56 protein-coding genes and 1 pseudogene (2 of these 57 cut by a window edge) are annotated in these 57,671 nt (G+C 46.1%); 35 read left to right on the plus strand and 22 right to left on the minus strand.

What is annotated here, in order from left to right; genetic code table 11:
• The 7 genes from QMK20_RS07605 to QMK20_RS07635 form a co-directional block, all read right to left on the minus strand.
• Positions 1–943: the 5' portion of a benzoate/H(+) symporter BenE family transporter gene (locus tag QMK20_RS07605; RefSeq protein WP_283655241.1), read on the minus strand. It extends 287 nt beyond the left edge of the window; 943 of the gene's 1,230 nt are visible here — the first part of the coding sequence; it begins with the start codon at positions 941–943; the stop codon falls past the left edge of the window.
• 21 nt (positions 944–964) lie between these two features.
• Complete coding sequence (locus QMK20_RS07610; RefSeq protein WP_283655242.1) at positions 965–1,708, minus strand: YggS family pyridoxal phosphate-dependent enzyme; 744 nt, start codon at positions 1,706–1,708, stop codon at positions 965–967.
• 292 nt (positions 1,709–2,000) lie between these two features.
• Complete coding sequence (locus QMK20_RS07615; RefSeq protein WP_283655243.1) at positions 2,001–2,537, minus strand: pyridoxamine 5'-phosphate oxidase family protein; 537 nt, start codon at positions 2,535–2,537, stop codon at positions 2,001–2,003.
• 301 nt (positions 2,538–2,838) lie between these two features.
• Positions 2,839–3,702, minus strand: a complete 864-nt coding sequence (locus tag QMK20_RS07620; RefSeq protein ID WP_283655244.1) for a YitT family protein — start codon at positions 3,700–3,702, stop codon at positions 2,839–2,841.
• 90 nt (positions 3,703–3,792) lie between these two features.
• Entirely contained in the window at positions 3,793–5,019 is a 1,227-nt protein-coding gene (locus QMK20_RS07625) for a cation:proton antiporter (RefSeq protein WP_283655245.1), read from the minus strand.
• Between the two features lie 4 nt (positions 5,020–5,023).
• Positions 5,024–5,518 (minus strand): cation:proton antiporter regulatory subunit, encoded by a 495-nt coding sequence (locus QMK20_RS07630; RefSeq protein WP_134910545.1) that lies wholly within the window; start codon positions 5,516–5,518, stop codon positions 5,024–5,026.
• A 202-nt stretch (positions 5,519–5,720) separates the two neighbouring features.
• Entirely contained in the window at positions 5,721–6,116 is a 396-nt protein-coding gene (locus QMK20_RS07635; RefSeq protein ID WP_283655246.1) for a hypothetical protein, read from the minus strand.
• A gap of 226 nt (positions 6,117–6,342) precedes the next feature.
• On the opposite strand from QMK20_RS07635, the gene QMK20_RS07640 reads away from it, so the two are divergent.
• From QMK20_RS07640 to QMK20_RS07695, 12 genes are all read left to right on the plus strand, one after another.
• Positions 6,343–7,224, plus strand: coding sequence for a putative sporulation protein YtxC (locus tag QMK20_RS07640; protein ID WP_044647432.1), 882 nt, complete (start codon positions 6,343–6,345; stop codon positions 7,222–7,224).
• A gap of 61 nt (positions 7,225–7,285) precedes the next feature.
• Entirely contained in the window at positions 7,286–7,861 is a 576-nt protein-coding gene (locus tag QMK20_RS07645; RefSeq protein ID WP_283655247.1) for a 3D domain-containing protein, read from the plus strand.
• An 83-nt stretch (positions 7,862–7,944) separates the two neighbouring features.
• Entirely contained in the window at positions 7,945–8,253 is a 309-nt protein-coding gene (locus QMK20_RS07650) for a hypothetical protein (RefSeq protein WP_283655248.1), read from the plus strand.
• A gap of 195 nt (positions 8,254–8,448) precedes the next feature.
• Complete coding sequence (locus QMK20_RS07655; RefSeq protein WP_283655249.1) at positions 8,449–10,044, plus strand: S1C family serine protease; 1,596 nt, start codon at positions 8,449–8,451, stop codon at positions 10,042–10,044.
• 147 nt (positions 10,045–10,191) lie between these two features.
• Positions 10,192–10,881, plus strand: coding sequence for a response regulator transcription factor (locus QMK20_RS07660; protein WP_283655250.1), 690 nt, complete (start codon positions 10,192–10,194; stop codon positions 10,879–10,881).
• 2 nt (positions 10,882–10,883) lie between these two features.
• Positions 10,884–12,362: a sensor histidine kinase gene (locus tag QMK20_RS07665; RefSeq protein WP_283655251.1), complete on the plus strand. Its 1,479-nt coding sequence runs from the start codon at positions 10,884–10,886 to the stop codon at positions 12,360–12,362.
• A gap of 110 nt (positions 12,363–12,472) precedes the next feature.
• Positions 12,473–13,429 (plus strand): 4-hydroxy-3-methylbut-2-enyl diphosphate reductase, encoded by a 957-nt coding sequence (locus QMK20_RS07670; RefSeq protein ID WP_044647438.1) that lies wholly within the window; start codon positions 12,473–12,475, stop codon positions 13,427–13,429.
• A 276-nt stretch (positions 13,430–13,705) separates the two neighbouring features.
• Positions 13,706–14,743 carry a 3-deoxy-7-phosphoheptulonate synthase gene (gene aroF, locus QMK20_RS07675; RefSeq protein WP_025682268.1) on the plus strand — a complete coding sequence of 346 codons (1,038 nt, stop codon included), beginning with the start codon at positions 13,706–13,708 and terminating at the stop codon, positions 14,741–14,743.
• A 271-nt stretch (positions 14,744–15,014) separates the two neighbouring features.
• A complete protein-coding gene (gene glnA / locus QMK20_RS07680) occupies positions 15,015–16,439 on the plus strand; it encodes a type I glutamate--ammonia ligase (protein ID WP_044647439.1) in 1,425 nt (474 codons plus the stop codon).
• 321 nt (positions 16,440–16,760) lie between these two features.
• Complete coding sequence (gene serC / locus QMK20_RS07685) at positions 16,761–17,852, plus strand: 3-phosphoserine/phosphohydroxythreonine transaminase (protein ID WP_283655252.1); 1,092 nt, start codon at positions 16,761–16,763, stop codon at positions 17,850–17,852.
• A 201-nt stretch (positions 17,853–18,053) separates the two neighbouring features.
• Entirely contained in the window at positions 18,054–18,518 is a 465-nt protein-coding gene (gene trmL, locus QMK20_RS07690) for a tRNA (uridine(34)/cytosine(34)/5-carboxymethylaminomethyluridine(34)-2'-O)-methyltransferase TrmL (RefSeq protein ID WP_283655253.1), read from the plus strand.
• A 372-nt stretch (positions 18,519–18,890) separates the two neighbouring features.
• Complete coding sequence (locus QMK20_RS07695) at positions 18,891–19,136, plus strand: AbrB/MazE/SpoVT family DNA-binding domain-containing protein (RefSeq protein ID WP_014280616.1); 246 nt, start codon at positions 18,891–18,893, stop codon at positions 19,134–19,136.
• A 98-nt stretch (positions 19,137–19,234) separates the two neighbouring features.
• Here the strand turns inward: QMK20_RS07695 and QMK20_RS07700 are convergent, their stop codons facing one another.
• Both QMK20_RS07700 and QMK20_RS07705 read right to left on the minus strand, forming a co-directional pair.
• Complete coding sequence (locus QMK20_RS07700) at positions 19,235–20,302, minus strand: phosphodiester glycosidase family protein (RefSeq protein ID WP_283655254.1); 1,068 nt, start codon at positions 20,300–20,302, stop codon at positions 19,235–19,237.
• On the minus strand, positions 20,299–20,706 hold the full coding sequence (locus QMK20_RS07705; RefSeq protein WP_044647467.1) for a hypothetical protein: 408 nt from the start codon (positions 20,704–20,706) through the stop codon (positions 20,299–20,301). The genes QMK20_RS07700 and QMK20_RS07705 overlap by 4 nt, the downstream gene beginning before the upstream one ends.
• Positions 20,707–20,990: 284 nt before the next feature.
• Between QMK20_RS07705 and QMK20_RS07710 the strand changes: the two genes are divergently transcribed.
• Complete coding sequence (locus QMK20_RS07710) at positions 20,991–21,647, plus strand: response regulator transcription factor (RefSeq protein ID WP_044647442.1); 657 nt, start codon at positions 20,991–20,993, stop codon at positions 21,645–21,647.
• Between the two features lie 51 nt (positions 21,648–21,698).
• A complete protein-coding gene (locus QMK20_RS07715; RefSeq protein WP_283655255.1) occupies positions 21,699–22,952 on the plus strand; it encodes an aminotransferase-like domain-containing protein in 1,254 nt (417 codons plus the stop codon).
• Positions 22,953–23,072: 120 nt separating this feature from the next.
• Here QMK20_RS07715 and QMK20_RS07720 read toward each other — a convergent pair whose 3' ends face one another.
• The gene (locus QMK20_RS07720) at positions 23,073–23,903 is read right to left on the minus strand and encodes a DUF2161 domain-containing phosphodiesterase (protein ID WP_283655256.1); all 831 of its coding nucleotides are present in this window, start codon (positions 23,901–23,903) and stop codon (positions 23,073–23,075) included.
• A 283-nt stretch (positions 23,904–24,186) separates the two neighbouring features.
• Between QMK20_RS07720 and QMK20_RS07725 the strand changes: the two genes are divergently transcribed.
• On the plus strand, positions 24,187–26,082 hold the full coding sequence (locus QMK20_RS07725) for a PrkA family serine protein kinase (protein ID WP_283655257.1): 1,896 nt from the start codon (positions 24,187–24,189) through the stop codon (positions 26,080–26,082).
• 307 nt (positions 26,083–26,389) lie between these two features.
• Positions 26,390–27,406 (plus strand): globin-coupled sensor protein, encoded by a 1,017-nt coding sequence (locus QMK20_RS07730; RefSeq protein ID WP_283655258.1) that lies wholly within the window; start codon positions 26,390–26,392, stop codon positions 27,404–27,406.
• Positions 27,407–27,518: 112 nt separating this feature from the next.
• On the opposite strand, the gene QMK20_RS07735 is transcribed toward QMK20_RS07730, so the two are convergent.
• From QMK20_RS07735 to QMK20_RS07765, 7 genes are all read right to left on the minus strand, one after another.
• On the minus strand, positions 27,519–28,391 hold the full coding sequence (locus tag QMK20_RS07735) for an arylamine N-acetyltransferase family protein (RefSeq protein ID WP_283655259.1): 873 nt from the start codon (positions 28,389–28,391) through the stop codon (positions 27,519–27,521).
• Between the two features lie 245 nt (positions 28,392–28,636).
• Positions 28,637–29,533 (minus strand): phosphotransferase, encoded by an 897-nt coding sequence (locus QMK20_RS07740; protein ID WP_283655260.1) that lies wholly within the window; start codon positions 29,531–29,533, stop codon positions 28,637–28,639.
• 18 nt (positions 29,534–29,551) lie between these two features.
• Entirely contained in the window at positions 29,552–30,559 is a 1,008-nt protein-coding gene (locus tag QMK20_RS07745) for an aminoglycoside phosphotransferase family protein (protein WP_283655261.1), read from the minus strand.
• A gap of 182 nt (positions 30,560–30,741) precedes the next feature.
• A complete protein-coding gene (locus tag QMK20_RS07750; protein WP_283655262.1) occupies positions 30,742–31,305 on the minus strand; it encodes a PepSY domain-containing protein in 564 nt (187 codons plus the stop codon).
• Positions 31,306–31,426: 121 nt separating this feature from the next.
• A complete protein-coding gene (locus QMK20_RS07755; RefSeq protein WP_283655263.1) occupies positions 31,427–31,990 on the minus strand; it encodes a PepSY domain-containing protein in 564 nt (187 codons plus the stop codon).
• A 19-nt stretch (positions 31,991–32,009) separates the two neighbouring features.
• Positions 32,010–33,374 (minus strand): sensor histidine kinase, encoded by a 1,365-nt coding sequence (locus tag QMK20_RS07760; RefSeq protein WP_283655264.1) that lies wholly within the window; start codon positions 33,372–33,374, stop codon positions 32,010–32,012.
• A complete protein-coding gene (locus QMK20_RS07765; protein WP_134910525.1) occupies positions 33,371–34,072 on the minus strand; it encodes a response regulator transcription factor in 702 nt (233 codons plus the stop codon). The genes QMK20_RS07760 and QMK20_RS07765 overlap by 4 nt, the downstream gene beginning before the upstream one ends.
• A 376-nt stretch (positions 34,073–34,448) precedes the next feature.
• Between QMK20_RS07765 and QMK20_RS07770 the strand changes: the two genes are divergently transcribed.
• The 8 genes from QMK20_RS07770 to QMK20_RS07805 all read left to right on the plus strand — a co-directional run bounded on the left by QMK20_RS07770 (position 34,449) and on the right by QMK20_RS07805 (position 42,974).
• The gene (locus QMK20_RS07770; protein ID WP_283655265.1) at positions 34,449–36,017 is read left to right on the plus strand and encodes an OPT/YSL family transporter; all 1,569 of its coding nucleotides are present in this window, start codon (positions 34,449–34,451) and stop codon (positions 36,015–36,017) included.
• Between the two features lie 10 nt (positions 36,018–36,027).
• Positions 36,028–37,095 (plus strand): S-methyl thiohydantoin desulfurase family protein, encoded by a 1,068-nt coding sequence (locus QMK20_RS07775; RefSeq protein ID WP_283655266.1) that lies wholly within the window; start codon positions 36,028–36,030, stop codon positions 37,093–37,095.
• A gap of 24 nt (positions 37,096–37,119) precedes the next feature.
• Complete coding sequence (locus tag QMK20_RS07780) at positions 37,120–38,067, plus strand: DUF1177 domain-containing protein (RefSeq protein ID WP_283655267.1); 948 nt, start codon at positions 37,120–37,122, stop codon at positions 38,065–38,067.
• Between the two features lie 81 nt (positions 38,068–38,148).
• Positions 38,149–38,820 (plus strand): AroM family protein, encoded by a 672-nt coding sequence (locus tag QMK20_RS07785; RefSeq protein ID WP_283655268.1) that lies wholly within the window; start codon positions 38,149–38,151, stop codon positions 38,818–38,820.
• A 34-nt stretch (positions 38,821–38,854) separates the two neighbouring features.
• Entirely contained in the window at positions 38,855–39,805 is a 951-nt protein-coding gene (locus QMK20_RS07790; RefSeq protein WP_283655269.1) for an aminopeptidase, read from the plus strand.
• A 46-nt stretch (positions 39,806–39,851) separates the two neighbouring features.
• The gene (locus QMK20_RS07795) at positions 39,852–40,511 is read left to right on the plus strand and encodes an aspartate/glutamate racemase family protein (protein WP_283655270.1); all 660 of its coding nucleotides are present in this window, start codon (positions 39,852–39,854) and stop codon (positions 40,509–40,511) included.
• Positions 40,512–40,713: 202 nt separating this feature from the next.
• A complete protein-coding gene (locus QMK20_RS07800; RefSeq protein ID WP_283655271.1) occupies positions 40,714–42,249 on the plus strand; it encodes a PucR family transcriptional regulator in 1,536 nt (511 codons plus the stop codon).
• Between the two features lie 38 nt (positions 42,250–42,287).
• On the plus strand, positions 42,288–42,974 hold the full coding sequence (locus QMK20_RS07805; protein WP_283655272.1) for a response regulator transcription factor: 687 nt from the start codon (positions 42,288–42,290) through the stop codon (positions 42,972–42,974).
• Positions 42,975–43,008: 34 nt separating this feature from the next.
• On the opposite strand, the gene QMK20_RS07810 is transcribed toward QMK20_RS07805, so the two are convergent.
• Positions 43,009–44,025, minus strand: a complete 1,017-nt coding sequence (locus QMK20_RS07810; protein ID WP_283655273.1) for an aromatic ring-hydroxylating oxygenase subunit alpha — start codon at positions 44,023–44,025, stop codon at positions 43,009–43,011.
• Positions 44,026–44,249: 224 nt separating this feature from the next.
• On the opposite strand from QMK20_RS07810, the gene yhbH reads away from it, so the two are divergent.
• The gene (gene yhbH, locus QMK20_RS07815; protein ID WP_044647500.1) at positions 44,250–45,416 is read left to right on the plus strand and encodes a sporulation protein YhbH; all 1,167 of its coding nucleotides are present in this window, start codon (positions 44,250–44,252) and stop codon (positions 45,414–45,416) included.
• The gene (locus QMK20_RS07820; protein WP_283655274.1) at positions 45,413–46,858 is read left to right on the plus strand and encodes a SpoVR family protein; all 1,446 of its coding nucleotides are present in this window, start codon (positions 45,413–45,415) and stop codon (positions 46,856–46,858) included. The genes yhbH and QMK20_RS07820 overlap by 4 nt, the downstream gene beginning before the upstream one ends.
• Positions 46,859–46,932: 74 nt before the next feature.
• Here QMK20_RS07820 and QMK20_RS07825 read toward each other — a convergent pair whose 3' ends face one another.
• The 3 genes and pseudogenes from QMK20_RS07825 to QMK20_RS27585 all read right to left on the minus strand — a co-directional run.
• Positions 46,933–47,262 (minus strand): AzlD domain-containing protein, encoded by a 330-nt coding sequence (locus tag QMK20_RS07825; RefSeq protein WP_044647499.1) that lies wholly within the window; start codon positions 47,260–47,262, stop codon positions 46,933–46,935.
• Positions 47,259–47,984, minus strand: a complete 726-nt coding sequence (locus tag QMK20_RS07830) for an AzlC family ABC transporter permease (RefSeq protein ID WP_283655275.1) — start codon at positions 47,982–47,984, stop codon at positions 47,259–47,261. The genes QMK20_RS07825 and QMK20_RS07830 overlap by 4 nt, the downstream gene beginning before the upstream one ends.
• A gap of 494 nt (positions 47,985–48,478) precedes the next feature.
• Positions 48,479–48,650: pseudogene (locus tag QMK20_RS27585) on the minus strand (AraC family transcriptional regulator); the annotation flags it as partial.
• Between the two features lie 158 nt (positions 48,651–48,808).
• Between QMK20_RS27585 and QMK20_RS07835 the strand changes: the two are divergent.
• The 8 genes from QMK20_RS07835 to QMK20_RS07860 all read left to right on the plus strand — a co-directional run bounded on the left by QMK20_RS07835 (position 48,809) and on the right by QMK20_RS07860 (position 55,323).
• Complete coding sequence (locus QMK20_RS07835) at positions 48,809–49,702, plus strand: DMT family transporter (protein WP_283655276.1); 894 nt, start codon at positions 48,809–48,811, stop codon at positions 49,700–49,702.
• Positions 49,703–49,759: 57 nt separating this feature from the next.
• Positions 49,760–50,092, plus strand: a complete 333-nt coding sequence (gene csaA / locus QMK20_RS07840) for a chaperone CsaA (protein ID WP_283655277.1) — start codon at positions 49,760–49,762, stop codon at positions 50,090–50,092.
• 275 nt (positions 50,093–50,367) lie between these two features.
• A complete protein-coding gene (locus tag QMK20_RS27590; protein ID WP_404520721.1) occupies positions 50,368–50,490 on the plus strand; it encodes a hypothetical protein in 123 nt (40 codons plus the stop codon).
• 131 nt (positions 50,491–50,621) lie between these two features.
• Positions 50,622–51,122: an IS3 family transposase gene (locus QMK20_RS27595; protein WP_404520720.1), complete on the plus strand. Its 501-nt coding sequence runs from the start codon at positions 50,622–50,624 to the stop codon at positions 51,120–51,122.
• 122 nt (positions 51,123–51,244) lie between these two features.
• Positions 51,245–51,661: an integrase core domain-containing protein gene (locus tag QMK20_RS27600; protein ID WP_404580134.1), complete on the plus strand. Its 417-nt coding sequence runs from the start codon at positions 51,245–51,247 to the stop codon at positions 51,659–51,661.
• Between the two features lie 168 nt (positions 51,662–51,829).
• Positions 51,830–52,261, plus strand: a complete 432-nt coding sequence (locus tag QMK20_RS07850; protein ID WP_044647973.1) for an RrF2 family transcriptional regulator — start codon at positions 51,830–51,832, stop codon at positions 52,259–52,261.
• A gap of 560 nt (positions 52,262–52,821) precedes the next feature.
• A complete protein-coding gene (locus QMK20_RS07855; protein ID WP_349361958.1) occupies positions 52,822–53,472 on the plus strand; it encodes an FMN-dependent NADH-azoreductase in 651 nt (216 codons plus the stop codon).
• Positions 53,473–54,354: 882 nt separating this feature from the next.
• Entirely contained in the window at positions 54,355–55,323 is a 969-nt protein-coding gene (locus tag QMK20_RS07860) for a LacI family DNA-binding transcriptional regulator (protein WP_283655279.1), read from the plus strand.
• 555 nt (positions 55,324–55,878) lie between these two features.
• Here QMK20_RS07860 and rpoN read toward each other — a convergent pair.
• Entirely contained in the window at positions 55,879–57,261 is a 1,383-nt protein-coding gene (gene rpoN / locus QMK20_RS07865) for an RNA polymerase factor sigma-54 (protein WP_283655280.1), read from the minus strand.
• Between the two features lie 277 nt (positions 57,262–57,538).
• On the opposite strand from rpoN, the gene QMK20_RS07870 reads away from it, so the two are divergent.
• Positions 57,539–57,671 carry the beginning of a Cof-type HAD-IIB family hydrolase gene (locus tag QMK20_RS07870; protein ID WP_283655281.1) on the plus strand. It continues 689 nt past the right edge of the window, so only the first 133 of its 822 coding nucleotides appear in the window; the start codon lies at positions 57,539–57,541; its stop codon lies beyond the right edge, outside the window.

Here is a 57,671-nt window from a genome sequence, read left to right on the forward strand (position 1 = left end):
ACAGCGTCACACCAAAAATGCCGACAACAATGTAAAAAATGCCACAGGCAATACCTGCAATGTAACGTTTTGTTGAATCCTCGTGCGCGTCTTTCCCTGTACAAATCGCGGCTGTAATTGCTGCTACATTAAAGGCGTGTGAACCAAAAGGCGCTGTTAAGAGCGAGCCTAAACCCGTTACAGTCAAAATCGGATTCGCGCTCGTTTTAAATCCGTCATTTCGTAACACTAGCATTCCAGGCATATATTGTCCTGTCAAGGTAATAATAAACAGCGGTAATGCAACACCCAATAAAGCATGAAACGAAAACTCTGGAACGACAAATACCGGCGATGCAATTGCCAATTTGATATTACTGAAATCTACTTTCCCCACACTAATTAAATAAATAAGTCCGATTGCCAAAATACCCACGATAGCGTAACGGGATGTAAACCTTCTTAATACTACATACGCAGAAAACAGGACAACTACAAGCAGAGGGTCAACTTTCGCGCCACCAAAGGCTGAAATGCCAAACTGCAGTAAAATACCTGCCAGCAGCCCTGAAGCAATGCCTGGAGGGATTAGCCGGACGAAACGTTCGAACATCCCCGATAACCCCAAAATAATAAATCCTAAAGCAGAGATAATATAGGCGCCAATCACTTCTGGATAGGGGGTTACAGCTAACGCCGAAACAAGAAAAGCTACGCCTGGTGTTGACCAAGCGGTAATAATCGGTTCACGGTATCGGTAACTTAGCCATATACCAGTTACACCCACACCAATAGAAATCGACCATATCCATGAAGTGGTCATTTCAGAGCTTAGACCTGCTACTTTTGCTGCCTGAAATACGAGAATAAATGTACCCCCATAATTGACAATGACAGATATTAAAGCAGCTATAGTGGGTAAAATTAAATCGCGGCCGCGGAGTGAAGTTGATGTTGTGTTCATAAGCTCTCTCCTGCCTCTCTCCTAATCGTTCTGACGCGCGTTTTCGTTCCAGTAATACGTGTCTGGCAAATAACGTTGGCCAAATACGCTTGTCCCTACGCGTATGATTGTAGCTCCTTCTTCGATGGCAACCTTGAAATCCCCTGACATGCCCATCGAAAGAGTGTCCATTTCTACACGTGGAAATTTTCCCACCATAATCTGTGCCTGAATTTGTTTTAACAATCGGAAGCAATGTCTGGTTTCGTCATTTGAGGCATTCAGTTTTCCAATAGTCATCAAGCCTTTAATGTTTAACGTTTCGAACTGAGACAATTGTTCAACTAACTCCAGTGCTGCTTCTGGCGGAGCGCCAAATTTGCTTTCTTCGTAGGACGTATTGATTTGTACCAAAATATCCATGGTCTTGTTCTCTTTCAAGAGCTGATGATGCAATGCCTGCCCCAATCTCAAACGGTCCACAGAATGAATGAGCTTGACATATTTTACAACGTCTTTTACTTTATTCGTTTGCAGATGTCCGATAAAATGCCATTCCACCTGGTTGTACTGCTGCATAAGTGGTAATTTCCCCAAAAGTTCTTGAGCTTTGTTTTCACCAAATAAAGTTTCGCCCGCTTGAATGGCAATTTTTAATTTTTCAAGGGGTACGGTTTTTGTCGCTAACAACAATTTCACATCTTCTTTCTTGCGCCCTGAAGCTTGGCAAGCCAATTCCATCCGTTGTCGTACGGATTCAAGATTTTCTTCGACTAAATGGCCCATGTTCGTTTTACCCTCTTTCTGCTTCTCACCCATGTATTTTGTTCAAGTATTTTAGCTTTTCGCATTTCTGATGCCTTCTTATCAAAATTTTTGGTTCTAACATCAGTAAAGAGCCACAGTCCTTATGATTAGGATCCATGGCTTTTGGTCATTGCTCGACCTGGCTGGTTTAACTTTCATCCCAAACCCTATTTTATAGATGTAAGTAACCTCTATATTGGTTCAGGAATGGAGATCACAAAGAAAGACACATGCAAATTGGCAAAAATAAGTGTTTCATTAGAGACGGCTATTAGACTGTTTTTGCTGGTCTATACATTTTTTCTTCTTCGATTGGATTTTCTTTCGCCGTTATATGATAGGGGTCAATTCGGTATACCTGAACTGGACCTCCGAATACAGCGGACCTATATTTGTCAACGTGCTGTTTGGCTAATGGGCGGTTATAATAATCAGGCACATATTTTCGAATCATTTCCTGCAACATATGTGTAACTTCGTCCAGATCGACAATAGGCTCAGCCTTGCCGAAAATCATAACACTCATATACGCGGTGTCTGTCTTAGCTGGTACTGGATCAGTAATAGTTCCATATTCTTCGCAAACTGTAAAACAAACCTCTGGATTTGTACTCATCACCTGATTTCGTCTCCCGCCAGTAGCTCCATGAAAATAAAGCTTTCCGTTTGACCAAACATAATTGAGCGGAACAACGTATGGCAACTTACCATCAACCATACCCAGATGCCCAATCCTCGCTTTATTCAAGAAAGAATCAATTTTGCCACTGTCTGTTACTTCTCTTATCTTGTAACGAACCTTATCCATTTTCAACCACTCCTATAATGTTGGATTGTTTTCGTTAGTATATCAGTGATTGGATTGAGTTAGTACATCCATAATATAAAAATCAAGCAATCCATATTTTTGCTAAGCAAATGAACATGACTTTATTATGCGAAATTAGGAATACAACCGTTAATATATCGTAATCACGACAAAACGCTTATCTATCATTAATCCGTGAAGAGGGATTAGTGTAGATAAGCGTTTTTTAATGTGTTTATAATTATTGATTATTCTTTTTTCTCAAATCGCATTAATATAGAAGTAAATATACTTGGCCTTGCTACACTTCCCATCGCTTCACATACATAATCTCAGCCTGCGGATCTGCCATTTGGATGACCGCCTTAAAGCGCTGCAAATCCAATAGATGAACGCTGTAGACGATGACCTGTTCATCTTTTTCCTCTGCCCGTTCACCTCTATTTTTGCCCTCTATCTGTGCAGGATTTCCCACAGGCGTACTGTAAATACGGAGCCTGCGGTATAAGGCTTCTTGGACGGTTTGCTGATCCTTGCTGACGACGCAAATCATCCGAGTCAGACCGGTAAACATCAGTCGGGTCGTTTCATAGGCAGCAAGGCAGGATAGGGCTGAATACAGAGCTGGTTCCCAGCCTAGCACGAAGCCAGCCGTAATTAACAGCAAACCATTACAAAGCATCACAATTTGTATCAACGGAATCTTCCGCTGTGTCAGAAACAGACTGGACGGACGGCCATCGTCAGATTCGTTCAGCCCCAGAGAATCGAGCAAACCTCCGTGACGGGCCGCCAGCCCTGCGCCAAGTCCGATGCAGATCCCTCCGCCCAGAGCGCATACTACCGGGTGACCACTTACTGCCGGGAAAGGGGACAGAATAATGGCTGAGCCTGAAAAGGCAAACAGACCTGGAAGCGCCCGAAGTAGCATGGGCTTGTGGGTCGACAGAGAATATAGCAGCATGAGCGGCAAGTTCAAAATGAACAGCAGTAATCCAAAATGCTCTTGTGTATAAAGCGACATGAGTCTGGAAATGCCTGTGACGCCACCAGCGATCATATCATGCGGATGCAAAAACAATTCCAGACCGACGGATGCCGTAATTCCGCCAATCACCGTATAAAAGACAGGGAACCTGCTCGCATCTCCCGAAGCGGGCTTCACAAGCCGCCTCATAGAGCTTCGGCATGTTTTACAGCGTGCGGCATAGCCTTCCCTCCTATTGGATTGTCGTATCCAGCTTTTACATTTCAGTTACACCGAGTTCCTCTCTTCCTTTCGAAGGCGGGGGTCCTTGAATTTGAAAACCTTATTCATCATATTAAAAATAGGTTTTGACTGTTTTGCCAGTAAGGGAGCCATAATCGCCAATATAAGTACATAGATAGCTGCAAAGGGCTGAACAATATCCAGCAAACCGCCCTCTTTTCCCAAATTAGCCATAATGATCGAGAACTCACCGCGGGCCACAATCGTCAAACCGATATTTGCCGACGCCTTGGGTGACAGAGAGACAGTGCGTCCAGCCAGCATTCCGGCCCAAACGTTACCGATTAACGTAAGAATGACTGCTGCCAGCGCAAGCCAGATCGCGTTTCCGCCCAGAGACAGTGGATCAATAGATAGTCCGAAGCTGAAGAAGAACAAGGCGCCAAAGAAATCGCGGAAAGGAACAATTAAATGCTCGATCCGTTTGGCATGTTCTGTTTCGGCTAGCACGAGTCCGATTAATAAGGCTCCGATGGCTTCCGCCACATGAATCGTTTCCGAAAAACCTGCCACAAGAAACAGGGAGCCAAAAATAACAAGTCCGAATACCTCATTGGAGCGAATACGAAGAATTCGATTTAACAGAGGGACGGCCTTCCGACCGATAATAATAACTGCGAGCATAAAACCAAGCGCGATTAGCGCCGATAACAGCACACCCCCGAGCGAGGATGAATCGCTGAGAACCAATCCGGAGAGGATAGAAATGTAGACGGCGAGGAAAACATCCTCAAACATAATAATGCCTAAAATCATTTCAGTTTCAGCATTAGCGGTTCGCTTCAGATCGACCAACACCTTGGCAGCAATGGCGCTGGAGGAAATCGTGGTGATCCCGGCAATGACGAGTGTCTCTGCGATGGGAAAACCAGTTAGAAAGCCGAGCGCCAGTCCTAATGTAAAATTAATGCCGATATATATGGTGCCGCCCACCGCGATGGAACGGCCTGATTTAATCAAACGGCCTACCGAGAACTCCAGTCCCAGGTAGAAGAGAAGAAACAGCACCCCGATTCTTCCCATAAAATCAATAAAAGGCGCGCTTTCGATAAATCGAAAATCAAAATGCCACAGCTCCATCGCATGCGGTCCGACGGCCATTCCAATCAGGATATAAAAAGGGATGACCGATAAGCGGAGTTTGGTGGAGATAAGTCCGGCTGCGGCGATCAGAGCAATAGCCAATCCAACCTCAAATACCAGATGATCCATCCAATCACCCGCTTCCGTTCATAAGAATTTGTTTAAAGCGTTTTTGCTGATCACGTTCCCCGACCACGACCACAGTAGCATCCTCGCTAATAATCACTTCCGGGCCGGGATTTACATACTTGTTCCCTTTTTTCTCAACAATGGCAATAACCGTAGCTCCTGAATTTTGGCGTACATCCAGCTCACCGATGGACTTGCCAACACTAGCATAGTGAGGTTCCACTCTGTACCATTCAATAATAAAATCGTCGAACGTCATTTCTACGCTTTCAAGCTGCTTGGGCTTATACGTCATGCCACCGATAATGGAGGCCACCAATCGCGCTTCCTGATCACTTAGGGTCGTCATAGAAATACTTTGTTCCAAATCCTCATAATCAAAATGATACAACTCACGTCTGCCGTCATCATGAATAATAATGACAAGGCGATCGCCATTTTCCGCATCTATTCGATATTTAATCCCGATTCCTGGCAAAATAGATTCTCGAATATCCATTTGTAATGCCTCCTGTATTGTACATTTGTTTAAAATTGGTATGGGAAATAAATCACATACATTAGGTGTGACATGGAACTTTTTCTCACATTATAAAATTACATTAATTGGCATAAAAACAGACAGAGAACAGACTTACTTATTAAACTATTAGGAAAGGTTTACAAAAAGACATGCAAATATGGTGTGCATGCAAGAGGGGTTAAGCCACATAACTGGAGGTGAATTTGATGGGGAACAAGTACAATTGCTTTTTCAGCTTGCAGATGACTGGAATAAAAGGCAGACGTAGTTTTGGAATACTCAATAGTAGCACCAACGCCACCAAAATGACAAAGGGAAGTGATTTGGCCGCAGCAATCACCAGATGAAGGACCGGAGAGGATTTGCGGATCGCTGGTTTGGAGTGATGCTCCAGCCCATGGGAATCCGTTTCCAACGAAGAAGCTTCAACAATCGGCATGAGAGAAGATCCCGCAGTAAACTGGAGGGATTGAGTAGTATCTTCCGCGTGAAACGTCACAGGAAGGGACAAAATCTGAACGAGGCTCAATATGACAATCATGAGTGTACGCAGCATGTTCAGCATCGTTGACATCTAATCCCCTCCCTCTTGTGAAAAATTCATATTACTATAACCTTAACATACGCAACCCTAAATATTCAAACGTATTGAGTTGCAGCCATTCTTTATAACACCAAAACCTTCTCTTTGAAACCTGATTTTTCTCATTTTACGCTGTATCCTGTTTCCAGTCGTTCACTTCGTATAACCCTTTGCAGCCCGCCATATACTGTAATCAGTGATCGAAAGGAGTGAGCCAATGGAACTGTTTACAGTGTGGACCCATACAGACGGGAATCAGGAAAGCGACCGTTTTTATCAGGTGGTCAAGAGTAGAAACAAAGGACTACATATGTCACGGCGCGGATTTCGATTCACTTTCAGACAACTGGAAAACAAAGTGGCATGGACCTGCAAGGGTACAGAGAGCAATCCAGCGTTTGAAAGTTTTCTCCCCTGTGTATACAGCATCATGGCTTCCGCAATAGCGGATTATATTATCGAAGTGAAGGAATGGGGGATGCTCAATCTGATCCTCGCTAAAGCCTGTTCGCTACTGGAGGAAGAGGATACGGAGCAGATTCGCAGCATGGTGCGTTCTTTGTTAAAGGATGATGGCTCAAGAGGGCGTATGAAGCGTCACGGCAAACTGGCGGCCTTACTGGAAAAGGATTTTATGGAGCTGCGCGTGATTAATCTGGAAGGGCTTATTCAATTCAGGTTGAACACATACAAAAAAGAGCTTGAGGAAATCGTCGACTATGCCATGGAAGAGTTTTGGGCGGATCGGCAGTATGAAGAATTTATGGGATTGCTCAAATATTTTGTGTTTTTCCAGGAAAGTAAAGTTCCACTAGTGCATGTGCTTCATCAGGGTGGGCATGATTTTACCATCCTCGATAGCTCCATGGTGCCGATACCGACACCTGAAGGAGATGACATTATTGTGGAAATGCCAGGGGTTGAACTGGAAATGGAGGTTGAGGACAGGATCGTCAGTACACTCATTTCGATTTCGCCTGCTTCCATTATATTACACACAGACGACGAGCACACCCCTATTGTGCGGACGCTCCTGCATATTTTTGAAGATAAAATGAAGCTCAGCAGGCTCTATCCCGGGCAGGATGTTCAAAAATAATCAAGTGCTCGTATAAACCAACGGATTTCTGGAAAGCCTTTGCCTCAAGGGGAGGTTTTTTATGAGATCCATGTTGGTATGGAAACGGATTTTGGGAACCGTGTTAACCACCACTTGTCTGGTATTGCCCGGCAATGAGGTTTATGGTCACAAAGAGCCGGTCCAGCATAAAAAAGGGCAGTCAACGCCTGTTTTGGCTCCACGGAAGGAGCCGGTGATTACGACCATGACGGTCACGGCAACAGGATATACAGCAGGCTATGAATCCACTGGCAAGCGGCCAAGTCATCCGGGTTACGGTATTACGTATTCCGGTGTTAAAGTGCGTCGTGACAAAAACACACTGTCCACGATTGCGGCCGATCCCAAAACATTTCCTTTGGGCAGCATTTTGTACATTCCAGGTTACGGCTACGGCATTGTGGCAGATACGGGATCAGCGATCAAAGGCAATAAAATCGACCTGTATTTCAAAACTACCCGGCAGGTGTATTCCGAGTGGGGCAAGAAAGAAGTGGATGTGCAAATTATTAGAAAAGGAAGCGGAAAATGTACGGAGAAGATGCTGAATTCGCTCCAAAGGGTGATCGAGACGCACAAATCCATTCCGGCCGCTACGCTGGATGATTCCATATAATTCGTGTATATTGTCCTTCCTGACTTCACATACTATGTTGCGGGATAAGCTTATCCCGAAAACATACTGGGAGGTTGAGAATTATGGCAAATCAAGGCGGAAGTTCGTACACAAATCAAGGTAACAAGGCAAACGCAGGAAGTCAGTACAAAGCGGAATTTGCCCAAGACAACTCGGTAGGTGTCGTTTCTCAAAAGGTGAAAAAGTCCGAGCAAAATAAAATTCAGGACAACTACCAGACACCAAATGAGAAATATAGCGAAGAATTCGCAGCAGATCAAGGCGGCACAAGCTCTGTCGCACAAAAGGTACAAAACTCCAGCCGCAGCAAAGTTCAAAACAATGCTCAAACACCGAACGAAAAATTCGACGAAAACTTTAACACGAAATAAAAAGCATATACGATTGACAATGCTCCGGATTCATATCCGGGGCATTTTGTGTTTGAACAAGGCGTAAGCTATCATGGAGTAAAAGGTTTTATCTCCTTTTTAATTGTTTTTAAGGTGGAATTAAGGTTTAAAGTGCAAAATAAAGTCAGCTAAACAACACCACCTTGAAGCATAGGGTTTGGGAGGAGATATACAATGGACGAATTTAAAAATAATAATTCCGGACGCCGGGATGACAACGATCAGGTTGAATCCGATAAAACAACCCGGCAAAATGATTCAAACGGTTCCTCATATTACTATTCGTACGGTCCCTTTTCTTCGGTTCAATCAGATGGACAACGCAAGGATGGGAAGCTTGTAGAGAAGGACGTTGAGATTACGCCACCGCAGGCGGTAAGGCCTCTTCCTTCCTCTTACCATCGTGCCGGGGCTGAACAACAACAAGACGGCTCGGGTCGGAACGGTGGTAACTGGCAATTTAAACAAAATAAACCCAAGTCCCAGGTAAAGACGATTTTCCTATCCTTTTTGGCCGGGATGCTGGTTATTACGGTTCTGATGTACACGGCCGACCGCACGAATATGTTCACTCCTGAGACGGCGTTGACTTCGGCGGCAGCTGAAAGCGGAGAAACGACTAATTCGGGAACGACGAGTCAGTTACCTAACGCAGTTCCGGCTGTGATGCCTTCCGGCACTGCAGACGTTCAATCCGTTGTGGCCAAAGCGGGTCCGGCAGTCGTCAAAATTGAAACACTGGCTAAGCAATCTAGTAGCAGTGGCAGACAAAGCAGTCCTTATTATAATGACCCGCTATATCAATATTTTTTCGGTAATCAGTATGGAGACAGTGGTAATAGCGGAAACAACGGCAGCAGCAATGAAAATGAAGGCAGCAACAGCGGACAACTGACTCCGCTTGGTATTGGTTCCGGCTTTATTTTCGATAAAACGGGCTACATCCTGACGAACAATCACGTTGTTGAAGGCGCGAATGTGGTCCAGGTCACGGTAGAGGGAACCAATAAGCCTTATGAAGCCAAAGTGCTGGGCAAAAATGCAGACCTGGATCTGGCTGTGCTGAAAATTGAAGGCAAGGATAACTTCCCGACGGTAACGTTAGGCAACTCCGAAAATGCTAAAGTCGGTGAGTGGATGGTAGCCATCGGTAACCCTGAAGGCTTCGAGCATTCGGTAACAGCCGGGGTGTTGAGTGCGAAGGAACGTACGATTACCATTAACAGTGAGTCTACGGGAAAACCTACTCAATATAAACATTTAATTCAGACCGATGCGTCCATTAACCCGGGGAACTCTGGTGGCCCTCTGTTGAACCTGCAAGGACAGGTTATCGGCATGAACGTAGCTGTCAGTGCTGACGCACAGGGAATCGGGTTTGCGATTCCGTCCAATACGATTTTGGAAGTCGTCGACAAGCTGAAAAACAATCAGCCTATTCCGAAAGAACCCGTTCCTTTCATTGGCGCAAGTCTGTTGAATCTGAGTCCCGAAGTAGCCAAGGAATTGGGGACAACCCTGACTGAAGGCTCAGTGGTGCGGGATATTATCTACAAATCACCAGCTTATCAGGCGGATCTGCGTCCTTATGATGTGATTATCGGAGCTAATGGTACTCCTTACAGCACATCACAGGAGCTGATCGATTTCATTCAAAAGCAAAAAGTGGGTACAGCACTGACGCTTAACATTGAACGGGCAGGACAGAAAAAGGATGTCCAGTTAAAAGTGGGTAACAAGAACGACTTTAGCTCGACTCTTCAACAGTAATTCAATCATTCTTAAAAGTGAAAAATGTGAAAAGAAGCGGAAGGAAGCTACCTTCCGTTTCTTGCTGTATGCGGCAGCAAGATGCTACACGCGTCTACTCCTGCTACAATAGAGTGAAAAGAAGATAATAAAGGAGCTCGATGGTGTATGCGTTCTACCGTTCTGATTATTGATGACGATGAAAAAATTGTGTCCATGCTGCGCAGAGGGCTGGCCTTCGAGGGCTATGAAGTGATGACGGCTGCCAACGGCGCAGAGGGATTGAATAAAATGCTTACAGCTGAGCCAGACGTTGTCGTGCTGGATGTGATGATGCCTCAACTGGATGGTTTTGAGGTATGCCGTCGCATGCGGGAGGGAGGAAGTACGGTGCCCGTTCTGATGCTTACAGCCAAGGACGAGGTGGAGAACCGGGTCAAGGGACTGGATCTGGGTGCAGACGACTATCTCGTCAAGCCGTTTGCTCTGGAGGAGCTACTGGCTCGTGTGCGGGCGCTTCTGCGCCGTAAAACCGAGCAGCAGGATCATAATGGACATCGACTGACCTTCGAAGATTTACAGCTGGATAACGAATCGCGTGAAGTGGTTCGCGGCGGCAAGCGGCTGGAGCTGACGGCAAAGGAATTTGAACTGCTCCACTTGTTTATGCAAAACCCGAAGCGCGTTCTGTCTCGTGATCTGATTATGGACAAAATTTGGGGTTATGACTACAGCGGAGAGTCAAACGTGCTAGAAGTGTATATTGCCATGCTCCGACAAAAAACGGAGCAGGATGGCGGCAAACGGCTCATTCGTACGATTCGGGGAGCGGGTTATATTTTAAGAGGTGATGTGTAATTATGCCTATTCGTTGGCGACTGACAGCTTGGTATTCCAGCATCTTGGCTATAGTACTTGTTATGTTTGGACTGGCTATTTACGGACTGGTATATTATTACACATATAATGAAGTGAAAAGTCAGCTTATGAACCAGACGCCACGTATTAACAAGCAGTTACTGCTTACCGTCAAAGGAGGACTGTTTGAGGTCCCCAATCTGGATTTGGGCTTGGTGCAGGGTCGTGGAATTGATGAATCACAGCTATATGTACAAATTTATAATTATACATCCGGTGTCACCAAGACGACGCAAAATATGAAAAATCTCGATATTACCTTTCCGGTTCCATCCACAGCGGCAGGAGCGGTTCAAAATGAGGGAATTCGACGTGTAAGTGTGGATGGGGATTCCTTTATGATTTATCAGCAACCGATCAAATCTGAGGAACTGGGATTAGTGGTTGGACTGTTACAGGTGGGGCAATTTACAGGCTCTCAGGATCGGCTTATGAACAGGCTGCAAAGTGTGCTTGTATACGGTTCGTTATTTGCTTTACTCGCCGCTGCGACCTCAGGCCTCTTTTTAGCCCGCAAGTCCATGAAGCCGCTGGTCAAGGTGATCGAAGGGGCTAATCAGATTCAGTCCAGTAATGATTTGAGTGTTCGCATTGAATATGATGGACCGCCAGATGAAATTGGGCAACTGATCGCGACGGTTAACAAGATGCTGGGGCGTACGGAGGTTTTTTATAAGGAGTTGGAGGATGCTTATGGAGCCCAGCGCCGCTTTGTAGCCGATGCTTCCCATGAACTGCGTACGCCGCTTACGACAATCCGAGGCAACGTTGATTTTTTGCTTAAAATGTGGACTACCGAGCCGGGAGACCGACCCGATATGGATGAAGCGATGATTCGTGAACTCTCTATGGAGGCCCTGAGTGATATGGCGGATGAAGGAAAACGGATGAGCCGTCTGGTTGGCGATATGCTGTCGCTCGCCAGAGCAGATACAGGGAAAACCTTCGAGAAGGCCCCGGTGGCGCTGGAACCACTCGTAAGTGAGGTTGCCCGGCGTGCTCAATTTTTGGAGCGGACGTCCGAATGGAATGTGGGTGACTTTTCGATACTGAATGGCGTTTATATGGATGGCAGTAAGGATTATTTGCAGCAAATGCTGTTCATTTTCATAGATAATGCGTTCAAATATACACCTGAAGGTATGGTCCGGTTTGATGCTATCGTCTATCAGGGACAGGTAGGTCTGCGGATTAGTGATACAGGCATCGGGATGGACAAGAGTGAGGTTCCCTTTATTTTTGACCGCTTTTATCGGGCGGATGAGTCGCGCGGGGTGACGGAGGGAATTGGCTTGGGTTTGTCCATTGCCAAGTGGATTATAGATGAGCATCACGGGTCCGTGGAAGTGGTTACACGCCAAGGGGAAGGGACGACATTTATCATCTGGCTTCCGGTCAGCTTTTCCGCGCCTTTGGAATAGGCTATAATAGGAAGGCAACTACATCATAGAATTGGCCGGTAAAGGCTTGGATGCCGCAGCTACCCAGTTTTTGGAGCTGTATACTGTGTCGAAGAAAGCGGGTGCTATTTTTGGAAGTGCTCAGAATTTCGCCCCGGGGTTACTGCTACGGCGTAGTCGATGCCATGGTATTGGCTCGTCAGGCGGCCAGAAACTTGGATTTACCTCGGCCTATTTATATACTAGGCATGATTGTGCATAACAGTCATGTCACAAATTCCTTCGAGGATGAGGGAATTATTACACTGGACGGCCCTAACCGTATGGAGATTTTAAGCCAGGTGGAGAGTGGTACCGTTATTTTCACCGCCCATGGTGTATCCCCTGAGGTTCGCAAGCTGGCTCGCGATAAGGGGCTGACTACGGTTGATGCAACTTGCCCGGACGTCACGAAGACCCATGATCTGATTCGGGAGAAGTCTGCCGAGGGATATCAGATTATTTATATCGGCAAAAAGAATCATCCCGAGCCGGAGGGAGCTATCGGCATTGCTCCCGACCATGTTCATCTGATCGAGAAGGAAGAGGAGATCGACAGCCTTACATTGTCTGCGGGCAAAATCCTGATCACGAATCAGACGACTATGAGTCAGTGGGACATCAAGCACATTATGAAAAAGCTGCTGGAGAAGTTCCCGGGTGCCGAAATACACAATGAAATCTGTCTGGCCACTCAAGTGCGTCAGGAAGCGGTAGCGGAGCAAGCCGGACAGGCGGATCTGGTGATTGTCGTTGGCGATCCGCGCAGTAACAATTCAAACCGATTGGCTCAGGTGTCTGAGGAAATTGCGGGTACAACAGCTTACCGTATTTCCGATGTAACAGAGCTGAAGCGGGAATGGCTGGAGGGCGTTCACAAGGTAGCAGTGACCTCTGGAGCTTCTACGCCTACGTTGATTACGAAAGAGGTTATTTTGTACCTGGAGCAATATGATCCGGCTAACCCGGATACATGGGAGATTCAGCGGACGATTGATATGAAGAAGCTGCTACCCCCTGTGCGTGAAAAGTCAAAAACGACTAAATAATTTGTAACAGATCATGGCTGCTATTCGGAAAGGGACTCCCGGATAGCAGCTTTTTTTGAATTGGACGCTAGACCCACCCGGACTAAATCGGCATCACGAGGATCGAAATTGCAGGCCAGTATTCAGGATAATTAAGTCTTGACGAGTACAGGCAAAACAGGTATATTTACTTTAACGAATAAAAGCTTAAAAGCGAACAAGCGAACAAGCGTTTAAGTGATATAATGTCATCTGTAAATGGTCCATTAAATATGTTTAATAGAGAGGAAGAAAAATATGATCGTTATCGCTGGTGTCCAAACACCTGAAGAACATATCCAGGCTATTGTTGCAGTTATTGAAAAAGAAGGTTTGCAGGCTCATGTTTCCCATGGATCGGATCGTACGATTATCGGGCTGATCGGCAGTGTAGAGCCCAAGTTGGCTGAACACCTGCGCCAAATGAAGGGCGTAGAGAATGTAGTCAAAATATCGAAGTCTTACAAATTGGCGAGCCGTGATTTTCATCCCGAAAACACCGTCATCTCTATCAAAGGTGTGAATATCGGCGGAGGCGAGCTTGTTATTATGGGTGGACCATGCGCCGTTGAGTCTGCTGCGCAGATTGACGAAATCGCTGCATTGGTTAAAGCTGCGGGCGCACAAGTTCTCCGTGGAGGTGCTTTTAAGCCGCGTACGGGTCCTTACAGCTTCCAAGGAACGGGTGTAGAAGGTTTGATCATGATGGCCGAGGCGGGCAAGAAGCATGACCTGCTGACCATCACAGAGGTTATGACACCCGAATACGTGGATATCTGTGCGGAGTATGCGGATATTTTGCAAGTAGGTACACGTAACATGCAAAATTTTGATCTGTTGCGCAAGCTGGGAACCTGCGGCAAACCAGTGCTGCTCAAACGTGGTTTCAGTTCGACTTACGATGAGTTCCTGAATGCTGCCGAGTATATTTTGGCGGGCGGTAACCCGAATGTTATGCTGTGTGAGCGCGGAATCCGGACATTTGAAACCTACACTAGAAATACGCTGGACCTGTCAGCTATTCCTGTTCTGCAACAACTGAGCCATTTGCCGGTTATTTCCGACCCGAGCCATGGCACAGGGCGCCGTGAGCTGGTTGTTCCTATGACGAAGGCTTCGGTGGCTGCCGGAGCAGACGGGTTAATTATTGAAATGCACACGGACCCCGACAATTCGATGACGGGTGATGGTGTACAATCCCTGTTCCCGGATCAATTTTCAGATTTGCTGAAAGATTTGGAATTGCTGGCTCCAGCTGTAGGAAAAACATTTCATACGCCTAGTACCATTTCTTAAAACCAATACTTAACATTAATGCATAAAAGTTTTGCCGCAACGCAGTCATTTGATTAAAATCGCCCCAAAAGCCCGATGTTTCGGGCTTTTTGTGCTATTCAAATGTTATCAAGAGCGTAAGCATATCTAACATTAGTTTAAAAAATACCTTACATAGCTATTGACCCGTGTCATGTTTGAGATTTATAATGACGACAGAAAAAAACATTCGATCATGAACATTTCAGGGTTGTATAAGACTTAATGTTCGGAAAATTGGGAGGAAGAAGACATGTCCGTTGAAAATGTATTAAAAACAATTCAGGAAAATAATATTGAGTGGGTAGATTTTCGCTTTGTAGATTTGTCCGGCCGTGCTCACCATATTTCGTTGCCAGCTTCCGAAGTAGATGAAGAAACATTTGTTAACGGTGTTGCTTTCGACGGTTCTTCCATTCCCGGCTATCGTGGCATCGAGGAATCCGACATGGTTATGCTGCCCGATGCGGAAGCGGTTTTTATCGACCCTTTCACTCAGCATCCTACACTGAATATTCTGTGTGACATTGCTACGCCAGACGGCGAAAAATACGACCGCGATCCTCGCGGCATTGCAAGAAAAGCAGAAGAATTCCTGAAAACTGCTGGTGTAGGTACAAAAGTTAACTTTGCACCTGAATCCGAATTTTTCATTTTTGACGAAGTGCGCTATGGAAGCAGTATGAACAGCTCCTCCTTCTTTGTAGATTCCGAAGAAGCAGCTTGGAATACGAATCGCAAGGAAGAGGGCGGCAATCTGGGCTTTAAAGTGGGAGTGAAGGGCGGATATGTGCCTGTAGCGCCAGTAGACACCCAACAAGACATCCGTAGTGAAATGTGCCGTTTGCTTGAAGAAGCAGGTCTGAGAATTGAGCGCCATCACCATGAGGTTGCTACGGCAGGCCAGGCGGAAATTAACTTCCGTTTTGATACACTCAAGAAAACAGCTGATAATCTGCTTGTTTATAAATACATTGTACACAACACAGCTCGTCAATACGGTAAAGTGGCAACATTTATGCCAAAACCACTCTTTGGAGACAACGGAAGCGGTATGCACGTTCACCAATCCATTTTCGATGGAGACACTCCTTTGTTCTACGAAAAAGGTGCTTACGCTAACCTGAGCGAACTGGCCCTTCATTACATTGGCGGTATCCTGTACCATGCACCAGCGCTGATCGCTTTGACGAACCCAAGTACGAACTCGTTCAAGCGTCTCGTTCCAGGCTATGAAGCTCCAGTTAACCTGGTATTCTCCAAAGGTAACCGTTCTGCGGCTGTCCGTATTCCAGTAGCGGCTGTTACGCCTAAAGGCTGTCGGATCGAGTTCCGTACACCAGACTCCACAGCTAACCCTTACCTGGCCTTCTCTGCAATGCTGATGGCGGGTCTGGATGGCATCAAGCGCAAACTGAACCCGATCGAATTGGGATATGGTCCACTTGATACGAACATCTATGAGCTGTCTGACGCTGAAATTGGTAAAATCCGCAGTGTTCCTGCTTCGCTGGATGAGGCTTTGGATGCTCTGGAAGCTGACTACGAGTTCTTGACAGAAGGCGACGTATTTACGAAGGACTTTATTGATAACTATGTAGAGCTCAAACGTTCTGAAGCTAAATCGGTTAACATCCGTGTTCATCCGCACGAATACAGCCTGTATTTCGACTGCTAATAGCAGTTAATAAATGAGCTGCATGGTTGCTCTTAAATAACAATCATTAGTTAATAAAACAAGCAGCATAGCTGCCTTGAATACTAACCATTTGCCTATGGGTAACGGTTAGTATTCAAGATAGGTCTCCGGTTTTTAAGCCGGGGACCTTTTAACATTAAATTAAATACCACAAAATTAAGATGTTAAATATACTTACATTCACATCTTTGTCACATCGTAAATGAAATCGGCAACTTTTTTTAACAAGTCTTGAACGCTCCTATGATTACTGCTATCATAGCGATAATATCCGCACCAGAGTAGAGAAGGGATGGGAATTTGTTGAGTAAGAGAGCCTATAATTTTAATGCAGGACCAGCGGCATTGCCGCTCAAAGTGCTGGAACGTGTACAAGCTGAATTCGTAGATTTTCAGGGAACAGGTATGTCCATTATGGAAATGTCTCACCGTGGAGCTGTGTATGAATCTGTTCATAATGAAGCGCAGGAACGTCTGTTATCTCTGCTAGGCAATCCAGAAGGCTACAAGGTGTTATTTCTGCAAGGAGGCGCTAGTACGCAATTTGCTATGCTGCCCTTAAATTTCTTGAGCGAAGGGCAGACAGGAAGCTATATCATGACAGGAAGCTGGTCAGACAAGGCTTATAAGGAAGCCAAGCTTTTGGGCAAAGCCCACATTGCTGCATCCTCTGCTGATGAAAAGTATATGCGTCTTCCGAATGTGGATTCTTTGGACTTGCCTGACAATACTGCTTATGTGCATATTACCTCCAACGAGACGATTGAAGGTACACAGTTCAAGCAATTCCCGGATACCGGTTCTGTGCCGTTGATTGTGGACATGTCCAGTGATATTTTTTGCAAGCCGTTTGATGCTACTCAATTCGGACTGATCTATGCTGGAGCACAAAAAAATCTGGGACCTTCCGGCGTAACGGTCGTGATCGCCCGTGAAGAACTGTTGACATCTTCACCGGACAACGTTCCTACGATGCTGCGTTACAGCACTTATGAAAAGAATAATTCTCTCTACAATACACCTCCATCCTTTGCTATATACATGGTGAATGAGGTACTGAAATGGATTCAGGAAGAAGGCGGCCTGGAAGGTATTGAACGCATCAACCAGCAGAAAGCTGCTTTGCTCTACGACCGTATTGACAGCAGTGAAGGCTTCTACCGTGGTTGTGTAGACGTCGCTGACCGATCCATTATGAATGTGACCTTCCGCCTCGCAAATGAGGACTTGGAAAAGCAATTTATTAAGGAGTCTGAGCAGGCCGGTTTCATCGGTCTGAAGGGACATCGTAGTGTAGGAGGGCTCCGCGCTTCGATCTACAATGCTGTTCCACTGGAGAACTGTCAAGCGTTGGCCGAGTTTATGGATAGCTTTAAGCAGCGTCATAGCTGATTGTAACGGACATATATTTCGATACACGAATGTTGGAAATCGAAAAAACGAAGTAAAGCCTTCCCTGAACGTGTATAGGGGAAGGCTTTTAGTGGTGTGGAGCGATTATTTTTTTGGTTTGATGTTCATATCTCACCGATTTTGTTAAAATAATAGAATGTGTAAATTTTTTCAGTTCAAAAATGAAGGGAACGAAACGTGATGCCATTACATATTGTGCTTGTTGAGCCGGAAATTCCGGCTAATACAGGGAATATTGCTAGAACGTGTGCTGCTACAGGAACACATCTGCATCTGGTAAAGCCGCTGGGCTTCCGTACCGACGATGCCACGTTAAAACGTGCTGGACTTGATTACTGGTATGCGGTCCACATTGAATACCATGAATCTTTTGCTGAGGTGCAGGAGAAGTATCAGGAAGGTCGCTTTTTTTATGCCACCACGAAAGCGAATCAGCGTTATAGTGATATTGCATTTCAGGATGGAGACTTTCTGGTATTTGGCAAAGAAACGAAGGGGCTGCCTCCCGAGCTTCTGGCTGCCAACCCGGATACATGCATCAAGATGCCTATGTCAGATAAAGTAAGATCGCTAAATTTGTCGAATTCCGCTGCAATTATCGTATATGAAGCGCTGCGGCAAATGGAATTTCCAGGTTTATCGTGAATAATATCAAGTGAGTGGGTATAAGTGCGAATAAAGAACCAGGACCTTAGTTGCTAATCAAGCCTCGCGCCTCTGTTGTTCAGACAAACCCGACGTAGGGCTTGAAAATAAGGTTATAATCAGTAATTTGTAAAATCCTCAGAGAAAGCTAATGATAATGGACATTTCGGTCGATAAAAATATTACAGACATTCTGTGCCATACTTTGATATGGTTCATGATTTTATGAAAAAATGTAATAAAATTTCCTGTGATCAGCAGGATTCGACAAAAAGACAGCGAATACTACATAAAGAATAGTGTCTTTGTACCTAGTTTTTCGCAGGGAAAAAATTGAAATTCATAATGAAATAGGAGAGGTGTACGATCACGATGAAACCTGCCGGTGTGGTGCGTAAAGTTGATCAACTGGGAAGAATAGTGTTGCCCAAATCACTGCGCAAAAGATATCAAATGAATGAGGGAGACCCTGTCGAAATTTTGGTTCAGGGTGACCATATTATTTTGGAGCGTTATCGTCCGAAATGTGTATTTTGCGGATCAGTTGAGCAAGTGAACAATTTTAAAGATCGTTATATTTGTGCTCAATGCTTGACGGAAATGACACAGTACTCCTAAAATGGGGCAAAAGCATCACGACATTTGTTCGTGATGCTTTTTTTCTTATAGAGTATAAGGGAGCAAGCGTAGTTTACATGCTTGTAAACGATAAACTCCTATTTATAGAACAAAAAATGAGTAGGGACCGGACGCAGATTGCCATCCGACGGCTTGTTCACGATCTGATCGTTCAGGATGAGTGAGGAGGAGCCTCCCCCGTCCAGATTATAAGCATTCTGAACGCCGAGATTGTACATTTTTCCCTGTATTTCTTCCAGTGTTGCACCTGAACCCCCGCTTTCATTGTAGCCGTCTACGACAATAATGAGCAGTTGATCATCTTTATAGTTGCCGATGGCTGTACGTGGCGCTCGTTTGGGCGATACCTTCCATTTATCCGGAATAGGCATCTTTTGGCCGCTTTGCAGCAGTACGGGAACGAAGGTAGCTCCAAAGGCAGGCTTTAGGCTGTCCAGAGCGCCCTGACTGTAAAACTTGCCACCGATGAGCTTGCCGGTGTTGCTCAATCCGACGAAGGACAAATCCTTAAAACTGGACTGAAAGCCGGTCAGGTAATGGCCGTTCATGACGGTAGTGCTTAATGGATAGCGTTTGCCGTCTCCATCCGCAAAGCCGCCTGCATTAATACCAGCGACAGCTCCGTGTCTCAGGACAGCACGCATGGTCGTTTCGGAGCCGCCCAGTTTGTCGCTCCCCAGAGACATTTTCATAGCGGCAGGATCTTTAAGCTTGACCTTCATGGCATAGCCATGATAAATCCCCGGGTTCATCTTAAACAATTCAATAGTAATCCGGTTGCTGTCTACCCGCTCATAGGGAACCCCGAGCTTGGCGGTGATGCGTCGATTATAGATTTTTTCGGGACGCTTGGATTGAGTGGAGGCCGTTTGGACAAGCTGGTTCATCGTTTGGGTTGTTTGCTTGTACAGTTCCGATGTTCGGCGAATAGTAGACAAGGTGTATGTTGCCGTTTGTTTGGCTTCATCAAGCTGCTTGCCTACTGATTGCGTTTGTAGAACGACCTCGGCTTTTTGCAGACTCGGGACGGTAGACCCCGAAAAACTAAATGTGGGATGAATTAACAAAACACACCCCAACAAACCGATAAAAGGAGCAAGGGCCAACATGAAGAAACGATTTACCTGTTTTGTATCCATATTCATTTCAGCAGGTCCATTTTTTTCTGAAGTGTATTGAGCTGCTGCTTAACTTCGTTCAGTTGGGTGTAAAGCTTATTGCTGTTGTCGGTTTTATTGTTTGCATTATCCTTGGTAAAGGTCAGCAGCTCATTGAAGGACTGCACTTTGCCCTCTAATCCGTTAACTTCCTTGGAAAGCGCAGCCAACTGTTTTTCATAGTCGGTTTTGAGCGCTTGAATCTGCTGGTTCGTATGGGTTTGCATTTCGTTCAACATTTCCTGCTTCAAATGATTGCTGTACAGATAGGTTGCGAGAGCACCTAGTATAATAAGCAGGAACCAAAATAGCAGAAAAGCCTTTACGGGCATCCCCTTTCTTGAAGTGCCCCGCCGGGATTCGGCAGGAGGGTGTTCAGGTGAAGCTTGCATGCGATTTTTCAACTCCCGTGTAAAATCAAATTTCCAGTCTTTATTTTGCAGTTCCAATTCTATCATGGGCCTATTTATTTCGCAAAAGCGAAATAGATGCATAAAATTATTTGGAAAAAGAGATTGCAACGGAAGGAAGTCCTAGGATACAATTTCCTTAAGCGATTTTCGCTTCTTATATGTTCATATTTGCGCAATTTCTACATATGCAACCCCAAATTATAGATTCATTTTCGCTAACTATGTATTTTTATGTATTTTTTGTGAAATCAGGAGGTTTAGATATGAGAAAAGTATGGCAGGTGGTCATCATAGACATCCATCCTACAAGTATGCTGGGAACAAAGCTTATTTTGGAAGACCAGCAGGATTTGCTTGTCAGAGGGATGTCCTCCTCCGGGACGGAAGGTCTGGAATTGGCTTGCTCCATTCGGCCGGAAATCATTTTAATGGATTACAGGTTGCCTGAGGGAACGGCGGAACCGTTCCTAACACAAATACGGGCCTTGTCTCCAGACAGCCATATTGTTATTATGACGGATGAGGATAATATTACGCTGTTCCAACAGCTGATTTCGCTGGGAGCGAATGGAATGCTATCCAAACAGGCGTCACCAAGCCAGTTGATCCATCTGATCAACGGTTTGCGCGAAGGATTTGCTTCGTTACCGATGGATTGGATTCGTTGTGGAAATTGGCCTTTTATGCCGCTCATGGCTTCTGAACCTTTCGACGAATTGACACAGACCGAAATTTTCATTATGGAACGTATTGTGCAAGGAATTACATATGACAAAATTGCTATCGAGATCGAAGTCAGTCGGCGCTCCATTGATAATTATCTACGTAAAATTTATGCTAAATTGGGCGTGTCCAGCCGGGCGCAGGCGATTGAACGTTATGCCTTGTACGCGCGTCAAGCGAAGCAGCTGTATGCCTGACGCGCCAACCCGGAGGTCGTGAGCCTATTTTTCAGGAGAAGGAGGATGTTCATGCAATATTCCTTTGCTTCACGAACCGCTGCAATGTTGGCTTCTCCAGTGCGTCATATCCGGGAAAATGCGAGAAGACACTCCTTTATATCTTTGGCTGAAGAATTGCCTGCACAAGAGCTCTTTCCAGTGAAGCTGCTGGAAGAAGCGGCTCATGATGTATTTGGTTCTGGCCCTGACGCCCTCCAGTATGGTGAACCGGAGGGCTATTTTCCTTTGCGGGCGTGGCTTGCAGGAGAGTGGGAACAGCGCAAAGGAGTTAGAGTGCCACCAGGACAGATTCTCCTGACAACAGGCAGTCAGCAGGCCATTGACCTGATTGTAAGGCTGATGGTGGATGAACGCGACCCTGTGTTAGTCGAAAATCCGACATCTCCCGGATGTCTTCAAGTGCTCTCAATGCAAGGTGCGCAGATCGTTCCCGTTGAATCTGATGGAGAAGGTGTGCGTCCCGATCAGCTTGAAGCCTTAATCATTCACCACCATCCCAAGCTTTTTTTCGCCACACCCACGTTTACGAATCCGACCGGTTCCTTATGGAGCGCGGCAAGACGTCAGGAGATTTTGGAGCTGTGCAGGCTCCATCAGGTGCTGATCGTGGAGGACGATTCTTACGGAGAGCTACATTTTAAACAAAAAAATGAATCCGGCGACAAGAGCCAGCATGGGCAAAGTCGGAAATTTGCAGAAGCCTATCCTTCGCTATTTGCGCTGGATCATGCGGGGCAGGGTGGTCAGGTGCTATATATCGGTTCATTCAACAAAACGGTTGCGCCCGCACTGAGAACCGGATGGGCGGCAGGCCCCGCTCCGTTGATCGAAGGTATGTACGCTTTGAAGCAGTTGGCCGATATGCAGTCCAGTACGATGAACCAGCGACTCCTGTTCCAGTTGCTGACCAGCTCGCGGTTTCAATGGCACGAGCATTTAGCCATGCTGAACAAAGAGTACTCGACACGTCTGCAATTAATTCTGGAGCTGCTCAAGCGTCCATTTTGGAAAGATGTGACGTACCATATTCCGTCCGGCGGCATGTATGTGTGGGTTCGGTTGCCCGATGGGCTGGACAGCGCACTGCTGCTAAAGGCGGCCTTACCCAAGGGTGTAGCCTTTATGCCAGGAGAGTTGTGCGCGGTTGGCAGCGAAGGCGCGTCCCATATCCGCCTGAACTTCAGCCATCCGGGCCGCGAGCAGCTACTCATGGGCATGAATTTGATCGGTGAGACGATCAGTGAATTCACTGCGCGAAGCTAGCTGTGGCTGAATGCTCTGCTTGCTGTGGCATAGCTTCCGGCAGTCGCGGCGTCAGAAGTAAGCTGTAGGCTTTTCAGTGATCGTCTGCATTCGGAGCGCCTGAAGTAGGCGGCAGGATATTCAGAGATCCTCCGCATTCGTAGTGGCAGAGTACGCGGCTGGCGCTTCCGCGATTCGCTGTTGTCCGCCGCCGTCATCAGGCTCTACAGCCTTGCCAGCGGCCGTTTCGGCGCCTTGCTCTTGCAGTACCGCCGCATATTCGCTCAGGGCAACCTCGCCAAACGGGGTCAGCTTGTAGCGGCCACGAGCTACGCGTTCGAACCAGCCGTAGTAGTTGCGCTGGAGCACGGCTGCTGCCCCGCTGACGGCTGCTGTGCGGGCGAGCTGCGCCGGGGCAGCTTCCCCCAGGCCCTGCAAGGCTGCGGCCACGCGCAGCGCTTTTTCCCGGTAGGCCGTGACCAGCTTGCGTCGGGTACTGCCGCCAGTGTTGTGGTCGCCGCTGCGTGCGTGAAACTCTCGCAGCAGCCTTTCCTTGCGCGAGCCGGTGCGGGCTGTCGCCGTTTTGCGGTCACCACCGTTCGTACTCGCAGGCTTGCAAAGTACCTCTACGAGCGGCGGCTTGGTCTTATAATGGGTGACGGTGAGCAAGCCCAGCCCCAACTGGCGGCACAGTCCGACCAGCTCGTTCCAGCGCTGATTGACAGCCCCTTTTTTCGCACGGTTTCGTTCCACCGCCACATACACATTGCTGCTTAGCTTCAGACGCTGCATGCCCTGCAGCACAAGCGCCAGATTAAACGTCTTTTTAATCTCCACAATCAGTGGCTCCTGCTGTTCTGGCTTTATACCCACCAAATCGCAGTTACGCACTTCTCCCTTGATTTCGTATCCCAAGCTCTCAAAAAAGGCTTTGATCGGAGCGTACAGCTCCGTCTCATGCCGAACCGCCATGCTTCTCCCGCTCCTTTATCCCATTATTCCGAGTTTATATTGTACCATAATGCGTCAGGTCCGCGTCGTTGTTGTATATTTTAGCACAGTGTATCTCTCTGTTTTTCGAAAAAGCAAGGGAACCTGTCGCAAAAAAAAGGTCAATTCTGAAATCAATCTGCATAGGTATGTATTACACTTTTTTTAAGAGGATTGCATCATATCCTGAAAGGCGTGGACGAGTGTAGCCATTAACCATCCGGAGTGGAGGATAGTCATTACGCAGTCATGGGAGGAACCGAGCATGAATATTTTTGAACGCGTTGCGGAGTACCGGGCGGAAAACAACCGTCTGGCCTGGAGCGGCACTTTTAGAGAGTATATCGAGATACTCAAGAAAGACCCGACGCCGGCGATGACCGCTCATGCACGGGTTTACAAGATGATTGAATCTTTTGGTGTAGAAGAGGTTGGGGGACATAAGCGATATAAATTTTTCGAGCAGGAGATTTTTGGGCTGGACCGTGCGCTTGAAAAGCTGGTGGAGGAATACTTCCATTCCTCAGCCCGTCGGCTCGATGTGCGCAAGCGTATTCTACTTTTGATGGGACCCGTCAGTGGAGGTAAATCCACGCTGGTCACCTTGCTCAAACGCGGTCTGGAGAAATTTTCGAGGACGGATCAGGGAGCGGTATACGCCATTGAAGGCTGCCCCATGCACGAAGATCCGCTTCATCTCATTCCTCATGAGCTGCGTCCGGATTTTGAGAAGGAGCTGGGGGTGCGGATTGAAGGCAATCTGTGCCCAGCCTGCCAGATGAGATTGCGTACAGAATTCGATGGAGATATTGAAAAGGTCCGCGTGGAGCGGGTGTTTATATCGGAAGAAAATCGGATCGGCATCGGTACGTTCAGTCCTTCGGATCCGAAGTCACAGGATATTGCTGATTTGACGGGCAGCATCGACTTTTCTACGATTACGGAGTATGGCTCGGAATCCGATCCGCGCGCGTATCGTTTTGACGGAGAACTGAACAAAGCCAACCGTGGACTGATGGAGTTTCAGGAGATGCTGAAATGCGATGAGAAGTTTTTATGGAATTTGCTGTCTCTGACTCAGGAGGGGAATTTTAAAGCGGGACGTTTTGCGTTAATCAGTGCAGATGAGCTGATCGTTGCCCATACCAATGAGTCGGAGTATAAAAGCTTTATCTCGAACAAAAAGAACGAGGCCCTCCAATCGCGGATGATCGTGATGCCAATTCCTTACAACCTTAAAGTCTCGGAAGAAGAAAAAATTTACGCCAAGCTCATTGGACAAAGCGACATGAAGCATATTCACATCGCCCCTCATGCGCTGCGGACGGCTGCTATTTTCTCCGTGCTTACCCGCCTGAAGGAGACGAAGAAGCAGGGCATGGATCTGGTCAAAAAGATGCGCATGTATGATGGCGAAGAGGTGGAAGGCTACAAGACAGCCGATCTGAAGGAAATGCAAAATGAGTTTCTGGAGGAAGGTATGTCTGGGGTAGACCCAAGGTACGTCATCAATCGCATTTCCAGTGCGCTCATTAAGCAAAATGTAGAATCCATCAATGCACTGGATATTTTACGAGCTATCAAGGATGGTCTGGATCAGCATGCTTCTATTACGAAGGAAGAAAGGGAGCGTTATCTGAATTTCATTTCCGTAGCCCGTAAAGAGTATGACGAGCTGGCGAAAAAAGAAGTCCAGAAAGCTTTTGTGTACTCGTTCGAGGAATCAGCCAAGACGCTGTTCGATAACTATCTGGATAACATCGAAGCTTTCTGCAATTGGGTGAAAATCCGCGACCCGCTTACGGATGAGGAACTCGACCCGGATGAGCGGCTGATGCGTTCGATCGAAGAGCAGATTGGGGTATCGGAAAATGCGAAAAAGGCGTTCCGCGAAGAAATTCTCATCCGGATTTCCGCTTACTCACGCAAGGGACGCAAGTTCGAATATCATCATCATGATCGGCTGAGAGAAGCGATTGAGAAAAAGCTGTTCGCTGATTTGAAGGATATTGTGAAAATTACGACCTCGACCAAAACACCCGATGCTAATCAGCTCAAACGCATGAATGAGGTGATTAAGCGATTGATTGAGGAACACGGTTATACAGGTGCCAGTGCCAACGACCTGCTCAGGTATGTAGGAAGTCTGTTGAATCGATAAAAATCGGTAAGCTTAAGGTAAGCAAAAGCAATAGGCTGGAGTAATGAGTTGTGATGGACGGCGTTGTAGCTGAACAGATATATCAATCGGCTGCGTAACCTATGAGGAATCCGGTAGCAAGCACTGGGAGTTTCAAGTACTTGCTACCGGATTCTTTTTTTATCATGAAGAAGTTATTTCAGGTGCTTGTCCATCATGGATATGTGAAAAGTCACAATGAATCCACTAATTTATAACATTTTCCAAAAATGCGCCGATAAATATGGTAATGTTAAATGGATGTAAACTATTTATTTGGAGGAACCTTATGATTGATGTAGCTGAAAGTAGATTAAAACAGATTCAATATATTGGAATCACGGATGATGATTTGGCTTTATTGCATCTCCATCAGGGTTTGTTCCAATCTATTGTGGATGAGGTGGTGGATCGATTTTATGATCATGTGGAAAAGGTCCCGTATCTCATGTCGATTATCTCCAAATGGTCCAATATTGAACGCTTAAAGCAAACACAACGAGATTACTGGCTTTCTCTGGCAGATGGGAAAATAGATGAACCATTTATAGAGCACCGTCTTTTTGTAGGTCAGGTGCATTCCCGCATTGGTCTGTCCTCGGATTATTATTTGGGCACATACATAACTTACTTGGACATTGCAGTAGATATTTTGAAGCATTCGGGGATCGACGATTGGTATCCGATTGTTCACGCTCTTTCCAAAATGTTCAATCTGGACTCGCAGCTTGTGCTGGAAGCTTATCAGAAGAAGGAAAAGGAGCAAATTAACGAGCTGGCCGATGAGCAGACACAAGTATTAACCGTCGTGTCCCGAATTGCTCAAAATTTGACCGGTATGATTGCTGAATTACGTGAAAATACAGGTAACATTGCAGATAGTGCACGTACAACGGCCTCTTCGCAGGAACATACGGAAGAATTGGTACAGCAGTTGGGCGATGAGATCAAGCATATTGAGCAGATGAGCGGCACGATTCGCGAGCTGTCGGATCAGACACACTTGCTGGGGCTGAATGCGGCGATTGAAGCAGCACATGCGCAGGAAGCAGGGCGCGGGTTTCAGATTGTGGCACAGGAAGTACGCAAGCTGGCATCCAATTCCAAGCAGGCGCAGGAGCAAATCCAGTGCAAGGTACTGGATATTGCCCATATGTTGAACAGTGTGCAATCCGAAACGGCTGCCACAACAGCCAGCGCCCGACAACAGGCCTCCAGTTCTGAGGAATTGGCTTCATTCACAAAGCTGATCGAAAATATGGTGAAAGAATTGGAAACGCTTCAACATCCCGGCGAAATGATGTAGGTGTGAGAGGATAGAATTAGATATCGATACGTTCTTTCTTTGAGCATGACGGGAAAATAACGCTCTCCCTCCGTGGCGGTCCAATCAACGCAACCGAGGAAGAGCGTAATACTTATAAGGAAATGATTGATTTCTTCCATTCAGTATGAGCCGCAAATACCCTTTTCCATAACTCGTCCCGTTCCTGGTGACTATAGTTAACAAGCCGCTCACCAAACACATCTGCCAACACTTCCAGCCACTGCGATTTATGATCCAGCTCTATTTTTTTCAATCCGTTCAGCCCGTGTTTTTTCCAAATGCAGCCTCTTAGTTCATTCGTCTCTAATGCTTGTCTTTGCCGAATCAGAAACAGGTTGAACCATGGAGAATCCGCTGAGCGGCTATAGAAATGATGTTTTGGCATAAACTCTTCCAAATCCCGAACAACCGTAGGGTCATAATCAACGCCAACAAATGAAGCAAGCGAATCATGCTCTAACCGCCAGCCTTTTGCAACAATCCTGGACTCCGTAACCTTATATTGAAGAGGAGCTTGTTCATAAGTGCCCATCCGGAGTGGAACAGGCTCATATGGCATATCGCCTAAACCGACATCAACAATCCATACTTCATCTTCGTGCTGCTCATTTAGCAAGTTCACGGTTAACCCAAGATGAAATGAATTGATACGTGGCTCTGCCCCTAAAGGCTGAACCCCTGCACGATGCAGGCAGACCTTGTAGCCCAGTGAATGTAGTAGTGCGCTGAAGGCACCATTCAGATGAAAACAATAACCGCTTCTCCCCTGTAAAATAAGTTGAACTGATTCTTGAAAACCAATGTCCGCCGGCTTTCTTGCAAAAATGTCCACCGTTTGCCACGAAAGATGTTTCACATGGGCCTTATGCAGCTCAAATAAATAGGATTGGGTAGGAGGCTGAATGTCTTGAATTCCGATCCTGTTTAGATAAGTCTTTATTTCTTCTTTTGTCATGATGTACATGTGCAGTCACCTCTATTGTTAGTTTCTCAATTTTTCTTTTCGGAACAAATGATCCTTGAGTCATAGCATCATTGTAGAAGGGGGGCGTATTGATTACAATGCTATAAACTTTTGATTGTACCGGTACAATCAGCCAGTGGATTCGGTTCAGTGACATGTAGATTTACCAAAGATAGTTGTCAGAATATAAAAAAAACAGACCGTTTCGCCGGGTCTGTTTTCCTGTTTAGTTCCAAGCCGACAGATTATAGCAGCGCTCTAAGTTCACGTCGGTATTTGTTTAACTGCACGAATGATGGAATAACACGTTTGGCAGAACGGATGCCGCCTATTCTGATGTTGCGGACCACATGATAGGGAGAGATCAAAAGTGTGTGAAGCAAATGTAAATCATGGGCGCTTAACGGACGATATCGTTGATAGTAGTCGACCGCGCGCAGCATCTTGGTCCCGTTCCAAAGACAATTTCGATGAAGAAGATGGGACAAGTCTTTCATTCTTACGTGCAGGGAGCAATTTTCAAAATCGATTAAATGAATCTTGAGCTGTCTGTCTTTAATCAGATTGGGATAATTGTAATCACCATGTATAAATGCGGCAGCTTTTTGCTCCGAGTCGATTGCTTCTCGAACTTTGGGCTGCTGTAGATGCTTCGACGCTTCTTCACAGAGAGCCACGAGATGTGCTGTGCCTTTGTAGGGACTGAGGCGTTTTTTGTATCCAGCTATTTCATCACCCAAGCCTTCGTAACGTATTCTGGCTGCCGGAGCCTCGGTGACAGGAAAGCCTACGGCACTGGAGTGAAATTTGGCTAAGGTGGAAATTCCCTTTTTGAAATCTATTTTTTTTGTAAATTTTGGTCTTCCTCCATCAACCCAATTGGTTAATGTATACGAAATGCCTTCATGGATCATAAAAGCGGTTTGCTGCACTGTCGGATAGACCTTTTGGCTACGGGTAAACCCGCGCTCATCCAGGAAGGACAACACACGTGTAATAAAACGAATTTCATCTTCTGGGAATTTGTAGGGCTTTAAACAATAGGTCATGCTGGCGGTCTCAATCTTGTGTATGTCCTTCTTTTGACGAGTACGTTGAATTTTGATTCCGTACATCTGCTCAACGTTCGATAAAATCGACATTTTGATCCTCACTTTCTTTTATGCATGCACCCATTCCTGCAAAATATGAATGATTTGTAAACGAAGGGGCCACGATTGATCCCAATTGTCCAGGATCTCGCGGTTTCTTGAGCGATTCGGGTGTAGGGAGGCATGCCACGCTTCGCGTGGCAGTTTATACAAGGCTGTAACCATTTTTCGTTCAGTTCGGCTTAGTGGTTTGCGTTTTTGGTATCCCTTCAGCAAGGATTGCACAAATTCAGGATTGAATTGGGTCGTATTCATAAGGGTCTTTGCCAGATCTACATAGACTGAGCCGACCTTAACTCGATCCCAATCAATGATTTTGAGTTGACCATCATCTGAAATAATGACATTGGGGATCGTGATGTCGCCGTGTATTAAAGAGGGGGAACGGTTTTCCTTCTGAAGCAGCTTAACAATGGATGTGTCCTGCAAATCCTTCCATGCCCGCTTAGCTAAACGTTTGCAGTCTTTGCCGTGAGCGTTGTACCAGTTGCCGTATTCTTTGTCATGACGGCTGATTTGTGATATTTTTCTTTGAAAAAGATGGTCCTGGTTTTTCCATATCCGCAATTGCTGAAACGTAGGGGATTTCCCCCTTCCAATCCGATGCAAGCCAGTGGATGAGGCATGAAGCGTGGCAAGTGCCCACCCAAGCTTTTTAAAATCTTCAGCATTCTCCAATCCCCGTCCTTTGATCCACTGACTTACATAAAATGGCGTTCCTTGATGTAAAGTCCACAGCTTCCCTGAATGTGTTGGAAGCCACGCTGGCATGTAGCTATACTTTCTCCTTTTCAAAAGCCTGATCATGCTTGCAGCCTGCTCCATCTGTTGGATTGTATTTGAGCGGACCATCCTAGTACGGCTAAAGGGCTTTAATGCATAAGTTCCCTTTTTCGTTTTCACCTGGATTACTGCATTTTTTCGGTACAGTGATGAGACCAAGCTTGATTTTAACGGGATCAGACCGAAACGACTGGTGATTTTGCGAATCTGTGCTTTGGTATAGGATTTCGTCATAAGAACCTCACTTGACTTGTGATTATAGAAAAAGGTAATCCTTTGTTAGTTATCAGTCTATTCATGAGGAAGATGAAGGTGAGTTCAAATATTGCAAGAGCCATAAAAAAAGGAGCAGCGAAAGTTCGCTACTCCTTTTGAGTTAACTCTGTATTTTGCAAGCTGGAATAGGGTCTGGATATTTAATCATTACTATCATCGTAACGGTCATCATCATGATCATCGTCCGTATCCACGATTTTTCCAGATGTCGCATGGATTTCGATGTCAACGGTTCCTTCGTTGGTGAGAATCTTCACGTCATAGATAAACTGTCCGTCTTCCTTGTCCAATTGGGTAGACAGAAGGGTACCGGGTACTGTCTTAAGAGCAATCTGTCCGGCCTGTTTTTCGGTTATGGTGATATTACTTGGCTTGTTTAGGGGCTTCTTGGCATTCAAGTTATCATCCAACTTTGAATGGGACCGAAGGGTTTTTCCAGTATAAGCATCCACATCCACGTCCCAATCTTTATTACCCTGTTGAAGTTCCACCTCATAGTAGGCTTTTCCGGTTTTATGTTCCAGTTCTACATCTTCAACCTTAGCACCATTGCCCACAGCCTTTTTGGCGATATTGGCAGCGGCTGTCGCTCCAATGAGATTCGCAGGCTTGGCTGCCCAGACGGCATTCGCCGAAACACCTGCTACTGTAGCACCGAGCAAAACTGTTGCCGCCATGATTCCTAATGTATAGTTTTTTTTCATGTATAGTTCCTCCTTGTGATGTAAGCTTGAGTACAGCTTATCTATTGAAAATGAGAGGAACGTAATAAAATCATTAGAAAACGATGAGAGAAAATGAGCGATGATGAGAAGAGAGTCATTATTAATCTTCGTTGTCCTGTTTTTCTTTTTCCCAAGTTACAGAATCAATAGAGCCTGATACCGCGTTGACCTGCACCACGGCCTCACGCCCATCCTTCACATCAACCTCAACGAGATAATAAAGACTCTTTTCGTTACGATGAAGCTCAATATCATCTATGGTTCCTCCGTTCACCGCCTTTGCAGCAAGCTGGGCCGCTTCCTTTTCTGTGATGACGAGAGATACAGGATCAGGTTTAGGGGAGCTTGGGGTGTTTTTCTGGGGCTCCTGTGTCGTATCCGTATAAGCTTGTGTTCGTCGAATGGAGTCAATATGGCCGTTATAGGCGTTGACTTGTATTTCGTATTTTCCTTTGGGACGCTGCAGCATGATCAGATAAGCATCATTCAATCGTTTGGATTCCAGCACCTCGCCGGGATATTGATGCAATACAGACTGGATGGCCGCTTTTTCCTCCAACGGTGAAGCTGATAGCGACTGTGCCCAAGGCGATTGCAGAAGGTAAAGTGTGATCAGTATAGCCGTCCCTGCCGCCCCAATCATCCACGCATAGATGGCTTTCATCGTTATTCTCTCCTTTTGATTAATCTGCGGGAACGGCGGGGAGGATGATCGTTGCTGTCGTTCCGCTTCCCTGAATACTTTCTAGCCCAATGTGAGCATGAAGGGCCTCTGCAATTCCTGTAGCCAGCGATAAGCCTAGTCCGGCTCCACCTTCTTCGCGGCTTCTGGCTTCATCCACACGATAGAAGCGGTCAAATACTTTAGATAGCTTGTCCTGCGGAATTCCAATCCCTTGGTCTGTGATTCTGATACAAGGTTGAGCCATCTCACCCGTGGTTCCAATAGTTAGGCGTATCGACTCGTCACTGTATTTACGTGCATTATCCAAAAAGATAAACAGTAGCTGTTTCAGCTTATTTTCATCGCTGTAGCCCATACAGTCCGCCTGCACGTCCAGTTGCACTTCCCGGGCAAAAGCATTTTCAAATGTGACCTTCAACTCTGTCACGATTTTGCTCAGGCGAACCGGCTCCAACACGATATTCCATTGCTCCTCGTTTCTCGCCAAAAGAAGAAGCTGCTCTGCCATTTCCTTCATTCGTATCGCTTCGGAATGGATGGCTTCAACGGACTCGGCGAAAATCTTGGGATGCTGCAGTCCCCGGCGTTTGAGCAGGCTAGCATAGCTTTCAATAATGGTGAGGGGTGTTTTCAGTTCATGGGATGCATTGGAAACAAACTGTTCTTGCCGGACAAAGTTGCGCTCCAGCAATTCAATCATGTCGTTAAACGTTTCTCCCATTTCTACCAGTTCGTCGCGTGATGAGGAGTTGAGCGGAAGGCGCTTAAATTTCCCGCTACGTTGAATCTCTCTCATCGTGCTGATCATAGATGTGATTGGACGTGTAATGAATCTGCCGAGCAATCTTCCCGAGATCACGACAGGAATGAGTGCAATCCCTGTGACAGCTATAAGTACGATTCTGAGTACCTGTAGCGTCTGCATCGTTGGTTGCAGACTTTCGGTTATCTGAAGATTGACGACCTCTCCATCGCTCCAGATCATGGGAACCGATACAAGAATGTAACGGTTGTTTTCATGGGTAATCACGCGTACTTGTCGTGTCTCATCATAAACAGCCTTCATCAAACTGAGAGATTGCTCCGAAGAAGAGGTGATCGGGGAAAGAAAATCGCCCTCCGGTTTCATTAGCCGAAGCATACCGTCTGGTGGCACATAGGCTCGAAGAAGATCCCCTGCGACTACCGATGCGGGGGCGCGCTGAATGCCGCGAATCATGTTGTCCGCTGCGGCTTCTACCTGATCTTTGCGGCTGTCTATCGAAAGGTGGCTGAACAGGAAATAGACCGAAAAGTTAATGGCCACAAGTAAAATCGCGAGTAATAACGAGGTGTACATATGGATCTTGTTTTGCAGCTTCATAACGATTCCTTCAGCACATAGCCAATTCCGCGTACGGTATGAATCAGCTCAGGGAGCTGGCGCGTGGGGTCAATTTTATTGCGCACGTATCGGATATACACGTCCACTACGTTGGTATCGCCGTAATAATCAATACCCCATACATTCTCCAGTAATTGTTCTCGGCTAAGCACCTGCCGCTGATGTCTCAGCAAATGAACGAGCAAGTCAAACTCTCGTGGCGTAAGCTCAATGCTGTGCTCACCGCGAAGAACTTCACGGGTACCTTCATGGAGGCGTAAATCCCCGGCATGAAGCCATGCATCTTCCACTTCGGGAACGGCTTCTTTCGTTGCACCTACCCTAAGCGCGGCGCGGACACGTGCAAGCAGCTCTTCGATCACAAAGGGCTTGGTAATATAATCGTTAGCTCCCAGATCGAGCCCCTCGACCTTATCTGCAATAGAACTTTTGGCCGTCAGTAAAATGACAGGAATGCTCGCATCATCTTTACGAATCCGCCGCAGTAGTTCGATGCCACTGAGGCCGGGAATCATAATATCCAGCAGGACCAGATCCCAATGACCTTTGCAATATGTCTCCAGTCCGTCAATTCCGTTTTTTTCTTTGCATACTTGATATCCTTCAAACTCAAGCTCGATCTCCAGAAGCCGGGCAATTTTCTCTTCGTCTTCCACGATCAGAATGGATTGGTTCATTGTGATGCCCTCCTGTAGGCGAATAGCCGATACGGAAGTATTTTAGCATAAGCGGTCGAGTAAGACACGCTTAAGCAGCACAGGATTTGTAAGTATATACTAGATAAGACATATATATATATATATATATATATATATAGATTATTTTTATACCAAGGATTGAGCGAATTTTCTTGTGTTATATTTCTTTACATTGAAAAGGGATAAAATGTCATGATAGCGCTATATATATCGTCTTTTATCCTGTATGCACAATAAATAAGCCTTTGTTTTGGTCAGGACGAACATTGTTTATGGAAGGAAAGTTGCAGTAACATAAGTTAAACCTATTCAATAGAGGACGAAATACATCATGTCTAAGCCACAGGAGGGTCATATGGAAAACGAAAAAGAAAAACGCCACCCGAAAACGTTTGAGCCTTTTGCATTTATTCTCATTGTGGCTACAAGTGTTCTGGGAGCTATTATCGGAATGCAGATCGTAACCAGTCTGGGGGTGACCCCAAATACGGCCATCATCGGAGCGTTAATCGCGATGCTGATTGCACGTATCCCGTTTAACTGGTTTTTACGTTATAAATCGGTACATCGTCAAAATCTGGTCCAGACGGCGATTTCCTCGGCTACCTTCGGGGCGGCCAATAGCCTGCTGATTCCGATTGGAATTCCATATCTCATGGGAACCCCTGATTTGGTCGTACCCATGCTGCTGGGGGCGGCGTTGGCTATGTTCGCAGATGCAACGATACTGTACAAAATTTTTGATTCCAGACTGTTCCCCGCCTCGGGTACATGGGCTCCGGGTGTTGCGACAGCGGAATCCATCAGAGCCGGGGACAAGGGCGGCAAGCGTGCCGGATTGCTGGGTGTCGGCGCACTGATCGGGGTAGTCGGCTCTTATCTCAGCATTCCGATGTCTGCCTTTGGTGTGGCTTTTATCGGTAATATTTGGGCCTTGGGCATGTTTGGTGTCGGCTTATTGATTCGCCAGTATTCCATGCCGCTATTTCAGATTGATGTAAATGCGCTATACATTGCGCATGGAGTGATGATCGGGGCGGGCATTGTGGCGCTGATTCAGGCTGCTGTACTCGTATTCGGCCGTTCCGGCAAGAAAAAGGATAGTACCGCCGCGCTTTCGGATAAAGCTTCAAATGAAGCATCCGGCACGAGTAGCATTGTCGTGGATGGGGCTCCCGTGCAAGCCTCTTCGCAGGATGAAGAATACACCCGTCCGATTGCAGAGGCTCGTCGTACGCTTGGACTCGGGTTCATCGCGTATCTGGCGATTTCCCTGCTGATCGCCATCATCGGTGGACTGGTAACGCACATGTCCGTAGGCATGCTGATCGGCTTTATCGTGTTTGCAGCCTTTGCCGCGTTCGTGCATGAAATTATCGTCGGCATTGCCGCCATGCATTCCGGGTGGTTCCCCGCCTTTGCGGATATGGGCTTTGATTTGAAAACAGGCTATATCCTGCGTGGCAACGGTAAGGATAAGGAGCTGGAACGGGAAGGTCGAAAGCAACAGTATATAACGGCTCTGATCGCCTTCGCTGTTGCACTGGTGACTGTAGCTCTGGCTTATCCGAGTTATTTTGCGCAAAATCTGGTGCCACCGATTGATAAAGTATATGTATCCACCATTCAGGCCGGAGCTACACCGGGTGTGGCAAGCCAGCTCTTGCTGTGGGCGATACCGGGAGCGATTCTCCAACTCATAGGTGGCTCCAAGCGCCAACTGGGTGTTATGTTCGCGACAGGGCTACTGATTGCGACAGCGAATGCGTGTTGGGCTGTTCTGGCCGGCATCGCAATTCGCTTCCTCGTAACCCGTTTCGCAAAAAAAGAGGTCGTTTCTTCCATGACGATTCTGGCCGCAGGTTTTATCGCAGGGGATGCGCTGTACAACTTCTTTAATTCCGTATTTAAACTAAAAAAGTGAGATGATGCAGATGGACGCTTTGAAGCTGGATGAGAGAATTGTTGAATATGCCGTTTATGGCGGTGCTGTTCTGGGCGGAGGAGGCGGAGGCTGGATTGAAGAAGGTCTGCGGATCGGAAAGCTGGCTCTTGAAGTGGGACAGCCGAAGCTGGTATCCGTCGAAAGCTTCGCAGATGACGATCTCTTCGTCACCGTGGCTGTCGTTGGTGCCCCGGCTGCTCCGAATAAATATGTGAAGCCTGTTCATTATGTGAAGGCGCTGGAAATGGTGTCCTCCATGACAGGAAAGGGTGTCCGGGCTTTGCATACGAATGAAAATGGCGGCGAGACAACGATTAACGGCTGGTTTCAGTCGGCTTTGAGTGGTATTCCGGTTGTGGATTTTGCATGTAATGGCCGGGCACATCCGACAGGCACAATGGGCTCCATGAACCTGACCGAGCTTCCAGATTACGTAAGCCATCAGGCTGCGGTGGGCGGACGTGGAGAGCATTATATGGAAGTGGGTATTTCAGGCTCCCTGGACCATGCTGCATCGCTGGTTCGTAAAGCCTCGGTAGAGGCTGGAGGACTTGTAGCGGTTGCACGGAATCCGGTGACGGCCGCTTATGCGAGAGCCAACGGTGCACCGGGAGCCATTTCCCGGGCAATTGCTGTTGGAGAAGCGATGCTGGCCCATCAAGGCGAAGCTGCGATTGCAGCCGTGGCAGCTGAGCTGGGCGGTAAGGTTATCGCCGCAGGAGAAGTAACAGAATGCCGACTTGAAACATCGGGGGGCTTTGATGCCGGGTTGGTTCGCATTACCGATAGTGGTCGGGCCTACGAAATGACCTTCTGGAATGAGTACATGTCCCTGGAGCTTGATGGGGAGCGGCTGGCGACATTTCCAGATCTGATCATGACACTGGATATGGATACAGGCAGACCTGTAATCACAGCCGCCGTAGCCCAAGGACAGCGTCTGGCTGTCATCGTGGTACCGAAGGAAAAGCTGCTGCTGAGTACGACCATGTTTAACACCAAGCTGCTGCAACCGATTGAGCAAATTATCCATAAGCCTATACTGTCCTATCTATAAAATGATTTCGGGAGGAATGCAACGATGGCACTTCAACAGACATTAACCGTATTCGAAGCGCTGGACAGCGCCTATGTGAACGGAGAGCGGGTTAAGCAGCTTTTCGCCGGATACGAGGACATTGTGGTAACGGTAAAACAGGTAAAAGGAGCCAAGGGCAGCACGGATTTTATACAAGTGCTTATTCCGGGTACGGAAGGCAAAAGCTCTGGAGGTACGGCACCGACATTTGGCATTGTAGGACGTCTAGGCGGGATCGGCGCACGTCCTTCCCGAATTGGTCTTGTATCTGATGCGGATGGAGCTATTGCAGCGGTTGCCGCTGGGCTGAAGCTGGCGGATATGCAAATTAAAGGTGACAAGCTGAAGGGTGATGTGATCGTAACTACGCATATTTGCCCGGATGCACCTACCCGTCCGCACGAGCCGGTTGATTTTATGGACTCCCCTGTGGATATTTTGGAAATGAATCGTCATGAGATTGTTCCCGAGATGGAAGCTATTCTGTCCATTGATACCACCAAGGGCAATCGTGTTATTAATCATAAGGGGATCGCCATTTCACCCACGGTGAAGGAAGGCTATATTTTGCGAGTCAGTGAGGATCTGCTGCGCCTGATGGAGCAGACTACGGGACAATTGCCCGTTACTTTTCCGGTAACCACGCAGGATATCACGCCGTACGGTAATGACTTATACCATATTAATTCCATTTTACAGCCTGCTGTAGCGACGGATGCGCCTGTGGTTGGTGTTGCTATTACAGCGCAGGCTGCCGTACCAGGATGTGGGACCGGGGCCAGTCATGAGATTGATATCGCGGCAGCCGTACGTTTTTCCATTGAAACGGCCAAGGAATTTACGAATGGCACTTGTGCATTTTATAACCCGCAGGAATTTGTCAAAATTACCGAATTGTACGGCTCCATGAAGATATTTCAGACAGCAGGCAGTGCGCAAAACCACGGCTGATGCTAAACAGGGCAGGCCACAGGCTTGCCCTTTGCCGTCAGGAGCGTAAAATAAAATGGATGCGAAAGCAGGGGATTGAAGATGGATAAGCTTGGGATGATTACGATTGGGCAAGCGCCCCGGACAGATGTGGCTCCTATCGTGGAACGGGCTTTGGAAGGACGTGCAGAACTGGTACAGGCAGGTGCGCTGGACGGTCTTTCTTTTGCTTATATACAAGAGCATTTGTCTCCGTCGCCGGGAGAGTATGTATTGACCTCCCGCCTGACGACTGGCGAGTCGGTGGTTATATCACGCGAAAAAATCCAGCCGCTGCTTCAGGAGAAAATCACGCGCATGGAAGAACAAGGCATCCGTACGATTTTATTGCTATGTACCGGCGTATTTCCGGGATTGCATACCCGAACCGCCTTTTTGATTGAGCCGGACCATGTGCTTCCTCCTGTGATTAAGGCGATGTCCGGCGGACGGCGGGTCGGTCTGATTGGTCCGCTGGAAGAGCAGAAGGACAATCTCAAGCTCAAATTCAGTCCTCACGGAATGAATCCCGGGTTTGCAGCGGCCTCGCCTTACAGCAGCAGTGAAGAGGAATTTCGCCAGGCTGCCGGGCAGTTCAAGGATCAGGCTGATCTTATCGTGCTGGATTGTATGGGGTATACGGATGTTCACAGAGAACTGGCGGCGCGTTACGCGGGGGTTCCCGTCGTATTGTCCAATGCCCTGATCGGCAAGCTGGTATCGGAAATGGTGTAAGCGTATAAGCTAACTGAAAATAGGAGGTAAAAAAATGAGCCAACAACGTGTTGAAATTAGTAAAAATGTATTGCAAAAATGTTTGGGACTTACCGCTGGAGAGACGCTTCTAGTGGTAACGGACGATGATAAAAAGGAATTGGGCGAGTCCATTTATGAAGCTGGCAAGGCGCTGGGCGCAGAAGCTGCTATTTTGACGATGAAGGTACGCTCCAAATCAGGGGAAGAGCCTCCGGCACCTGTGGCCGAAGCCATGCTTCGCTCCAATGTTGTCGTATGTGTCACCCGGTATTCGCTGACCCATACCCATGCCCGCAAGCAAGCAGCAGCCGCTGGAGCGCGTCTAGCGACGATGCCTGGTATGACGGACGACATGTTCATGAACGGGGCGATTGCTGCTGATTATCCGAAGGTCAAGGCGCTGACCGAAGAGGTGACCGCATTATTGACAGCTGCCAAGCAGGTGCGGATCGAGAAGGATGGGTACAGCCTGTGCTTTACCATTGAGGGTCGCAACGGCGTGCCCAGCACGGGCATGTATCTGAACCCTGGCGAATCCGGCAACCTTCCTTCCGGTGAAGCGTATATTGCTCCGCTGGAGGGGACGGCGCAAGGCCAGATTGTGGTGGACGGTTCTGTTGCAGGAATCGGTGCCTTGAAGGAGCCGCTGTTGCTGACGGTCGAAAACGGCAGGTTGACAGCCGCAGAAGGGGAAGCAGGGCAGTCCCTGCTGGAAATGCTGGGTGAAGGTGACGGCAGAATGCTGGCAGAGTTCGGTATCGGTACGAATGATAAAGCACGTATTACAGGTGTCGTACTGGAAGATGAGAAGGTGTACGGCACGATTCATGTGGCTTTTGGCAGCAATAATACTTTTGGTGGGACCATCGCTGCGGGTGTACATATTGACGGTGTCGTTCAGCGACCGGATGTGTATCTGGATGACCGCCTGATTATGAAAGCTGGGCAACTGCTGGAGCGCTAGGTGGGTGAGAAACAGCAGGAGCTGTAAAAACAGGGAGGAATTCATCATGCTCGGAATTATCAGAGTGCTTACCATGCAAGACGAAGTCGCTATTGGCCTTCACGGCCGAGTTATCGAGCAGCGCTACGGACTGCCTGTCACCAGTGTGTGTATCCCTGACCAGCCGCAGGGAATCTACGACGATGCAACGGATCGGGAATCAGTGCCTAAAATTGTGGTCGCAGCACAACAGCTCGTCGAGCAGGGCTGCACGTCTATTGGCATTAGCTGCGCGGCTGATCCGGCGTTGGAGGAAACCCGCCATGCGGTGAATGTACCTGTATACGGCGCAGGCTCCTGTGCGGCGCATCTGGCATTGACAGCGGCCAGTCGTGTCGGTGTGTTGACCATTTTGGAGGAGGCACCCCCGCTGATCCGCCGTATCCTGGGTGAGTCTTACATCGGCACAGAGCGCCCTGAGGGTGTACGTACGACGCTGGACCTGAACACTCAGCAAGGCAAGGAAGCGGCCATGGCAGCGGCGCTGCGGCTTCAGGAGAAGGGAGCAGAGGCTATCGTGCTGGCCTGTACGGGTTTTGTGACGATGAACTTCGCACCGGAGCTGGAGCGCAGGCTGGGCATCCGTGCCATTGATCCGATTGTGGCGCTCGGCGCAGCCGCATCGGTGCACTGGCAGCGGGAGAATGATGAAGTCCAGGCAGGATAATCCTGACTTATAAAATAATAGGGTATTGAATTAAACCGCCTTTTCCTGAAAGGGCGGTTTATTTGCGTTCCATCCGGTAAAAGGTTTTGTTTTGTATACTTTTTTGGTACACTATCCTGAAAATTAAGTTAGGCGAGAACTTTGCAAAATCCTCAATATATGTGCCGTTACCGCAAAATAAATAGCAAGGTGGTCTGTCCATATGAAAATACCGGGTGTAACCGTTCAGGAGCTTATGACAATGCCCGTATTGAAGGAGGCGAAGGTACTAAGCGGAGAGCAGGGATTAAATCGGTTTGTCCGTTTTATTGATATTATGGAGGTCCCTGACTTGAAGGGCTGGATCAGGGAAGGCGTACTATTGATGACAACCGCTTATTCCATCCGTCATGAGCCTGAGGTATTGTGTCAAATTATTCAATTATTGCACCAGGGCGGGGCCGCAGCACTTGCGATCAAGCCGACCCGCTTTCTCAAGGAAATTCCCCGCAGTGCGCTGGAGGAAAGCAATGCGTGCGGCCTGCCCGTGATTGAGATTCCGGCCGATATTCCATATACGGATATTACACAGCGAGTCATGGATATGGTGTTGAATCGGCAGGCAGAGCTGCTGCGACGCTCGGAAGAAATATATCGGACCTTAACAACGATGGTGCTGGAGAACAGCGGTATACAGGCTGTAAGCGATAATATAGCAGAGCTGCTTAAAGCCCCGGTTGCTTTGATTGATAATGGAGGCCGAGCCATCGTCACTTCACCACAGGAATGGAATTGGATGGAGGCGCAGGATTCCCGTCATTTTCCAATTAATGTCGATAAACGCACGGTTGCCAAGCTGGTCATTGCCCGCAATGAGCTGGATGATATGGAGCAGGTGGGCATTGAGCAGGCACGTCTGGTCATGGCACTGGAATTAATGCGTGAAAAGGCAGTAGAAGATACAGAAAGCCGACTACGGGGTAACTTTATCGACGAGTTGATGACCCCTCCGGTACCTTTGCGACATGAGGTTGAGCGGAGAGGGCGTCAACTGGGATTTAACCCGGCATATGATTGGGAGGTTGCTGTACTGGAAAGTGCTACCGCTCCGCCAGAAGAGATTCTGTCCGGATTGCTGAGTCAGGAATCCATCCGGCGGCGTGTGGTATCCCATATTGAGTTCCGTTCCAATCGGGCGATACTATTTTTACCTACTCTTCATCCGAATGACCACCATGACGGGGCTGGCGCTGATCAGGGACTAACCTGGGCTGAAACGCTAAAGAGCTGGAACAGTGAAAAAGCATTGGGAACGGGCGATTATTATATAGGCATTGGAAGTACCAAAAAGCTGTGGGAGCTGATGCAAAGCTATAATGAGGCACGACGTGCCATCACTGTCTCCCAGCGGCTGTACCCCGATAGACGTGTATGTAAATTCAGAGATATCGAAATGCACTATATGCTTGGGGAAGCAATGAACAAAGAGGAATTTGGCGATTTGTTTGAACGTAAGCTGGGCAAACTCCAGCAGTATGATCGGTCTCATGGCAGCGATTTGCTTAAAACGTTATTTTATTATTTGGAAAATCGGGGCAGTCTGATGGATACAGCGAATTATCTTTTTATACATCGTAATTCGGTCAAATACAGACTGGAACGGATTCGTGACATTGCGGATTTTGATCTCAACGATCCACGCGAGCAGTTCATATGCCATACCTGTCTGATCCATTATTATTTGCGGGAACATAAGTAGGCAGAACCGGTTGGTTTATAGGGCAGGGAGGAAAAGACATGGATAAAAAAATATTAGTAGCGGACGATGAACCCAGCATTCGCAATGCGCTAGCCTATGCGTTGAAAAGAGAAGGTTTTTTGGTAGAAACCGCTGTTGACGGGGAGGACGCATTGGAAAAAGTCCGTTTGTTTCACCCCGATGTGCTGGTGCTCGATGTGATGATGCCCAAACTGGGCGGATATGAGGTGTGCCGCCGTTTGGAAAGTCGGAAGGGCATCGGTATTCTGCTGCTGACTGCCAAAAACGATATCGTGGATAAGGTGCTCGGGCTGGAGCTGGGCGCGGACGATTTTATGAGCAAGCCCTTTGATCTGCGAGAGCTGCTCGCCCGCATCAAGGCGCTGGTACGGAGGCTGGAGCGGGAAGGAGCGCCCGCGCCGGAAGGATCAGAAACGATACTTGGCCCGTTACGAGTGCGTCCGTCCAGCAGGACGGCTGAACTGGAGGAAACAGTGCTGGAGCTGACACCCAAGGAGTTTGATGTGCTGGCGCTTCTGGTGTCACACGCTGGGCGGGTATACACGCGGGACGAGCTGCTGGAGCAGATATGGGGCTTCGATTATGCAGGTGGAACACGGACGGTGGATATTCACATCCAGCGCTTGCGCAAGAAGCTTGAGCCGCATCAGTCGCTATTGCAGACGGTGTATGGAATAGGCTATAAGGCAGAAAAGATACTGTGAACGAACGCCAGTTGCTTGGCGCTTGCCCATCCATTCACCACGTTGATTCTTGGTCCAGGCGGACACGAGGTTCATCGTTAACGAGAAAGTCGTACCAGCGGTTGCGAAAACGAACCTGAGGCCCGTCTGCGGGTACGTGCGCCTCCATGCGCAGCGCCTCAGGGATAGGACGCGGATGCTGGCTTTCCACCACGGTTCGATCCTCTTCCAGCACTCTGTTGCTATATCTGGAAAAAATCCGGCTCATACCCGGTACAAATTTGGCAAAATTACGCCCAGCCAGCCCGTAGATGGCGGTCACTTCCTGCTCAATTGGGGTGAAGGTGACGAAATTAATAAACTTGCTGCGTCCCTCCTCAGCCGGAGTCAGAATCCATTGCTGCGGAAAGGTGTATTGCAGTAGCCCGCTTCCGTTTTTCACCCGAATATGATCGTGATCTGCTTCGAACTGGATATGGATGTCGGTAGACGATTTTTTACCAATGGTTTTGTTGTGTACAATCGGCAGGTGGGCGACATCCAGCACGCTTTCCACAACTCTTGTCAGATGCGCCTTCCATACAGAATCGTAGGGTGACATCATAAGATTCGGGTCCTCCAGCTCGGGAAAAAGCTCCAGCGGGGGAGGTGTCAAAGTGGATGCCCAACTCTCTGTACCCGGCCCGGATACTGGGCCAACAGCCTGAGGATAGACCCACAACAGCCCGACTTTTTCAATCGCAGGATAGGCGTAGGTATGAGCAAAATCGGGAATGGCACGCCCCGGATGAGCCGGGATATCCACGCACTGCCCATTCTCATCGAAGGACCATGCATGATAAGGACATGTGATTTGCCCGTTTTGACAAAAGCCCAGCGACAAATCGGCTCCCCGATGCGGACAATACGCATGTATGGCACGTACCTGCCGATGGTTGTCACGGTACAATACGATATCCTTGCCGAGCAGCCGCTTTTTAAGCGGCTTATCCCGCAGTTCCTTGGACCAGCCGACGGGGAATACCTGCTGGTCACTTTCTCGTACTTCACGAAAGCCAGGATGGCTGTTCATCTATATCCACACTCCTGTTCTCATTTGCATATATGACTTACACAAATGACCCACGGGTCATTTTTTCTATTATTATAATACACCCCCCTCATCCGAACTGAAACAGCCGCCCTGAAATTGGAAAGGTTTTTTGGCTTCCATCACATATCGTACATCCCCGTGAATATACTTAATAACCAACAAGGCCAAACTGTGCCGTGTATCCACTTGGGGGGTGCCTAACAATGCCGGAACCACGTCAGCCATATTCATTCGTCGTATCCCGTGAAGATTGGTCGCTGCATCGCAAAGGGTACCAAGACCAGCAGCGTCATCAGCAGAAGGTCAAAGATGTGATTAAGCAAAATCTGCCTGATCTGATTACGGAAGAAAATATTATCATGTCAGACGGTAAGCAGATTATTAAAGTGCCGATTCGCAGTCTGGACGAATATCGCTTCATTTATAATTATCAGAAGCAAAAGCATGTAGGCCAAGGGGACGGAGATAGTCAGGTGGGGGATGTCATCGGACGTGATCCTGCTTCCCAGAAGCCCGGTAAAGGCGAGAAAGCCGGGGACCAGCCCGGACACGATATCATGGAGACGGAAGTCAGCATGGAAGAACTGGAAGATATGCTGTTCGAGGACATGGAATTACCGCATTTGCAGCAGAAAGACAAGGAACAGATTGAGGTTGAGTCCATCGTATTCAATGATATACGCAAAAAAGGCATGCAGGCCAACATTGACAAGAAGCGAACGATTCTCGAAAATCTGCGTCGCAACGCCCGCGAGGGCAATCCGGGCATTCATCATATCAGTCCGGACGATCTCCGTTATAAAACATGGGAGGAAAAAACCATCCCCCAATCCAACGCGGTGATCATTGCGATGATGGATACTTCAGGCTCAATGGGATCTTTTGAAAAATATTGCGCCCGCAGCTTCTTTTTCTGGATGACCCGCTTTTTGCGCCGTCAATATGAAAAGGTGGAGATTGTCTTTCTGGCGCATCATACCGAAGCCAAAGAGGTTACGGAGGAAGAATTTTTCACCCGTGGAGAAAGTGGCGGCACCATCTGCTCTTCGGCCTACCTCAAGGCACTGGAGATTATCGACAAGCGCTATCCTCCTTCCAACTACAATATTTATCCCTTCCATTTCTCGGACGGCGACAATCTGACCTCGGACAACGAGCGGTGCGTGAAGCTAATCGAGGAGCTTATGAAGCGCAGCAACATGTTCGGCTATGGAGAAGTGAATCAATATAACCGCAGCAGCACACTGATGTCGGCCTATAAGAACATTAAAATGGATCAGTTTATGTATTACGTTATCAAGGAAAAGGGCGAGGTATACCAAGCCTTACGCACCTTTTTTCGCAAACGGGAAGGGGGAACGGTGGGATGAGCACCGACCAGAAAGAGCTGGAATACGCGATAACAGAAATTATGGAGATTGCAAATGGATTCGGGCTCGATTACTATCCGATGCGGTATGAGATTTGTCCGGCGGATATTGTATACACGTTCGGGGCCTATGGGATGCCCACGCGCTTCAGCCACTGGAGTTTTGGAAAAACGTTTCACAAGATGAAGATGCAGTACGATTTTGGCCTGAGCAAAATCTATGAGCTGGTCATCAACTCCAATCCCTGCTACGCCTTCCTGCTGGAGGGAAATTCTTTGGTTCAAAATAAACTGATTGTCGCCCATGTGCTGGCGCACTGTGATTTTTTCAAGCACAACGCCCGCTTCTCAGCTTCCAACCGCAATATGGTGGAGAGTATGTCCGCTACGGCAGACCGAATTAACGGTTATGAAATGGAATACGGTTCGAAGGTCGTCGAATCCTTCATTGATTCAGTACTGGCTATACAGGAGCATATTGATCCGCAGTTGATCAAACCGCAGCATCTGGATAAACAGCGATATATGGAGCTTAAAATCCGTGAGCAAAAGGAACCGGGAAAACGGCAGCGCCCAGACGGTCCTTACGATGATCTGTGGTCACTGGACATGGTGAAGCTACAGCCGGATTCGACGGAAAGCGAAGGCATCCAGATACGACAGTTCCCGCCTGAACCGGAGAAGGATGTCGTATGGTTTATTCAGGAATTTTCGGAAGTGCTGGAGGACTGGCAGCGGGATATTATGACGATGCTGCGGGACGAAATGCTGTATTTCTGGCCCCAAATGGAGACTAAAATTATGAATGAAGGCTGGGCCTCCTATTGGCATCAGCGGATTGTCAGGGAATTGGATTTGACCGGGGATGAAACTGTTGAATTTGCACTGCTGAATGCTTCTGTCGTACAGCCTTCCAAGCAAAGCCTGAATCCGTATTATTTGGGGCTTAAAATATTTGAGGATATTGAAAAGCGATGGGATAACCCAACCCGTGAAGAGCAGGAGCGACAAGGACGAAAACCGGGCGAAGGACGCGCTAAAATGTTCGAGGTACGGGAGTTTGACTCAGACACCTCTTTTATACGCAATTACATGACCAAGCAACTGACGGAGGATTTGGATCTGTACGTATTCGAGAAACGGGGACCGGATTGGAAAATCACAGATAAATCGTGGGAAAACATACGGGACCAGCTCGTATTCTCGCGTGTGAATGGTGGCTCTCCTTATATCGTCGTTGAGGATGGAGATTATCTGCACACTGGCGAATTGAAGCTCAAGCACCAGTTTGAAGGGATTGAGCTGGATTTAAAATATATGGAGCGTACGCTTCCGTATGTGTATCAGCTGTGGGGGCGGACCGTTCATTTGGAAACGATGATTGAAGGCAAGCTGGCCTTATTCTCATACGATGGCAAGAAGCACCATCGCAAGTTTGTATAAGGGAGCAGGGTAACGAACGAAGAATGAATATCTAAAAAGGTGCAGCCGTAAAAAGGGACTGCACCTTTTTTTCTCTATCCCAGCCATAGCAGCCGAACTACAGCCATACTCACAATACCGACAATAACGGTAGCCAGCAGGTTTTTGCTCCATAAGGCAGTCACTAGTGTAGGAAGGATCGCAATAAGCACTTGCCAATTAAAAGTGACGGAGCCTTCCGTTCGGACGAGCAGATGTTCCATGACGAGCGCCGTAAAAATGCAAATAGGGATGTAGGACAGCCATTGGAGCACTGGTTTGGGCAGAGCCAGCTTTTGCAGTACGACGAAGGGAATGATTCTCGGGATGGCTGTGACGACCATGCCGCCGATAATGATGTACATGACGTTGGGATCAATGTTCATTTGTCGGTTAACACTCCAATCGTTGCGGTCATCACAGTAGCTACAATGACGGCGATATGCGACGGCACCCACCAGGACAAAAGGTACATCAGAACAGCCATACACAGCACGAGCAGCAGACGGTGCTTGAGCTTGGAGATCTGGACGCTTTGCAACTGGGAAATAAGCAGAGCCAGAAACATTGCTGGCAAGGCAAAATCCAGACCAAATGCCTCTGGCCGGGAAATCCAGTTCCCGAGAATCCCTCCTGCCACACAGGAGGCAATCCAGACGAGGTAAGCGGTGATATTAAGCCCGTTCATCCAGCGATCGCTTACCTGCCCGCCTTTAGCCAATTTATCCGACGCTACCCCAAAGGATTCGTCTGTCAACAGTACGCCGATGCCTATGTTTTTCCACAATGAATATTTTGAGAAATAAGGAGCCAACGATGCGCTTAACAACAGGTGGCGGGCATTCACAATGAATGTCGTTAAAATAATGACAGAGGGGGGACTGGACGCAGCCAGCATCGAACACATAATAAATTGGGAAGCTCCTGCGTACACAAGCGCCGACATCAGGGCAATTTCCATCGTGCTCACACCTGACGAGGCCCCCACAATGCCTGCCGCGAAGCCAATACACACATAACCGAGCAACGTAGGGATACAATCCTTGACTCCTTGTAAAAAGTGGAGTGGATCGCGCTCCGTTTCGCTCAACCCCGAAGCTATAGACATTTCAACCTTCCCTCCATTCTAAATTTCATTATAGTATATAACGGAACCTCGAAAATGATCAATATATTATACAATTGTATGTTATGATGAACAATCTCTATAGCTAACGAGCCTACTTTTGTGTCCGCTGTAATTAGTTTTGTCATTATATAGAATATGTTTTGTCATTAAACTTGAATTAGATGTCAGTGCCTGCGACCTTGATGGTTCAGGCATTTTTTACTTTCGGTTATTTATTTTCTTGATTAACGCTAACTTTTTTCGGCAACAATGGCTTAAATACCCACTAAGTTGTTATTTTTAATATAATCATTGTTTAGATATTTTTGATAAGTCGAGTATTCATCTAACGGTAATGTGTCAAAGAAACTACCCGGCTGCGTGCATCAATATCTGAACTTGGTCCCCAAAACTAATTAAAGTAACATTTTTCTGCCTTGACACGTAACACCCGATCGGTTCACAACCGTATCGGGTGTTTTCATATCCTTGTTTTCCATCGCACTATCTACATAAAAGGCCCGCAGCTTCTCTGGGAAATTAAAACTGACATATTGACCGTTATGTGTAAGGAGTAAGGGATAATTTCTTGAGCAGCAGCCTGTACATGATGTATGGGAATGAAACATCGGGATATAAAATGGTTTCGTGCAACTGTTTTTCCATTTAAGAGAAGGTCCTTTCTTCTGACGATATTTCTATATAAATAAAAGATATAATTACACAAAATAAACAGAAGTGGTGATATTATTATATTCAGTTTGGTTTATCATTCAATTATTCTGTGCACAGACAATTGGCAAAAACATCTTAGAGGGGTCAGTATGAAAATAAATAAACCGTTTCATCCGTATATTTTGCTATTCATTGCCATATTATCTGTTTCTATCTCTTCCATCATGATAAAATCCTCAGATACGCCAACCTCTGTGGCTGGAATGTACAGACTGTATATATCAGTAATAATAATGCTTCCTTTTGTACCCTGGAAAATGCTTCGATCCTTAGAGATGAACAAAAAAGATTGGAGTACCGTTTTCTTAGCTGGTCTTTTTCTCGGATTATATTTCTTATTTTGGATGGAATCTTTAGTATATACCTCAGTTGCGAGCTCCATGGTCATCTTATCATTACAGCCTTTATTTGTAATGATGGGTTCATACTTTATGTTCAGAGAACGAGCAAACATATTAACCATTCTTTGTTTGATCGCTGCTCTTTTCGGTTCAATCATTATAGCTTGGGGAGACATTGGGGTTTCCAAAGAGGCATTAATCGGAGATGGGTTATCTTTGTTAGGAACAATCTTGGTTTCAGCATATATGTTGGCAGGACAGAAAGTAAGTCACAAAATAGATGCAAATTTATATAGTGTTATTGTTTTTTTTCTGGGTGGCAGCGTCATGTTAATCTACAATTTGTTGAATAATTATTCCTTGATCGAATATGACTCGTCGGATTGGATGTATTTCTTTTTACTTGCAGTAATCCCAACTATTTTTGGACAATATATTTTTAATCTGTTGTTGAAATCAATGGGTGCAACTACTGTTTCAGTGGGCATTATTGGAGAACCTGTTCTCGCCATAATTCTCGCTTACTTATTCTTGGGAGAAATAATCTCTGTATTTCAATTCATAGGTGGAATGATAACTTTATTCGGTATGGGGATGTATTTTTGGGCAAAATCTTTAAAGTATACAGTTGCAAAATATTAAAATTTGTAACTGTATATCGCGAAATTTGAGAAAATAATAGATGAGGAGAATGTTTAAATGGCAACGATTGATGATTTTTTGGAACTGGATATTCGAGTTGGAACAATAATTAAAGCTGAGTTTTTTGCAGAAGCAAAAATACCTGCTATTAAACTTGAGATTGATTTTGGACAAGATATTGGAATAAAAACATCAAGTGCACAAATTACAAAAAGATATGTGGCTGAAGATATTATAGGAGAACAAATAATAGGTATAGTCAACTTTCCTCCTCGACGGATAGCAGGCTTTAATTCAGAGGTATTAGTCCTTGGAGGAATACCCGAAAAAGGGGATGTGGTTCTGTTGAAACCAGATATTAAACTACCTGATGGAACACCTATTGGGTGATACATCGTTCTTGTTTAATCAGTGTAAAAAATACAACTTTACAAAAGGCAAGGCACGAACCTTCAAATGATAAATGTAGTTTAATTAACCACAGGGATTACTCTGGTAATTCACGACGTGTAGAAAAAGTGTCAAATTGATTTTTCAATTTGACACTTTTTTATATTGGATAAGATAATAAGTTTGTGTAGATAGCAAAACTCTTTAGCCCCCTAGTGAACTTGGACACTAAGAGTGTATATGGATTACACTACTAGTGATAAGTGGCTGAGGAAATGACACGAAATAAACATTCTAGAGAATTTAAACGCCAAATCGTCAAGGAAGCCATCGAAACCGGGAATAAGGCGGCTGTAGCCCGGAGATATGAAATTGCCGTCAATATGCTTCAACGTTAGGTAAAGGAATTTGAAGAAGGTAAATATGGTGAAACTTCACTGGAAACCATACATGGACTGGATTCCAAAGTGCTTTCCCAAGAAAATGATCAATTGAAGAAACCATCCATGAAGGATATGCCGTCACGCTTGTGCTACGATTGGCCAACATCCCGAGATCTAGCTACTACTACCATAAAAATGGAAAAGTGATCGAGAAAACAGCAAGTGAGGGACGACAAAAGCCAGGATATTCGCTGCGTTCGGACGGCGTAAAAGTACCGGATGCTCAGATTATGGAACGGATTATGGAGCTGGTTTCTGCAGACGGCAATGCGTATGGATACCGAAAATTAACCGTCGTTTTACGCCGAGATTATGGCCTAATCATTAACAAAAAGAAGGTTTACCGATTGTTCAGAGAACTGAACATCCTGCGACCACAGCGAAAAGTGAACTCGTCTTACCCACGGAAACTGGCACGAAATCGGATCATTACGAATTCGAACCAACTGTTTGAGACGGACATTAAGTACGGTTATATTGCAGGAGAAGACCGATTCTTCTTCATTCAGTCCTGCCTCGATGTTTACGACCGTTCTGTGGTCGCTTACCACATAGGATTGCGGTGCGAGGCCAAAGATGTGATCTGAACGCTACAAACGGCCTTGCTTAAGAGACAATTATTTAAGGTGCAAACCAACCTGTGATTCGTTCAGACAATGGCCCTCAGTTTATTTCTCATGGGTTTGTAACTGCCTGTGAAAGCTTTGGAGTGGAGCATGAACGCATTCCTCCACGAACACCGAATATGAACGCACATATTGAATCTTTTCATAGGTTATTGCAGGATGAATGCTTAGTTCGCTACGACTTTGAAACGTACAGCGAAGCTTATGAAGCCGTCACTGAATTCATTCCAGCATTCGCGATTTGTCGCCGTCTCAGTTTTATGAGAAAAACCAGACAAAACCGATTCCGATCCGAGAAGTTCGTGTATAATTTCAAAAACGAAATCTCGATGAGCAAGAGAGAGTTAGTGTCCAAACTTAGGGGGTTAATCCGAGAACTACGTCTGTTTATATCGTTCGCTGGATGGTTTGTAACATTGAGGGCTTGCGTGCTTATGTGGTTTTCTCCATCCCGCCGGACCAGTAGGAGAGATCAGGAATTTTCATTGATTTTAGTGTGAGCACGTCTCGTACCTGCTAATATAGATTAGAGGTGTTATACTCGACTGGTGCGTTAATGAAGGAATATATTCTTTAGCAGAACGAATTGAGAATATTTAAAGCTTATTATCAGTTCCAATTCAGTTTAAATAACCAATAATAACTAAACAGAGAAAAGGTGTGTTCATATGAGTACAGCAAATCGTGGAATCCACATTGGTCCTCCCCGTTTTAAAATAGCCGTTCATTCTGTCGTATGGCTAGCAAAAAGTAACAGCGTTTTATCTAGTGCAATGATTGCGAGTCAAGTTAAATCGCATGCTACATTCATGAGAAGAGTCATGCAGTCTTTAACCATTGCAGGTATCGTGGAGTCAAAAGGTGGACGTGAGGGGGGCTACATTTTACGAAAAGCTCCCGGTCTAATTACTTTAGGTGATATTTATTATGCAGTAAATACGGATATATCAGAATCTGATTTTGATATTGATTGTGGAGATGCCGCTAAACAGCTTGATCTTGAATTGGAAAAAATTCTGTATGAAACTGAACAGCACACTATAAAATATTTGAGTCAGTTTACAATCGATGATGTCGCTAATCGTATAGATTTCTTTTAATTGGTAAAAAATTAAAAAAAATTATAATGTGCTGATTCAAAGATGCATCTCAAAAGCTTTAACCAATGATGCTGCCTTAGTGGTTAAAAGTTATAAGATGTCGCCATATTGGCGACTTTTTATTTTCTTGCTGAATTTTGTTATAACAGTACACTGATCGCTCATCCCCCCAATTGCGCATACTTGTAACTAATGTATATAGAGAACAGCACTGGTATGGTAATACCGGTTAAAGTATTAAAGGATACTACCAGAATAGACCCGTTCCAAATATCTTTTAGATAATCATATAAATTTTGATGGTAAGTTCAATCAATAGACGAAAGTAAGCTTTTTAAAACCCTAGTTGTAAGAAAAGTGATTAAAAGTATACCTCTTCATCGATCATAGTTAGTCGTCTATTGTTGTATTCAGAAGAAAGCATATTTTGTAACCTAACATTCGTACAGAAATAAAACTTGAGATTAAGGAATAAACGAATTATAATGTGCTTATAACAGTTGCATTTAAGAGTTTTAAGTGTGCTTTAAAAAGGCGCAATATGAAATGGACTGAGATAAATATCTTACTATAAGGGAGAAATTACTATGTCCAATGTACTTTTTATTAAAGCGAATGATCGTCCAGCAGATCAAGCAGTAAGTGTTCAGATGTATGAGACTTTTCTCAAGACTTATAAAGATACCCATTCTTCTGATGTAATTACTGAACTTGATTTGTTCGTAGAGAACCTTCCTACTTATGGGAATACTGTGATCACAGGCATCTATAAATTAAGTCAAGGTTATGAAATTACGGCAGAAGAGTTGGAAGCCACAACAACGTCCAATCGTTATCTGGATCAATTCCTTGCCGCAGATAAAGTAATCATTGCCTTTCCACTCTGGAACACCATGGCACCTGCACCGTTGGTCAACTACATCGCTCATATCTCCCAGGTTGGCAAAACATTTAAATTTACTGCTGAAGGTCCTGTTGGTCTTGCCGGTGATAAAAAAGTCGCATTGCTAAGCGCACGTGGAGGAATGTACTCCATAGAGCCGATGGCGTCCTTCGAATCAGCGGTTAAACCAGTGAAGATGAATCTTGGCCTTTTCGGAATTCAAACTATCGATGTTATTATTGAAGGACATAATCAGTACAAGGATCGTGCAGAGGTGATTGTAAAAGAAGGACTTCAAGAAGTGGCCAAAGTAGCATCAACGTTCTAAGACACTTTCCAGGAGGGCTTCACCTGTTTGGCGCCAGCGGCTCTATTGGGCAGATGTTGATACGGCAAGCACTTGAGAAATGTGCTCTTGTAAGGCCTATGTACGCAAATCTGCAAGCCTATTCTAGAAAATAAGAATTATAATTTTGCAAACACTATTTAAACGTAAAGGCAGCTGATTATCGGCTGCCTTTACAAATTTAACGTGATCTCTGAGGAAATTTGGGATTAACCACTAAAACAAGAAAGATAGAGATGAATATGAACAGATGTAGAGGACAAGGACGTATATCTAATGGAATCCGCGCTGGCGCTTCAGCCTGACAGGGAAGATAAAAAGCTTTTATAAAGGCCGTGGGCATTTGTGGTCATGAACGTTTATAAGGCTGCACGCTTACTTACGGAACGATAGAACACGAAAAGAACGCCACATACCAAGACCCCTCAACCAATTAGTAAAACGTTTGTCGAAAAAATAAAGTAACAACAAAAACACTTTCCATTGATGAATAATCTGAAAATATGAATAAGTATTATTGAAGCTGGAGGCACAAAATTCATATGCAGGGTTGGCATGAAAAGGGCAAGATCGAGGAGCAAATCATTTTTCTGACGGATGTACTGGAGAGAACGCTTGAGCAAGCGTAGGGATATTTCCGGAACAAAAATTGATACAGATTATAACCGTTCTCTCTAATGATAATTTTCATCACAAGCCTTGTTTTTTCAAGATCCGCATACAACTGACAATAGAGCTTCATTAAAGCGACGACATTCTTTAGGAAGCATGAAAACGGTCAGCGAAAAAAGAGCATCAAAAAAATTGAAACGTTTCCATCTCAGTGTTATTATAATTTTCATAAAGAGAGATAGGGGGAGTGAGATGCCAAGTATTAAAGATGTAGCTAACTTAGCTGGCGTAGCTGTAGGAACTGTATCCCGAGTTATTAACAACTCGGGCTCTGTAAAACCAGATACACGCAGAAAAGTGGAGGAAGCTATACAAGAACTGAATTATTTTCCTAATGAAGTCGCTCGAAATTTCAAGATGAGGAAATCCAAGATGGTAGCCTTGCTGCTTCCAAGTATCTGGCATCCTTTTTTTTCTGAACTGGCTTATTACATTGAGGATGAGTTGGATCGGGAAGGCTTTAAGCTCATGTTATGTAATAGCGGCGGCAAGCCCGAAAAGGAACTGTATTATCTGGATATGCTACGGCAAAACAAAGTGGCTGGTATTGTCGGTATTACTTACAATGATATAGAGAATAGCGTAAGCAATGACATTCCGATTCTAAGTATTGATAGGCACTTCAACAAAAAAATTACCTGTGTGACCTCAGATAATTATGAGGGAGGCCGTCTAGCTTTGAGGGAACTTGTTAAAGCAGGGGCCCAGAAACCGGCTTTTATGGGAAGTGTAACTTCCGTTTTTAGTGAAACCATGAATCGAAGAAAAGGTTTCATTGATGAGGCGAAAAAATTAGGTGTAGACTATGTTGTATACGAGAAACCAGATCCTATTGTGGACGACGAAGCCTATTTTGGCGAATTTCTATCTAAGCGTCAGGATGTGGACGGCATTTTCGCTATTACCGATATGTTTGCCGCCAAATATATAGAAAGAGCAGGTAGGCAGGGTATTCGTGTTCCAAAAGATGTAAAGGTTATCGGCTACGACGGCATTCAGGATCATCCTTATTTTCATCCGATATTGTCTACAATCAGGCAGCCAGTGGAGGAGATGGCACGTATGACAATCAGACTGCTTTATAAGAAAATCGAAGGTGAAACTTTAGATCAGCAAGTGTATCGTCTCCCCGTTGTCTTCAAGCAAGGCGAAACTACATGATTTTATTGTAAAAATATCAGCTCATTCGGTCGATTCATAGTATGGATCTAATGAATGACGTTTTTCTTACAGCAAATTGGAAACGTTTCAAAAGTGAAAACATCCTAGTTCAAGAAAGGGGGTGTAATGGTGAATTCAAGAACTAGCGAGTCGGATCATTCTGGATCAAGCCAAATCGAAAAATATGGAACCGGATCAAACGCGACTATTAACTGTATCTGTTTTTGCTATCGCTGGATGAAATGAACACCAACATTCCAGCCTGATTTCAAAGGAGTGAACAGCGGAGCGGAACAGACCGCTGCCAAGAACATGGTTATGGGAACTCCCAATCGAACCACTATTTGTCGGTCGCTTACTGGTATCAGCGGGAGTTGCATAAAAGCTTTCCTGAGACGTTGCCTGTCTTGCTGCACCTACCACTATCTGTGAAAGAGAGCGCCCGGCTTTTTAACGTACGTTTAAACTGATTAAAAGAGGAAGGCGGCCGAAATGAGCACCAAAAGATTGGCTGCCTATAATTTTTTTCGATATGTGAGCGCTGCCCTTAGACATTTAAACTTCAAACTTTTTTCTTTTGGCAGAAGAAAGATATCTCAGTTCTTCCCGATATTTCGCCACGGTTCTGCGTGATAGATGCAGACCTTCCTTTCCCAGCAGGGTGGTAATAGCCTGATCCGATAACGGTTTTCGCTTGTCCTCATCATCTATCAACTTTTTAACTCGCTTTTTTGCACTCTCCGATGAAGCAGCTTCTCCGTCCGCTGACGTCAAGGAGGAAGTGAAGAAGAATTTGAGTTCGAACAATCCGCGAGGCGTCTGTATAAATTTATTACTGACCGCCCTGCTGACCGTGGATTCGTGTAAGCCCGTCTTTTCGGCAATCTCCTTTTGGGTGATTGGTTTGAGGAAATACACGCCATGCTCAAAAAAATCCTGCTGCTTTTCCACAATGGCCTTGGCAACCCGTAGAAGGGTCAGCCGACGTTGCTTCAGGCTATTGATCAGCCATTTTGCCGTATTCATCTTCTCATGGATAAAACGTTTGGTTTCACTATTCGGTAGATCCTGCATCATTTGTCGGTAAAAAGGGTTGATCTCAACCCGCGACGCACTAATGTCATTAATCAGGACAAGATATTCACCGTTGGCTTTTTCGACCGTTATATCTGCTATGATGTATTGCTGCTCTTTATGAGCAAATGCTGCGCCCGGGCATGGATTTAGCTTGCGAATTCGATCGGCCATCTGTATAACCTCTCGCCTACCGATTTCAAGAGCATCCGCAATTTTTTGTATCCGATTGTTCGCCAGATCGGCCAGATGGTTGCTCACCATTCTGACTATGCATTCATCATCCATGCCAGCAAGCTGGAGCTGGAGAAGAAGACACTCTTCCAAGCTGTAAGAGGCGATCCCCGGTGGATCAAAACTCTGTATCACTAAGAGCATATCCTCAATTTCGGCTAAGGGAACGTCCAATAGTGATGCGACTGTTGGAACATCAAGTTCTAAATATCCCATATCGTTCAAATTGCCAATGAGGTACCATGCCACCATACGCTGTGAATTTGTAAGCCCACTTACCAGTCCAAGCTGCCTGTTCAGATGTTCAAACAGGGTATCATTTGGATTGGCAACAAAATCCAGAAAAGTAACGGGGTTTGCACGCTGGACCGATGGATATTTTTCTCCGCCACGATAATGTTCAAGCAGCTCACCTCGATCTTTCTGTGAAAACCGCTCTGCTTCTTCTTTGATACTGCCTATGGACATATTAAACTCCGGCAAATCAATGACTGGATTATCGTTCGCCTGTTCATGCAGATAGGATATTAAATCAGCCGAAGAATATTGCAAGATCGTGATTGCTTGTCGCAATTCGGGCGTCATAACCAGCTTGAATCCTTGTTCCTGTTGTAATCCATATCGTATCATTGACTTATTCAAACTCCTTTCCCGTACATTTCTGGTACAACTTCACAGTCTGTCATTTATGAAAGATCTACTTCTCTAAGCCTATGCAATTCTCCTGCCTAGATGTTAACGTTACCGAGTAATTTTCTCTGATAAGAAACGATTCATACACAAGGTCAAAGCTTGTAGTAATGAGTAACAGTTATTATGTGTGTTGCATTTTTGGTTATATACACTATCTTTCTTGTATACTCATTCATTGAATAACAAAATTACACTGGGGTTGGAGGAATCATTTATGGAAACTTATAAAATTGTCTGCATTGACATTGACGGGACGCTGCTTAACTCGGCGCATCAAATCACGGAAGCAACCAAAGAAACCATTCTCCAGGTTATAAATGATAAGCAGATTCCAGTGGTTCTTGTCT

The organism is Paenibacillus sp. RC334 (assembly GCF_030034735.1).
Taxonomy (GTDB): domain Bacteria; phylum Bacillota; class Bacilli; order Paenibacillales; family Paenibacillaceae; genus Paenibacillus; species Paenibacillus terrae_A.

Bases quoted from the DNA above. Each gene is read 5' to 3' on its own strand.
- trmL (WP_283655253.1), top strand. From the start codon at position 18,054: ATGCCATTACATATTGTGCTTGTTGAGCCGGAAATTCCGGCTAATACA.
- QMK20_RS07720 (WP_283655256.1), bottom strand. From the start codon at position 23,903: ATGGCGGTTCGGCATGAGACGGAGCTGTACGCTCCGATCAAAGCCTTT.
- QMK20_RS07785 (WP_283655268.1), top strand. From the start codon at position 38,149: ATGGATAAGCTTGGGATGATTACGATTGGGCAAGCGCCCCGGACAGAT.
- QMK20_RS07770 (WP_283655265.1), top strand. From the start codon at position 34,449: ATGGAAAACGAAAAAGAAAAACGCCACCCGAAAACGTTTGAGCCTTTT.
- QMK20_RS07780 (WP_283655267.1), top strand. From the start codon at position 37,120: ATGGCACTTCAACAGACATTAACCGTATTCGAAGCGCTGGACAGCGCC.
- QMK20_RS07825 (WP_044647499.1), bottom strand. From the start codon at position 47,262: ATGAACATTGATCCCAACGTCATGTACATCATTATCGGCGGCATGGTC.
- QMK20_RS07795 (WP_283655270.1), top strand. From the start codon at position 39,852: ATGCTCGGAATTATCAGAGTGCTTACCATGCAAGACGAAGTCGCTATT.
- QMK20_RS07625 (WP_283655245.1), bottom strand. From the start codon at position 5,019: ATGGATCATCTGGTATTTGAGGTTGGATTGGCTATTGCTCTGATCGCC.
- glnA (WP_044647439.1), top strand. From the start codon at position 15,015: ATGTCCGTTGAAAATGTATTAAAAACAATTCAGGAAAATAATATTGAG.
- QMK20_RS07710 (WP_044647442.1), top strand. From the start codon at position 20,991: ATGAGAAAAGTATGGCAGGTGGTCATCATAGACATCCATCCTACAAGT.
- QMK20_RS07830 (WP_283655275.1), bottom strand. From the start codon at position 47,984: ATGTCTATAGCTTCGGGGTTGAGCGAAACGGAGCGCGATCCACTCCAC.
- QMK20_RS07705 (WP_044647467.1), bottom strand. From the start codon at position 20,706: ATGCAAGCTTCACCTGAACACCCTCCTGCCGAATCCCGGCGGGGCACT.
- QMK20_RS07655 (WP_283655249.1), top strand. From the start codon at position 8,449: ATGGACGAATTTAAAAATAATAATTCCGGACGCCGGGATGACAACGAT.
- QMK20_RS07750 (WP_283655262.1), bottom strand. From the start codon at position 31,305: ATGAAAAAAAACTATACATTAGGAATCATGGCGGCAACAGTTTTGCTC.
- QMK20_RS07730 (WP_283655258.1), top strand. From the start codon at position 26,390: ATGATTGATGTAGCTGAAAGTAGATTAAAACAGATTCAATATATTGGA.
- QMK20_RS07805 (WP_283655272.1), top strand. From the start codon at position 42,288: ATGGATAAAAAAATATTAGTAGCGGACGATGAACCCAGCATTCGCAAT.
- QMK20_RS07850 (WP_044647973.1), top strand. From the start codon at position 51,830: ATGAGTACAGCAAATCGTGGAATCCACATTGGTCCTCCCCGTTTTAAA.
- QMK20_RS07755 (WP_283655263.1), bottom strand. From the start codon at position 31,990: ATGAAAGCCATCTATGCGTGGATGATTGGGGCGGCAGGGACGGCTATA.
- QMK20_RS07760 (WP_283655264.1), bottom strand. From the start codon at position 33,374: ATGAAGCTGCAAAACAAGATCCATATGTACACCTCGTTATTACTCGCG.
- QMK20_RS07735 (WP_283655259.1), bottom strand. From the start codon at position 28,391: ATGTACATCATGACAAAAGAAGAAATAAAGACTTATCTAAACAGGATC.
- QMK20_RS07615 (WP_283655243.1), bottom strand. From the start codon at position 2,537: ATGGATAAGGTTCGTTACAAGATAAGAGAAGTAACAGACAGTGGCAAA.
- QMK20_RS07640 (WP_044647432.1), top strand. From the start codon at position 6,343: ATGGAACTGTTTACAGTGTGGACCCATACAGACGGGAATCAGGAAAGC.
- QMK20_RS07800 (WP_283655271.1), top strand. From the start codon at position 40,714: ATGAAAATACCGGGTGTAACCGTTCAGGAGCTTATGACAATGCCCGTA.
- QMK20_RS07765 (WP_134910525.1), bottom strand. From the start codon at position 34,072: ATGAACCAATCCATTCTGATCGTGGAAGACGAAGAGAAAATTGCCCGG.
- QMK20_RS07725 (WP_283655257.1), top strand. From the start codon at position 24,187: ATGAATATTTTTGAACGCGTTGCGGAGTACCGGGCGGAAAACAACCGT.
- QMK20_RS07820 (WP_283655274.1), top strand. From the start codon at position 45,413: ATGAGCACCGACCAGAAAGAGCTGGAATACGCGATAACAGAAATTATG.
- QMK20_RS07635 (WP_283655246.1), bottom strand. From the start codon at position 6,116: ATGTCAACGATGCTGAACATGCTGCGTACACTCATGATTGTCATATTG.
- QMK20_RS07650 (WP_283655248.1), top strand. From the start codon at position 7,945: ATGGCAAATCAAGGCGGAAGTTCGTACACAAATCAAGGTAACAAGGCA.
- QMK20_RS07630 (WP_134910545.1), bottom strand. From the start codon at position 5,518: ATGGATATTCGAGAATCTATTTTGCCAGGAATCGGGATTAAATATCGA.
- rpoN (WP_283655280.1), bottom strand. From the start codon at position 57,261: ATGATACGATATGGATTACAACAGGAACAAGGATTCAAGCTGGTTATG.
- QMK20_RS07660 (WP_283655250.1), top strand. From the start codon at position 10,192: ATGCGTTCTACCGTTCTGATTATTGATGACGATGAAAAAATTGTGTCC.
- QMK20_RS07775 (WP_283655266.1), top strand. From the start codon at position 36,028: ATGGACGCTTTGAAGCTGGATGAGAGAATTGTTGAATATGCCGTTTAT.
- QMK20_RS07790 (WP_283655269.1), top strand. From the start codon at position 38,855: ATGAGCCAACAACGTGTTGAAATTAGTAAAAATGTATTGCAAAAATGT.
- QMK20_RS07835 (WP_283655276.1), top strand. From the start codon at position 48,809: ATGAAAATAAATAAACCGTTTCATCCGTATATTTTGCTATTCATTGCC.
- csaA (WP_283655277.1), top strand. From the start codon at position 49,760: ATGGCAACGATTGATGATTTTTTGGAACTGGATATTCGAGTTGGAACA.
- QMK20_RS07610 (WP_283655242.1), bottom strand. From the start codon at position 1,708: ATGGGCCATTTAGTCGAAGAAAATCTTGAATCCGTACGACAACGGATG.
- QMK20_RS07665 (WP_283655251.1), top strand. From the start codon at position 10,884: ATGCCTATTCGTTGGCGACTGACAGCTTGGTATTCCAGCATCTTGGCT.
- QMK20_RS07810 (WP_283655273.1), bottom strand. From the start codon at position 44,025: ATGAACAGCCATCCTGGCTTTCGTGAAGTACGAGAAAGTGACCAGCAG.
- QMK20_RS07860 (WP_283655279.1), top strand. From the start codon at position 54,355: ATGCCAAGTATTAAAGATGTAGCTAACTTAGCTGGCGTAGCTGTAGGA.
- QMK20_RS07695 (WP_014280616.1), top strand. From the start codon at position 18,891: ATGAAACCTGCCGGTGTGGTGCGTAAAGTTGATCAACTGGGAAGAATA.
- QMK20_RS07740 (WP_283655260.1), bottom strand. From the start codon at position 29,533: ATGTCGATTTTATCGAACGTTGAGCAGATGTACGGAATCAAAATTCAA.
- yhbH (WP_044647500.1), top strand. From the start codon at position 44,250: ATGCCGGAACCACGTCAGCCATATTCATTCGTCGTATCCCGTGAAGAT.
- QMK20_RS07645 (WP_283655247.1), top strand. From the start codon at position 7,286: ATGAGATCCATGTTGGTATGGAAACGGATTTTGGGAACCGTGTTAACC.
- QMK20_RS27590 (WP_404520721.1), top strand. From the start codon at position 50,368: ATGACACGAAATAAACATTCTAGAGAATTTAAACGCCAAATCGTCAAG.
- QMK20_RS07700 (WP_283655254.1), bottom strand. From the start codon at position 20,302: ATGAATATGGATACAAAACAGGTAAATCGTTTCTTCATGTTGGCCCTT.
- QMK20_RS07745 (WP_283655261.1), bottom strand. From the start codon at position 30,559: ATGACGAAATCCTATACCAAAGCACAGATTCGCAAAATCACCAGTCGT.
- aroF (WP_025682268.1), top strand. From the start codon at position 13,706: ATGATCGTTATCGCTGGTGTCCAAACACCTGAAGAACATATCCAGGCT.
- QMK20_RS07715 (WP_283655255.1), top strand. From the start codon at position 21,699: ATGCAATATTCCTTTGCTTCACGAACCGCTGCAATGTTGGCTTCTCCA.